52 protein-coding genes, 1 tRNA gene and 1 pseudogene (2 of these 54 cut by a window edge) are annotated in these 57671 nt (G+C 31.4%); 29 read left to right on the top strand and 25 right to left on the bottom strand.

The features are described from left to right. From GFJ99_RS07280 to GFJ99_RS07220, 13 genes are all read left to right on the top strand, one after another. A protein-coding gene (locus tag GFJ99_RS07280) for a DUF262 domain-containing protein (RefSeq protein WP_153208162.1) crosses the window boundary here: on the top strand, positions 1 to 410 show its final stretch. It extends 1378 nt beyond the left edge of the window; 410 of the gene's 1788 nt are visible here — the last part of the coding sequence; its start codon lies off the left edge, out of view; its stop codon occupies positions 408 to 410. Positions 411 to 416: 6 nt separating this feature from the next. Next, positions 417 to 3536 carry a type I restriction endonuclease subunit R gene (locus tag GFJ99_RS07275; RefSeq protein ID WP_153208161.1) on the top strand — a complete coding sequence of 1040 codons (3120 nt, stop codon included), beginning with the start codon at positions 417 to 419 and terminating at the stop codon, positions 3534 to 3536. A 20-nt stretch (positions 3537 to 3556) separates the two neighbouring features. After that, on the top strand, positions 3557 to 4282 hold the full coding sequence (locus GFJ99_RS07270) for a hypothetical protein (RefSeq protein ID WP_153208160.1): 726 nt from the start codon (positions 3557 to 3559) through the stop codon (positions 4280 to 4282). Beyond that, positions 4282 to 4755, top strand: coding sequence for a hypothetical protein (locus GFJ99_RS07265; RefSeq protein WP_153208159.1), 474 nt, complete (start codon positions 4282 to 4284; stop codon positions 4753 to 4755). The genes GFJ99_RS07270 and GFJ99_RS07265 overlap by 1 nt, the downstream gene beginning before the upstream one ends. A gap of 6 nt (positions 4756 to 4761) precedes the next feature. Next, positions 4762 to 5055: a hypothetical protein gene (locus GFJ99_RS07260; protein ID WP_153208158.1), complete on the top strand. Its 294-nt coding sequence runs from the start codon at positions 4762 to 4764 to the stop codon at positions 5053 to 5055. Between the two features lie 9 nt (positions 5056 to 5064). After that, complete coding sequence (locus GFJ99_RS07255) at positions 5065 to 5265, top strand: YqaE/Pmp3 family membrane protein (RefSeq protein ID WP_153208157.1); 201 nt, start codon at positions 5065 to 5067, stop codon at positions 5263 to 5265. A gap of 25 nt (positions 5266 to 5290) precedes the next feature. Beyond that, positions 5291 to 6283 carry a hypothetical protein gene (locus GFJ99_RS07250; RefSeq protein WP_153208156.1) on the top strand — a complete coding sequence of 331 codons (993 nt, stop codon included), beginning with the start codon at positions 5291 to 5293 and terminating at the stop codon, positions 6281 to 6283. 510 nt (positions 6284 to 6793) lie between these two features. Further along, a complete protein-coding gene (locus GFJ99_RS07245; RefSeq protein WP_153208155.1) occupies positions 6794 to 8674 on the top strand; it encodes a mechanosensitive ion channel family protein in 1881 nt (626 codons plus the stop codon). 448 nt (positions 8675 to 9122) lie between these two features. Further along, on the top strand, positions 9123 to 9341 hold the full coding sequence (locus GFJ99_RS07240; protein WP_153208154.1) for a helix-turn-helix domain-containing protein: 219 nt from the start codon (positions 9123 to 9125) through the stop codon (positions 9339 to 9341). A gap of 5 nt (positions 9342 to 9346) precedes the next feature. Beyond that, a complete protein-coding gene (locus GFJ99_RS07235) occupies positions 9347 to 9679 on the top strand; it encodes a HipA N-terminal domain-containing protein (RefSeq protein WP_153208153.1) in 333 nt (110 codons plus the stop codon). Further along, positions 9672 to 10625 (top strand): HipA domain-containing protein, encoded by a 954-nt coding sequence (locus GFJ99_RS07230; RefSeq protein ID WP_153208152.1) that lies wholly within the window; start codon positions 9672 to 9674, stop codon positions 10623 to 10625. Before GFJ99_RS07235 ends, GFJ99_RS07230 begins: the two co-directional genes overlap by 8 nt. 328 nt (positions 10626 to 10953) lie before the next feature. Beyond that, positions 10954 to 11274: a hypothetical protein gene (locus tag GFJ99_RS07225; RefSeq protein WP_153208151.1), complete on the top strand. Its 321-nt coding sequence runs from the start codon at positions 10954 to 10956 to the stop codon at positions 11272 to 11274. A gap of 144 nt (positions 11275 to 11418) precedes the next feature. Continuing rightward, complete coding sequence (locus GFJ99_RS07220) at positions 11419 to 11652, top strand: hypothetical protein (RefSeq protein ID WP_153208150.1); 234 nt, start codon at positions 11419 to 11421, stop codon at positions 11650 to 11652. Positions 11653 to 11687: 35 nt separating this feature from the next. On the opposite strand, the gene GFJ99_RS07215 is transcribed toward GFJ99_RS07220, so the two are convergent. Both GFJ99_RS07215 and GFJ99_RS07210 read right to left on the bottom strand, forming a co-directional pair. Beyond that, a complete protein-coding gene (locus GFJ99_RS07215; RefSeq protein ID WP_153208149.1) occupies positions 11688 to 13142 on the bottom strand; it encodes a magnesium chelatase in 1455 nt (484 codons plus the stop codon). A 91-nt stretch (positions 13143 to 13233) separates the two neighbouring features. Continuing rightward, positions 13234 to 14343 (bottom strand): VWA domain-containing protein, encoded by a 1110-nt coding sequence (locus GFJ99_RS07210; RefSeq protein WP_153208148.1) that lies wholly within the window; start codon positions 14341 to 14343, stop codon positions 13234 to 13236. A gap of 341 nt (positions 14344 to 14684) precedes the next feature. Between GFJ99_RS07210 and GFJ99_RS13745 the strand changes: the two genes are divergently transcribed. The 5 genes from GFJ99_RS13745 (at position 14685) to eptA (ending at position 21346) form a co-directional block, all read left to right on the top strand. After that, positions 14685 to 14876, top strand: coding sequence for a four-helix bundle copper-binding protein (locus GFJ99_RS13745; RefSeq protein WP_238990079.1), 192 nt, complete (start codon positions 14685 to 14687; stop codon positions 14874 to 14876). 320 nt (positions 14877 to 15196) lie between these two features. Further along, the gene (locus GFJ99_RS07200; protein ID WP_153208146.1) at positions 15197 to 16618 is read left to right on the top strand and encodes an SDR family oxidoreductase; all 1422 of its coding nucleotides are present in this window, start codon (positions 15197 to 15199) and stop codon (positions 16616 to 16618) included. 1121 nt (positions 16619 to 17739) lie between these two features. After that, positions 17740 to 18768 carry a sulfite exporter TauE/SafE family protein gene (locus GFJ99_RS07195; protein ID WP_153208145.1) on the top strand — a complete coding sequence of 343 codons (1029 nt, stop codon included), beginning with the start codon at positions 17740 to 17742 and terminating at the stop codon, positions 18766 to 18768. A gap of 237 nt (positions 18769 to 19005) precedes the next feature. Continuing rightward, entirely contained in the window at positions 19006 to 19833 is an 828-nt protein-coding gene (locus tag GFJ99_RS07190) for a phosphatase PAP2 family protein (protein WP_238990078.1), read from the top strand. Further along, positions 19814 to 21346 (top strand): phosphoethanolamine--lipid A transferase EptA, encoded by a 1533-nt coding sequence (gene eptA / locus GFJ99_RS07185; RefSeq protein WP_153208144.1) that lies wholly within the window; start codon positions 19814 to 19816, stop codon positions 21344 to 21346. Before GFJ99_RS07190 ends, eptA begins: the two co-directional genes overlap by 20 nt. A 536-nt stretch (positions 21347 to 21882) precedes the next feature. Here eptA and GFJ99_RS07180 read toward each other — a convergent pair. After that, complete coding sequence (locus tag GFJ99_RS07180; RefSeq protein WP_153208143.1) at positions 21883 to 23265, bottom strand: hypothetical protein; 1383 nt, start codon at positions 23263 to 23265, stop codon at positions 21883 to 21885. Between the two features lie 182 nt (positions 23266 to 23447). Here GFJ99_RS07180 and GFJ99_RS07175 point away from each other — a divergent pair, with 182 nt between their 5' ends. Further along, positions 23448 to 25094 carry a tetratricopeptide repeat-containing sensor histidine kinase gene (locus GFJ99_RS07175; RefSeq protein WP_153208142.1) on the top strand — a complete coding sequence of 549 codons (1647 nt, stop codon included), beginning with the start codon at positions 23448 to 23450 and terminating at the stop codon, positions 25092 to 25094. A 5-nt stretch (positions 25095 to 25099) separates the two neighbouring features. Further along, positions 25100 to 25765: a response regulator transcription factor gene (locus GFJ99_RS07170; protein WP_153208141.1), complete on the top strand. Its 666-nt coding sequence runs from the start codon at positions 25100 to 25102 to the stop codon at positions 25763 to 25765. Between the two features lie 58 nt (positions 25766 to 25823). Here GFJ99_RS07170 and ribB read toward each other — a convergent pair whose 3' ends face one another. From ribB to GFJ99_RS07110, 12 genes and pseudogenes are all read right to left on the bottom strand, one after another. After that, positions 25824 to 26954 carry a 3,4-dihydroxy-2-butanone-4-phosphate synthase gene (gene ribB / locus GFJ99_RS07165; protein ID WP_153208140.1) on the bottom strand — a complete coding sequence of 377 codons (1131 nt, stop codon included), beginning with the start codon at positions 26952 to 26954 and terminating at the stop codon, positions 25824 to 25826. A gap of 639 nt (positions 26955 to 27593) precedes the next feature. After that, positions 27594 to 28973 (bottom strand): annotated as a pseudogene (locus tag GFJ99_RS07160) (LptF/LptG family permease); the annotation flags it as partial. A 10-nt stretch (positions 28974 to 28983) separates the two neighbouring features. After that, on the bottom strand, positions 28984 to 29628 hold the full coding sequence (locus GFJ99_RS07155) for an outer membrane lipoprotein carrier protein LolA (protein ID WP_238990077.1): 645 nt from the start codon (positions 29626 to 29628) through the stop codon (positions 28984 to 28986). Between the two features lie 7 nt (positions 29629 to 29635). Further along, positions 29636 to 32146, bottom strand: coding sequence for a DNA translocase FtsK (locus GFJ99_RS07150; RefSeq protein WP_153208138.1), 2511 nt, complete (start codon positions 32144 to 32146; stop codon positions 29636 to 29638). Positions 32147 to 32179: 33 nt separating this feature from the next. Then, positions 32180 to 32554, bottom strand: coding sequence for a diacylglycerol kinase (locus tag GFJ99_RS07145; protein ID WP_008257964.1), 375 nt, complete (start codon positions 32552 to 32554; stop codon positions 32180 to 32182). A gap of 173 nt (positions 32555 to 32727) precedes the next feature. Continuing rightward, positions 32728 to 33225 (bottom strand): thiol peroxidase, encoded by a 498-nt coding sequence (gene tpx, locus GFJ99_RS07140; protein ID WP_153208137.1) that lies wholly within the window; start codon positions 33223 to 33225, stop codon positions 32728 to 32730. Positions 33226 to 33323: 98 nt separating this feature from the next. Further along, on the bottom strand, positions 33324 to 33962 hold the full coding sequence (locus GFJ99_RS07135) for an alpha/beta hydrolase (protein ID WP_153208136.1): 639 nt from the start codon (positions 33960 to 33962) through the stop codon (positions 33324 to 33326). Positions 33963 to 33996: 34 nt separating this feature from the next. Beyond that, the gene (locus GFJ99_RS07130) at positions 33997 to 34320 is read right to left on the bottom strand and encodes a membrane protein (protein WP_008257958.1); all 324 of its coding nucleotides are present in this window, start codon (positions 34318 to 34320) and stop codon (positions 33997 to 33999) included. Between the two features lie 137 nt (positions 34321 to 34457). Next, positions 34458 to 35717: a dihydroorotase family protein gene (locus GFJ99_RS07125; RefSeq protein WP_153208135.1), complete on the bottom strand. Its 1260-nt coding sequence runs from the start codon at positions 35715 to 35717 to the stop codon at positions 34458 to 34460. Continuing rightward, the gene (locus GFJ99_RS07120; RefSeq protein ID WP_153208134.1) at positions 35714 to 37639 is read right to left on the bottom strand and encodes a BatA and WFA domain-containing protein; all 1926 of its coding nucleotides are present in this window, start codon (positions 37637 to 37639) and stop codon (positions 35714 to 35716) included. The genes GFJ99_RS07125 and GFJ99_RS07120 overlap by 4 nt, the downstream gene beginning before the upstream one ends. A 484-nt stretch (positions 37640 to 38123) precedes the next feature. Then, positions 38124 to 38417: a GIY-YIG nuclease family protein gene (locus GFJ99_RS07115; protein ID WP_040471019.1), complete on the bottom strand. Its 294-nt coding sequence runs from the start codon at positions 38415 to 38417 to the stop codon at positions 38124 to 38126. Between the two features lie 292 nt (positions 38418 to 38709). Then, a complete protein-coding gene (locus GFJ99_RS07110; RefSeq protein WP_153208133.1) occupies positions 38710 to 40056 on the bottom strand; it encodes a DEAD/DEAH box helicase in 1347 nt (448 codons plus the stop codon). A gap of 233 nt (positions 40057 to 40289) precedes the next feature. Here GFJ99_RS07110 and GFJ99_RS07105 point away from each other — a divergent pair, with 233 nt between their 5' ends. Continuing rightward, positions 40290 to 42119: a hypothetical protein gene (locus GFJ99_RS07105; protein ID WP_153208132.1), complete on the top strand. Its 1830-nt coding sequence runs from the start codon at positions 40290 to 40292 to the stop codon at positions 42117 to 42119. A 245-nt stretch (positions 42120 to 42364) separates the two neighbouring features. On the opposite strand, the gene hemN is transcribed toward GFJ99_RS07105, so the two are convergent. After that, positions 42365 to 43729: an oxygen-independent coproporphyrinogen III oxidase gene (hemN, locus tag GFJ99_RS07100; RefSeq protein WP_153208131.1), complete on the bottom strand. Its 1365-nt coding sequence runs from the start codon at positions 43727 to 43729 to the stop codon at positions 42365 to 42367. Between the two features lie 115 nt (positions 43730 to 43844). Here hemN and trxA point away from each other — a divergent pair, with 115 nt between their 5' ends. The 4 genes from trxA (at position 43845) to GFJ99_RS07080 (ending at position 45359) form a co-directional block, all read left to right on the top strand. After that, positions 43845 to 44174 (top strand): thioredoxin, encoded by a 330-nt coding sequence (gene trxA / locus GFJ99_RS07095; RefSeq protein ID WP_370454299.1) that lies wholly within the window; start codon positions 43845 to 43847, stop codon positions 44172 to 44174. Between the two features lie 42 nt (positions 44175 to 44216). Then, positions 44217 to 44606 carry a rhodanese-like domain-containing protein gene (locus tag GFJ99_RS07090; RefSeq protein ID WP_153208130.1) on the top strand — a complete coding sequence of 130 codons (390 nt, stop codon included), beginning with the start codon at positions 44217 to 44219 and terminating at the stop codon, positions 44604 to 44606. A 16-nt stretch (positions 44607 to 44622) separates the two neighbouring features. Further along, the gene (locus GFJ99_RS07085; protein WP_008257940.1) at positions 44623 to 44835 is read left to right on the top strand and encodes a DUF2892 domain-containing protein; all 213 of its coding nucleotides are present in this window, start codon (positions 44623 to 44625) and stop codon (positions 44833 to 44835) included. Between the two features lie 191 nt (positions 44836 to 45026). Then, positions 45027 to 45359 (top strand): tRNA-binding protein, encoded by a 333-nt coding sequence (locus GFJ99_RS07080; protein ID WP_153208129.1) that lies wholly within the window; start codon positions 45027 to 45029, stop codon positions 45357 to 45359. A gap of 53 nt (positions 45360 to 45412) precedes the next feature. Here GFJ99_RS07080 and GFJ99_RS07075 read toward each other — a convergent pair whose 3' ends face one another. Then, positions 45413 to 45787 carry a PUR family DNA/RNA-binding protein gene (locus GFJ99_RS07075; RefSeq protein ID WP_153208128.1) on the bottom strand — a complete coding sequence of 125 codons (375 nt, stop codon included), beginning with the start codon at positions 45785 to 45787 and terminating at the stop codon, positions 45413 to 45415. Between the two features lie 71 nt (positions 45788 to 45858). Beyond that, positions 45859 to 47607 (bottom strand): ABC transporter ATP-binding protein, encoded by a 1749-nt coding sequence (locus GFJ99_RS07070; protein WP_153208127.1) that lies wholly within the window; start codon positions 47605 to 47607, stop codon positions 45859 to 45861. A 194-nt stretch (positions 47608 to 47801) separates the two neighbouring features. On the opposite strand from GFJ99_RS07070, the gene GFJ99_RS07065 reads away from it, so the two are divergent. The 4 genes from GFJ99_RS07065 (at position 47802) to yajC (ending at position 50690) form a co-directional block, all read left to right on the top strand. Further along, entirely contained in the window at positions 47802 to 48905 is a 1104-nt protein-coding gene (locus GFJ99_RS07065; RefSeq protein ID WP_153208126.1) for a Glu/Leu/Phe/Val dehydrogenase, read from the top strand. A gap of 83 nt (positions 48906 to 48988) precedes the next feature. Continuing rightward, positions 48989 to 49930, top strand: coding sequence for a transcription antitermination factor NusB (nusB, locus tag GFJ99_RS07060; protein ID WP_040471017.1), 942 nt, complete (start codon positions 48989 to 48991; stop codon positions 49928 to 49930). Between the two features lie 12 nt (positions 49931 to 49942). Further along, positions 49943 to 50416 (top strand): DUF1573 domain-containing protein, encoded by a 474-nt coding sequence (locus GFJ99_RS07055; RefSeq protein ID WP_153208125.1) that lies wholly within the window; start codon positions 49943 to 49945, stop codon positions 50414 to 50416. Positions 50417 to 50423: 7 nt separating this feature from the next. Then, the gene (gene yajC, locus GFJ99_RS07050) at positions 50424 to 50690 is read left to right on the top strand and encodes a preprotein translocase subunit YajC (RefSeq protein WP_153208124.1); all 267 of its coding nucleotides are present in this window, start codon (positions 50424 to 50426) and stop codon (positions 50688 to 50690) included. Between the two features lie 77 nt (positions 50691 to 50767). Here the strand turns inward: yajC and GFJ99_RS07045 are convergent, their stop codons facing one another. The 7 genes from GFJ99_RS07045 to GFJ99_RS07015 all read right to left on the bottom strand — a co-directional run. Further along, a complete protein-coding gene (locus GFJ99_RS07045) occupies positions 50768 to 53008 on the bottom strand; it encodes a M20/M25/M40 family metallo-hydrolase (RefSeq protein ID WP_153208123.1) in 2241 nt (746 codons plus the stop codon). Positions 53009 to 53108: 100 nt separating this feature from the next. Next, a complete protein-coding gene (pepT, locus tag GFJ99_RS07040) occupies positions 53109 to 54350 on the bottom strand; it encodes a peptidase T (RefSeq protein WP_153208122.1) in 1242 nt (413 codons plus the stop codon). 142 nt (positions 54351 to 54492) lie between these two features. After that, positions 54493 to 54567: transfer RNA gene (locus tag GFJ99_RS07035), tRNA-Val, on the bottom strand. A gap of 82 nt (positions 54568 to 54649) precedes the next feature. Beyond that, positions 54650 to 55036 (bottom strand): DUF4258 domain-containing protein, encoded by a 387-nt coding sequence (locus GFJ99_RS07030; protein WP_008257910.1) that lies wholly within the window; start codon positions 55034 to 55036, stop codon positions 54650 to 54652. 72 nt (positions 55037 to 55108) lie between these two features. Further along, positions 55109 to 56305 carry an alanine dehydrogenase gene (locus tag GFJ99_RS07025; protein ID WP_008257909.1) on the bottom strand — a complete coding sequence of 399 codons (1197 nt, stop codon included), beginning with the start codon at positions 56303 to 56305 and terminating at the stop codon, positions 55109 to 55111. 81 nt (positions 56306 to 56386) lie between these two features. Then, positions 56387 to 56800: a tRNA (adenosine(37)-N6)-threonylcarbamoyltransferase complex ATPase subunit type 1 TsaE gene (tsaE, locus tag GFJ99_RS07020; protein WP_153208121.1), complete on the bottom strand. Its 414-nt coding sequence runs from the start codon at positions 56798 to 56800 to the stop codon at positions 56387 to 56389. Positions 56801 to 56848: 48 nt separating this feature from the next. Further along, positions 56849 to 57671 carry the 3' portion of a bifunctional response regulator/alkaline phosphatase family protein gene (locus GFJ99_RS07015; protein WP_008257907.1) on the bottom strand. The gene runs 731 nt beyond the window's last position, so only the last 823 of its 1554 coding nucleotides appear in the window; the start codon falls outside the window, past its right edge; it ends in the stop codon at positions 56849 to 56851.

Raw genomic sequence — 57671 nt, 5'->3', positions numbered from 1 at the left:
TTAACACTATTTATGGTAGAAGATATGCGCGTTATATTTTAAGAAAAGTGGATTTCTTGTTAGATGCACCCTTATATTCTGAAAAGCGCAGTTCTTACAGCGAAATGTCAGTTGAGCATATTTTACCACAAAACCCAGAAGCAACAAGCCAATGGATAAATGATTTTACGCCTGCTGAAAGAGAAGAATGGACACACAAATTAGGAAATTTAGTTTTAATTAGTCGAAGAAAAAATGCAGGTCAAGGCAGATTAGATTTTGCAGATAAGAAAACTAAATACTTTAATAATAGTATTGAATCCTTCCCAAATTCATTAAAAATTATGCAAAAACCACAATGGACAATTAAGGAGTTAAAGGATAATCATTTACAATTGATAAACAGAATTAAGCTACATTACAATATATAGTATTTTATGATAACCGAAAACCACATAGAACAATCACTAATTGCTCAATTACAACAGCAAGGCTATACCTATTTTTATGGTCCAGACATTGCGCCATATAGTGATAATGCCCAAAGAGAAAACTTTGCTTCGGTTATTTTAGAAAATCATTTTAAAGAGTGTTTAAAAAAATTGAATCCTACACTTCCTGAATCAGCACGAGTTGAAGCATTTCAAAAAGTAATCAATTTGGGTACAGAAGATATTATGGAAAACAACGAGCGTTTCCATAACCATCTTACCAATGGTGTAACAGTTGAATACACCAAAGGCGAAAACACTATTGGTATTCCGGTTACTTTATTAGATACTGAAAATATCGAAAATAATAGTTTTTGGGTTGTCAATCAATTAGTAGTCAAAGAAAACAACAATGAAAAACGTTTTGATGTAGTAATTTACATTAATGGTTTACCATTAGTTTTTATCGAATTAAAAAATGCTACAGATGAAAAAGCTACAGTACTAAAAGCCTTTCAACAAATACAAACCTATAAAAGTTCTGTTCCAAGTATTTTTTATTACAATACGCTTTGTGTTATTTCTGACGGTATCGATGCCAAAGCATCGAGTGTCTCTGCTCCTTTTTCAAGATATTTACCTTGGAAAGCACCAAAACAAGAAGGAATAGAAATTAAAACCGAGTTGCAAATTCTAACGGAATATATGTTAGATAAGAAGACATTGGTAGAATTAATTCGCTATTGTACTGTTTTTGAATCGGAAGAAATGAAAGACCAAAAAACGGGTTTAATTTTTCAAACAAAAGTTAAGAAAGTAGCGGCGTATCATCAGTATTATGCAGTACAAAAAGCAGTAGCACAAACCATAAGGGCTACTCACAGCACCGATGGTGACAGAAAAGCAGGTGTAGTTTGGCACACACAAGGAAGTGGTAAATCCTTAACAATGGTTTTTTATAGCGGACAAATTATTACGCATCCACTTATGGAAAACCCAACCATTGTAATGTTAACCGACCGTAATGATCTTGACGACCAATTATTTGGAACTTTTGGCAATTGTGTTGGTTTGTTACGTCAAAAACCCATTCAAGCCGAAAATAGAGAACACATCAAAGAACTATTAAAAGTTTCAGGTGGTGGAGTAATCTTTACTACTATTCAAAAATTCTCTCCAGAAACAGGAAATGTTTATGATACTTTATCAGAAAGAACCAATATCGTTGTGGTTGCCGATGAAGCACACAGAAGTCAATATGGTTTTGCAGGTAAAGAGTTTGAAACCAAAGATGGTATGGAAACACGCTATGGTAATGCTAAATACTTACGTGATGCGTTGCCTAATGCTTCTTACATAGGATTTACAGGAACACCAATAGAAAAAGAAGACAAATCTACACCAGCCGTTTTTGGAGATTACATAGATGTTTACGACATCAAACAAGCCGTTGACGATGGCGCAACTGTGCCTATTAGTTATGAATCACGTTTAATAAAAATCAAATTAGACGATGCCACAACAGCTACAATAGATGCTGAAATCAACGCCATATCTGATGCCACCGAAGAACAATTAGAAAAAGCCAAACAGAAAGTAGCCACTATTGATGCGGTTGTAGGACATCCTGACCGATTAAAAGACATTGCTAAAGACATTGTTACCCATTTTGAAAAACGTCAAGAAGTGTTCGAAGGTAAAGCAATGATTGTTTGTATGACTAGAACGATATGTGCTAAATTATATCAAGAGATTATTTCTTTAAAACCCGAGTGGCACAATACTGATATTGACAAAGGAAAAATTAAGGTTATAATGACGAGTTCATCTGATGATATTGCTTTGTTACAACCACATCATACCACCAAGAAACAGCGCAAAGATTTAGCAACAAGAATGAAAGACCCTAGTGATGAACTGAAATTAGTTATTGTTAGGGATATGTGGCTTACTGGATTTGATGCACCAAGTTTAAACACAATGTACATTGATAAAAAAATGCAAGGTGCTAATTTGATGCAAGCCATTGCAAGAGTAAACAGGGTTTATAAAGACAAGCCAGGTGGACTAATTGTTGATTATATAGGAATTGGACAAGATTTGAGAAACGCAATGGCAATCTATTTGCAAAGTGGTGGTGAAGGAACACCAATATTTGATATAAAAGAAGCTATTGCAGGAATGAAAGAGAAGTTTGAGGTGATAGAGCAAATGTTTAATGGATATAATTTTAAAGTCTATTTTGGTTCAGATACGGCTCAAAAGTTGCAAGTATTATTGGGTGCGCAAAACTTTATATTATCCAGTGATACTTTAAAAGACCGTTTTTTAAAAGAAGTTACTTTACTTTCAAGACTATTCGCAATGTCAATTCCAAGTGCAGATGCAGATAGAATAAAAGATGGCGTAGCATTTTTTCAAGCTGTAAAGTCAAGAATAAACAAGTTTAACAGCAATGGTGTAAAATCGGATTATGAAGTAGAAACTGCCATAAAGCAAATTGTAGATGAAGCTTTATCAAGCGATGGTGTGATCGACATATTTGAAGCAGCAGGAATAAAAGCTCCATCGGTTGGCATTTTATCAGACGAGTTTTTATTGGAAGTAAAAAATATGCAACAAAAAAATCTTGCATTTGAATTACTTAAAAAATTATTGAGTGATGAAGTTAAAGTTCGCAAAGCAAAAAATCTAGTTCAAGGTAAGAAGTTTTCTGAAATGTTGGAATCAGTTGTAAAACGTTATCATAATAACCAAATTGATTCTGCACAGGTATTACAAGAGTTATCAGAGATTGCAAAAGAAATGCAGTTAGAAGATAAAAAATCTAAAGATTTAGGGCTAACACCTGAAGAGTATGCTTTTTATAGTGTACTAAAAGATAACAATTCTACATCATTTTTAGATGATGATAAAATGAAAGATTTGATTCATACTATAGTTGATGTAATCCGAAAAAATGCAACAGTAGATTGGAGTAAACGTGATGATGTTAGGGCACAATTACGTTTGACTGTAAAGAAAATATTAATGCGTTATGGCTATCCGCCTGACGTAGCTAAAATGGAAGCAGACAGAGTTATTACTCAAAGTGAGAGCTTGGCTGATGTTTTTAGTAGGGAGTAAAATTTAAAATATAACATGCAATGCTTGACAACTACATAAAACAAAAAGTTGATTTAGTTTCTTATTCACAAGTCGAATTAAGCAACATAGCTAATACTTTAAGTTATTTAAAAAACATTGTTAACTATCAACCTGATTTTAGAGAGCCTTTCCTTGGTGGTTCATATAAAAGAGCTACAATGGTAAAAGGAGTTAGTGATGTTGATGTTTATTTTAGATATGTTGGTTCTGGCAATCCACAATCAGCATTAGCGGTATTAAAGAACTGTTTATTACAAAGCTATCCTAATACACCTATTAAGCAAGATAAACCATCCATTTTGGTTGATTTTCAAAAAATTCCAATTAATATAACACCATACAAAGAAGATAACTTTGGGAATTTAAGTATTCCTGATAAAAATTTATTGTATTGGCAAAGTATGAGTTTTGGTGAATTAGAACAAAACATAATAGCCTTAAGAAGACAAAATTCGAAATTTATTGACTTAATTAAAATTCTTAAACTTTGGAATTTTAACCATAGAAAAGGAATTAAAAATTTCGAAATTGAAAAAAGAGTTTGTAGTTTATATCTTGGTAGACAGTTATATCAAAACAATTTATCTGAAATGATGATACATTTTTTTAATAATAATGGATATCAAAGTGATGCAGTAAAAATGCAACTTTTAAGAAATAACATTCATAGCAACTCAAACTATAATTGGATCAATTTTATTGAAAACAGAAAAACCTATTTTTGATGGAGACTAAAGAAAAAGAATTGTTGAGAAGACTTGGTGAAGAAACTATTTATACATCAAAAGGTCATTTCAAAGCTTGTGATTTAAGACGACAATTGATAACTTATACAATTTGGATTTGTACTTTGTTAAATATTATAGGTATCATTGGAATAAATGAAACAGTAGACAAATGGTTATCTGCAGTTGGTCTTTTTGGGACAATAGCACTACTATTGTGGAATGAAGGAGAGGGAAAAAATTACAGAGCAAATCACAAAGAAATTGCTGAAAAATATTTAGCTCTACACAAGGAAATAAGAGAGTACTATTTTCTTGAAAATACAACAACTGAAGAAATTAAAAAAATAAGTAATAAAGTAATTTCATTGGATAAAAGTGAAAAGCCAGAAATTCCAAGTTACGCAAGAAAGTTAGCTAAAAGTGCTATTGAAAGTAAAGACCCTGAAACTGATAATTGGTTTAAAAGTTAAATAAATATGAAAAAAGTATTTGGAATATTATTATTGATTATTGGTTTGATATTAACCAATTTTGGTGTTGGCGGTTTTGTTTACACAGATACAACTCGAAAATGTGATTTCTATCAGAATTTAAATGATATTAATAATTATCATAAGGATTATGATGGAGAGATGGCTGTTGGTATGGCTATTTTTGTAGTGGGTTTGATTTTATTTATTATTGGAATTGTTTTAACGGCTTCTAAAACGAGAAAACAGCAAGAAATAGAAATAGAATTAGGTTTGATAAAAGCTCAAAACATAAAATAATTATATAATATGCGTTACGTTTTAGCTTTTTTCTTTCCATGGTTGAGTTTGATACTTCAGGGTAAAGTAGGTTCGGGAATTATTTGTTTGCTATTACAACTTACCATTATTGGTTGGATTCCTGCTTTTATATGGGCAGTAACTGCGTTGAATAGAATGTATGCAGATAGAAGAACCAATAAAATTATTAGAGAATTAAAGAAAGAATAATTACTTAATTTATTAATATAAGAATATGAGTGAATTTCAAGAATTGGAAAAGAAACGATTTCCGTATAGGATTACTAAAACAAACTGGATTGTTTATGCTGTGGCATGTTTTATTGCTGTTTTAATGAGTTTAAAAGAGATTACTAGAATTCCTGAATTTATAGGACATGCAATTGGTTTGTGTTTTGCCTTTTTACTTTTTGCTTCTTTTTTTGGTATATTGTTTTGGTTTATTCTAGGTAGAAAACAGAATGGAGGTAGTACTACTTTTACTGTTTTGATTATAATTACACTTCTTGGTCAAATTAATAATTTTGCTAAAAATAGTAATGAAAATACAATTGATACAAACGAATTAAAAATCGCCATAAATAAATATAAGGAGGATTTAAAAAATGATTCTATTCCTGGAAATGTTGCATTTCAAAATTTTACAGATGTACTAGAAAAAAATGTTGACCAATTTATAGAGCAATCGTCTGGAGATCAAAAAGAGTTATTTATTGGGCTAAAAGAATTTATTACGGAAGCAAAAGAAGAGGGAAATAATTGGACTACTGCACAATCTAAAATAGCTTCCGAATCTTTTTTTGATTTTTCAATTTTAAACGAGCAAGACGAAGTTGATAGACAGATTCAAATAGCAAGAGATTTTGCAGAGGCTTCTGAAAGATATAAATTATTCATTCAGTCGAGATTAAAGAAATTAAATCAAATTATTAAAAATAAAGATATTGATGATGAATTTTCTAAGATTATAATTGATGTAATTGAACAAAAAGTAAAAAAACAAAATCCAATATTTGTTCCTTATATTGATAATAATATTACTTATGGAAATAAAATGGTTATTGTTTTAGAGATGATTAAAAAAAATAAATGGTCAAAAACGCCTGAGGGATACATTGAATTTAAGGACGCTTTGATTGATACTCAGTTTAATGATATTATGATTGAATTAACTGAAATTGAAGAAAAAGTAAATGATTTACATGGTAAGTTGATTGATGTAATTTAATTATTTGTTGTTTTATTAATTTATTAGACGTTTACTAAAAATTAACCCGCTCCTCAAATTCTCCCAGCTTTGAGGAATAACAAATAAAAAGGTACAGTTGAAATAATATAGCTTTTTATAAAAAAAATGGTGTTTAATTCTATTTGATAAGTAGTATTGATACCTCAAATTCTCCCGACTTTGAGGTATAACCCACTAGTAAAGTTAGTAGTTTTCGTTTGTTAAGAAAATTCGAAATTTTGTTTATATTTGTGTAGGCTTGGTCTTGGCAGGTTGTCACTTCTTTTGGATGCAAAGTATTAACATTCAGGGAAATAAAAACTTGATATTGAAGCAGAAATAGGAGATGAAATGAGAGAATTAAGAGAAAAATATCCCTTACTCTTTGTCTTTTTAAATTTCTTGTAGGCCATTGTTAAGCCGTACCATGTAGCCTGATTACCAAAGCTTGTCAATGAGCCGCATTTTTTTCAATTTGATTATTCTATTTTGTATTCTATACTTTTTACTATGGAGAAAATATTCTTAAAAATAATACCGCTGCTTTTACTATCATTTAGCTTTATATGTTATGGACAGACGGATGGTTTGATTCAAAAAAATGATTCAATTAATATTGTTGCCCTAAAGGATTACAATCAGAAACTGAAAGAAGTTGAAAAGCAACGAATTGCTGATTCGATTAAAAAAGCAGAATTAGAATTACAATTATTGAAGTTTAAAACTACAGATAACCTTCAAAAAGCAGATTTGCTAAATCAGCTTAAAACAATTGGGATAAACGATAAAAAGCGAATAGCTGATAAAAAATTACATATAGATTCTTTACGCAATTCAGCTAAAGGTTATCCGGTAATGGGAGCTTTGAAAGACACTTTGTTTTTTATATACTCAAAAATTGGTGCTTCAACACCCAGTGAAAGAGCATTAAATATAAGCGGTAAAATCAGAAAACTCTACGAAGATGATTTTTTAAAGATAGATTCAATTTTGGTTTTAAAATCGGAAAATACCTATGACATTGTTTATAGAGAAATAATCATAATGAGCATTTCGGAAAACGATGCAATTTGGTATGGTAAAGGCATGTCTGAATTGGCGGATCACTTTAAGAAAATAGTTAAAAACTCTATAATCAAGTCAAAAAGTGAAAATAGCTGGATGAAACTTATGATTAGGATAGGTTTAGTATTGCTTGTTATAGCATTAGCATGGTTGGTTTTTTTGTTAATTGGCAAAGGTTTTACAAGGTTATTAGTGTTTATTGACTCTAAAAAGGATAAATGGCTAAAGAGTTTATCTTATAAAGATTATACTTTTCTGTCTGCAGAACAGGAGATGCAGGTGATTTTATTCTTGGTACGAATATTCCGATGGTTTGTTTATGCAATCCTTCTTTACATTTCTTTACCAATTATTTTTAGCATCTTTCCATTTTCACGTAATTGGGCTGGTGCCTTGTTCCATCTGATTTGGTCTCCATTTAAGGGCGTTTTGATTGGAATATGGGATTACCTTCCCAATCTTTTCACACTCCTTGTTATTTACTTCGTAATGAAGTACGTTATTAAATTTGTAAAACATATTTTTCACGAAATCGAATTAGAAAAGCTAAAAATTTCGGGTTTTCATTCCGATTGGGCTATGCCAACATACAGTATAGTTAAATTCCTTTTGTATGCCTTTATGTTTGTTTTAATATTTCCATATTTGCCTGGTTCCAACTCAGATGTTTTCAAAGGAGTTTCGGTATTTATAGGAATTCTATTTTCATTGGGCTCATCTTCGGCAATAGCCAATATGGTAGCCGGATTGGTTATTACTTATATGCGGCCATTTAAAATTGGTGACCGAATAAAAATTGATGATGTTACAGGTGATGTGATTGAAAAAACCCTACTTGTAACTCGTGTTAGAACAATTAAAAATGAGGTTATTACAATCCCTAATTCATCAGTTCTTAATGGTAACACAACAAATTACAGTATTGAAGCCGCTGAAAAAGGGTTAGTCATTTACACTACAGTTACGATTGGATATGATGTGCCTTGGAAAAATATGCATCAAGCATTGATAGATGCAGCACTAAGTACCGAGTTGATTATTGATGAACCGAAACCATTTGTTTTGCAAACAAGCCTTGATGATTTTTATGTATCCTACCAAATTAATGCCTATACAAGAGAAGCAAGTAAACAAGCCTTAATTTATTCAAATCTGCATCAGAATATTCAAGATGTTTGTAACGAGAGGGGTATTGAAATTCTTTCACCTCATTACCGTGCTGCAAGGGATGGTAACATGACCACAATTCCTTCGGATTATTTACCTAAGGACTATATAGCGCCTAGCTTTAATTTAAAAATTAAAAAAGATAAGGATTCCTTGTAGTTTTCAGAAATATTAAAAAAGCCACACATGCCATATTAAAACAAACGCTTTGTCAAGTAGCTTGAGTAATATGTCGCTCCCCAAATTCTCCCGACTTTGAGGAATATCGAATAAAAAGGTACAGTTGAAATAGTATAGCTTTATATAAAAAAATGGAGTTTAATTCTATTTGATAAGCAGTATTAATAGCTCAAAGTTGAGAGAGTTTGAGCAGTGGGTTGCAATACTTTCTGAAATAATGACAGGGCAAATTTCAGAGGTATAAGAGCTGGTTTTACGTTGATGTCTACCAAATGGCATTTTTAGACAGTTTTACCTATTTTGTCTTAACTCCCAAAGGGAATAATTTATATTCATTTGCATATAAAAAATAAATAGTAATTAATTTTATATGTTTTTACATATAATTTAGTATATTTGTTTAAAATCGATGTAAAAGCATATAATCATGACGACATTAGCGAATTTTGTTAAAACCAAAAGAAACGAAGTAAACCTCACCCAAGAGGAGTTTGCTGAACGTGCAGGAGTTGCCTTAACCGTTATCCGAAAAATAGAGCAAGGCAAAGAAAACCTGAATTTGGAAAAGGTAAATCAGGTCCTTAAAATGTTTGGGCACACGCTAGCTCCAGTTAATGCAAGAGAACTAACGAAAAATAACGAGTAAGCAGCATGAGGAGAGCCAATATATATTACAAAGAAGTTATAGCGGGAATCCTGACGGAGACAGATGATGGTGATTATGTTTTTCAATACGATGAAAAATACATAGCCGAACATCCAAAAGAGTCAATTTCATTAACTATGCCAGTAAGTAGTAAACCTTATACCGATAAACGATTATTTCCTTTTTTCGAAGGTTTAATTCCAGAAGGGTGGTTATTAGACATTGCTTCAAAAAATTGGAAAATCAATCCCAATGATCGTATGGGATTATTATTAGCATGTTGTCAAAACTGCATAGGAGCCGTAAGTGTTCAACCCATACAGAACGAAAATGAGTAAAAAGTGTATATATTGTTATCAAGCATTGGATAAAAATGCATCGGGTGATTTTCACGAAGCATGCAGTTTGGATTTTTTTGGAACTAAACAACAACCTGTTTTTGAACATTCTTTACAACAAATGTCGGAACTAGCTAAAAATGTAGTAGAAAGAAGTGTCGCAGTTCCTGGAGTACAACCTAAATTATCATTATCGGTTATTCATGATACCATGCAAGACGGTAACAAGTGGCGTTTGACAGTAGTAGGAGCTTTGGGAGGAAATTATATTTTTAAACCACCATCCAACCACTTTCCAGAAATGCCCGAAAACGAACATGTAACCATGCGCATTGCGGAAGCATTTGGTATTAATGTAGTAAAATCAAGTTTAATTCGTATACAATCAGGCGAATTATCCTATATCACAAAACGCATCGACCGTACCGAAACTGGAGAAAAAATCCACATGCTCGATATGTTCCAAATCACCGAAGCATTCGACAAATACAAAAGTTCTATGGAAAAGGTAGGAAAAGCACTAAATGAATTTTCAGACAACACCTTATTAGACAAACTATACTTTCTAGAAATAGCCATTTTTTCGTTTCTAACAGGAAACAACGATATGCATTTAAAAAACTTCTCCATGATTAAAAAAGAAGACAGTTGGATATTAGCACCTGCTTATGACCTGCTAAATGTAGCCATCGTAAACCCAGACGATACAGAAGAATTAGCCTTAACATTAGAAGGTAAAAAGAAGAAAATACAATGGGAGCACTTTGAGCGATTAGGTTTAAGTTTAGGACTCAACCAAAAACAACTAACTAGCCTCTCAAAAAGATTCATAAAAAACAAAGAACTAGCCCTTAAATGGATTGATAACTCATTCCTATCGGAGGAATACAAAGGAAAATACAAAGATGTGCTAAACAACCGCTATCATATCCTATTCCGAAGTTAATCTAGCCAAAATTTTTAATAATTTTCCGTATCAACTCTATTGTAATGAAACAACTTGAACAGGATGTTTATGTTTCACGCGAGCACAAATAAAGTTGTGATTGATTTTATAAGTGGGAAGTAGAAGCAGGGTTTCAGTTGAAATAGTATAGCTTATTATAAAAAAAAGGAGTTTAATTCTATTTGATAAGTAATATTGATAGCTCAAAGTCGGGAGACTTTGCGCAGCGGGGAGTTGAGATATGAAGATATAGAGATAGTTGAAGAATCATAAATTAAACCTCTCGATTTTGATTAATAAACAATAAAAAAGTTAAGATAAGAAAATTATGAACAGAAGTGCCATAACCATTACCCCAAAACAACCTTTTATAGATTGGGCAAATACCTTAACGCCAGAATTTCCAATGGAAATTAATGTTTTAGGTGAATCACACACTTATTTAACAAATCCTGATTTTGATAATGCAGATAAGCACATTAAAAAATATTATAAAGAAATTTTTGAAGAAGAACTATTTGGTATTTGGACTGACCAAAATGATTGGCCTGAAAAACTAGATTACAAAACGTTCTGTAATTGGTTTCATTTTGAAATTAGTGATTGGGTTCAAGATTTGAGTAATAAACCATTATTTGATAATTTTTAACAAATTGAATCCTTTCAACGCTCGTGCGCGAAACGAAGTTCAGCGAAGCTAATCCTTTCGCGTTCAGTATTAAAACAATAAATGAGAAGCAATATATTATAACCGAAATAAGTTTAGGTATCAAAAAACAAAAAAGGAAGAGTAATGAAAATAGGTTTTAGAATTCCATCTGTTACTAAACGTATTGCAGCACGTACTTCTGTACAGCGTGTTATACGTCATAATTTAGGTTTTAAAGCATCCATAGGCATGGGCTGGTTAACCGATCCTAAAAAAGCTTTGTATAATCGGGTGTATAATCGAACTACTAGTAGTGGTTGTTTATTTTTCCTAGTGGGATTGTTGGGTGTTTTGTTAATTGGTTTCTTTTGGAGATAAAAAAAGCGGATTTGAATTTCAAATCCGCTTTTGCTTTATAGTTTATTAATAAAACTGCCCAAGGTATCTTTAAATTGGTAGCCGTTTTCAAAACGGTCTTTTGATAGTTTGTCATATTCTACTAATCCCCAAAGGATAAATTCTTTCATAAAATAGATATCTTCTTGTAAGGTTTGTGGCTGGTATTTTTTAATTAAAATGTCCAATGGCGCAACATCATCTAAAATTGATTGGTATTCTTCGTCAGAACAATCATCTAATAATTGAAAACCGCATGCGTAAAACCATTCTATTGTATCTGAAAATGCATTTTTTTCGCCTTGTTTTTCTAATTTTTCAATCTTAGGAAAATAAGCTGGAAAAAAAGTATGGATGGCATCGCCAATTAAATGTTGTGCAACAATGGCAGCTCCTTCTTGTTCTCCTTCATAAACCAACTCTACTTTGCCTGTAATTGCAGGAATTATTCCCATAAAATCGGATAAGCGTAAAGTGGTTTTGTCGTTTCCAGATTTCAAAGCTCTTCTTTCTGCAGTGCTTAACAAATTTTCGTAAGCGGTAATGCTCATACGTGCCGAAACACCACTTTTGTTGTCGATGTATTCGCTTTCTCGTGCCTCAAAACTAATTTGTTCTAGCAAATCTTTGGCGAAACTTGGGACATAAACCAAATCTGATTGCGATTCGTCGAGCTTGGCTTCTTGTTCCGTGATGGCTCTTGCAATGGCAATAGTTTCTGGATAATGGGTTAAAATTTGAGAACCAATTCTGTCTTTTAAAGGGGTTACGATGCTGCCACGATTGGTATAATCTTCTGGATTTGCAGTAAAAACAAATTGCATATCGAGAGGCAATCGCAACTTAAAACCACGGATTTGAATGTCGCCTTCTTGCAAGATATTGAAAAGTGCCACTTGAATTCGGGCTTGTAAATCGGGTAATTCGTTGATTACGAATATACAACGATTGGCTCTTGGTATCATTCCAAAATGAATTACCCTATCGTCAGCATAAGAAAGCTTTAAGTTAGCTGCTTTTATAGGGTCAACATCACCAATTAAATCGGCAACCGTAACATCTGGCGTTGCCAATTTTTCGTAAAAACGTTCGCTTCGATGCATCCACTCAATTGGAGTTGCATCGCCATTTTCTGAAATTAAATCTTTTGCAAAGCGAGAAATTGGATTTAAGGGATCGTCATTGATTTCTGAACCAGCAATTACGGGAATATATTCGTCTAATAATTCAATCATTTTGCGTGCCAATCGGGTTTTTGCCTGACCACGAAGTCCAAGTAGATTGATGTTGTGACGAGACAAAATCGCTCTTTCAAGTTCTGGAACAACCGTATTTTCAAATCCGTAAACTCCTTCAAAAACCGGTTTTCCCGATTTTATTTTTTCTCTTAGGTTATGGCGCAATTCGTCTTTTATACTTTTTGATTGGTATCCAGATAATTTTAATTCGCCAAGTGTTTTTATGTTATTCATTTAATTATTATTTGAATTGAAAAGTTTATGATGATTTAGTTTGTTCCTGATAATTTGTAAACTGCTTCTGCAAACTGAGACAGAACACTACTTACTTAATTTTCTTCTTCCGATTTGCTTCATAATCCTGAAAAATCATTTCACCAAGTCCTTTTAGTCCCGTGTAAAATGCTTTCCCTTGATTAGCTTCCGTAAAATTATCTACAAATCGCTGTAAATAAGGATCATTTGCAATCATAAAAGTAGTGATGGGAATATGCAATTTTCGGGCTTGTTGCGCTTGGTTGTAGCATTTGTCAACGATATATTCGTCGAGCCCATTGCTGTTCATATAATAATCGCCATTTTTTTCTCTCACGCAACTTGGTTTTCCATCAGTTATCATAAAAATCTGCTTGTTGGTGTTGCGTTTTCTTCGGAGCAAATCCATTGCCAATTGCAATCCAGCGACGGTATTGGTATGATAAGGTCCCACTTTTAGATAAGGTAAATCGCGAATAGCAATTGTCCAAGCGTCATTACCAAAAACCAAAATATCGAGTGTATCTTTCGGATATCGAGTTGTGATTAGTTCGGCTAATGCCATCGCTACTTTTTTGGCTGGTGTAATTCGGTCTTCGCCATAAAGAATCATGCTGTGCGAAATGTCAATCATTAAAACAGTACTCATTTGCGATTTAAACTGCGTTTCTTCAACCACTAAATCATTTTCTGTAAGCATGAATTCTTCCACACCATTGTTGATTTGTGCATTACGAAGACTTTCTGTTAAAGAAATTCGTTCGAGTCCATCGCCAAAATTAAATTCACGTAACTCTCCTGTGTGTTCATCCCCAGTTCCCGTTTGCTTGGTTTTGTGATTTCCTCCAGTTGCTTTTTTAAGATTCCCAAAAATTTGGTCTAAAGCTTGTTGACGAATCGCACGTTCGGTTTTTGCGGTGATACCTATTCCACCAGAAGAGCCGTCCTCTTTGAATTCTTCTTGGATGTATCCCTTTTTCTTTAAATCTTCAATAAAATCGTCGATGGTGTAGTTTTCATCGGTTAATTTGTATTCTACATCAAGTTCACGCAACCAATCAATGGCTTCGTCGAAATCGCCCGAAGTATGCGTTATTAACTCTTTAAAAATACCAAAAAGTCTATCAAAAGGGGTTTGATAGGGTGCTTCGTATTGTTTAAAATAAAATCCTTTCATCATATTTATAAAGGTAGATTATTTTAAAAATGAATTTTAAAAACGTTTATTAATTTTTAGTTAAATATCAAACTAAAAGTTCACCATTATAAAGAAAAAAGGAGTGAATGATACCCTATAATCTATATAATTATGTAACATGTCTGCTTTATAAAGTATTTACATTTACCACATTATGAAAATTCATTCACAATGTAAATCAAAGTAAAATGAAAAATTTAAAAAGTTGTATTGAAGCTTGTCTAGCTTGTTTAGTTACATGCGAAAAATGTATCACAGATTGTATTAAAGATGGCAATCAAGATTGTATCCTATTGTGCCGCGACTGTGCTGACATTTGTGCATTGTGCGCAAGATTTGATGCAAGAGGTTCTGAATACGCACAAGATCTACACGATTTGTGTGCTAAAATTTGTAAAGCATGTTCGATAGAGTGTGCTAAACATGCATCTCATCATGAAAGTTGTAAAGAATGTGCTGAAGCATGTAAAAAATGTGCTGAAGTTTGCGAAGCACTTACTTCTGTTAAAGCATAATATTTTTAAATATAAAAAAGGGTATAGATAACTTAATCTGCCCTTTTTTTATTCTGCCTTTATTTCATTTTCTTCAGAAACGAAATTCAGCCAATAAAACTTCAACAAAAACAAAGGATACCAGAGGGTTAAATTTGATATTTTTTTATATTTAGTATAGTTTTCCAATAATTATATTGTACTATTAGGTACGGTTTAAAAAGTTAATTTAATTTTTAATCGTAAAAAATTATAACTTTAAGCCTTACGGATTAGATTTCGAATAGCATTTCTTATTTACTAATCTAAAGTTGTTACAAATTATATTATAAAAAAACGATATGAAAATATTACTAACAGGTGCTACAGGTTATATTGGTAAACGATTGCTTCCGGTTTTAATTGAATTAGGACACGAAGTTGTTTGTTGCGTTAGAGATAGTAATAGATTTAATCCACCAGAATCTTTAAAAGCAAATATAACGGTGCTTCAGATTGATTTATTGGATGAAAAATCTCTTGAAAGTATTCCTGAAGATATTGATGGAGCTTATTATTTAGTGCATTCTATGTCTTCGGCAGGAGATTATGAATCTATGGAAGAAATTTCAGCTATAAATTTTAGAAATGCGCTTCAAAAAACCCAAGTGAAACATGTTGTTTATTTAAGTGGTATTGTTAATGAAACAGAACTTTCTAAACATTTAACTTCAAGAAAAAACGTAGAATTAGAACTAAGTAAAGGGGCTTATAATTTTACTACTTTAAGAGCAGGAATTATTATTGGTTCCGGAAGTGCTTCTTTTGAAATTATTAGAGATTTGGTTGAAAAACTACCTGTTATGGTGACTCCCAAATGGTTGCATACCAAATGCCAACCTATTGGAATTTCAGATGTTATTGCTTTTCTTTCCAAAACTTTGTTTCATCCAGAAACCTATAATCAAAATTTTGATATAGGAGGTCCTGATATACTATCGTATAAAAATATGTTATTGGATTTTGGAAAAGTGCGTAATTTAAAACGTAGCATTTTTGTTGTTCCTATAATGACTCCAAAACTTTCTTCTTACTGGCTGTATTTTGTAACCTCTACGTCTTATAACCTTGCCACTTCTTTAGTACATAGTATGAAAGTAGAGGTGGTTTGTAGAGATAATAAACTGAATACTATTCTTGGAATAGAACCCTTAAGTTATACAGCAGCCTTAAAAAGAGCTTTTAGTAAGATTGAAAACAACGAAATTATTTCCAGTTGGAAAGATGCTTATTCAAGTAGTGGATTAAATTTTAATGTGTCCGATTTTATTCAAGTTCCTTCTTTTGGATGTTTTAAAGACAGAAGAACTAGTACTGTTGAAAACCAAGAGAATTGTATTAACAAAATTTGGAGTATTGGAGGAAATACGGGTTGGTATTATGGTAATTGGTTATGGAAAATTAGAGGTTTTTTAGATAAGCTAACGGGTGGAGTAGGACTAAGAAGAGGGCGTACTTCTGAGAACGAACTAAACACAGGTGATGCATTAGATTTTTGGCGGGTTTTATATGCGAATAAGGAAGAAGGACGTTTGTTGCTGTTTGCTGAAATGAAATTACCCGGAGAAGCTTGGCTGGAATTTAGAATTGTTGGCAATCAATTGGTTCAAACGGCTACTTTCCGACCTTTAGGGTTGTTAGGAAGGTTGTATTGGTATTCGGTTCTTCCTTTTCATGGTTTTATATTTAAAGGCATGATTACTAATTTAACAAAAAATAATTAAGGTATAAGAGGTTTTTTTGTTTTGTTATGCTGTTAAGCTTGTTGCATTTTTTTAAACACATAGGGACATAGTTTGTTACACAGAGATGCACCGAGTTTTTTTCCCGAAGCTTCGGGATGGATTGCGTTGAGAGAGCTACACTAGGTCCGAAGTATCGGACGTTTCACTTTTGAAGTTGATTTTTGAATTTGAACTTGCCATTGTTTTAGCACGCGGATTATACGGGTCCGCCTTGGCGGAGCACTGATGGTGACGGATTTTTAAAACACATAGGGACATAGTTTGTTACACAGAGCTTCACCGAGTTTTTTTTGATATTGTTTGCGTTGAGAGAGCTACACCGAGCGTTTCACTTTGAAGTTGATTTTTGAATTTGAACTTGCCATTATTTTAGCACGCGGATTATACGGGTCCACCAAGGCGGAGCGCTGATTGTGACGGATTTTTTAACCACATAGAATCATAGATTTTTTATGTTCTTTGTGCATTCTTAGTGCCCTTTGTGGTTAAGTTTTTACACCGAGCTTCACGGAGTTTTTTTTGATATTGTTTGTGTTGAAAGAGCTACACCGAGCGTTTCACTTTGAAGTTGATTTTTGAATTTGAACTTGCTATTGTTTTGGCACGCGGATGATACGGGTTGACTCGATTGTCACCCTGAGCGAAGTCGAAGGCTAATGAGAAATTTACACCGAGCTTCACCGAGTTTTTTTTGATATTGTTTGCGTTGAGAGAGCTACACCGAGCGTTTCACTTTTGAAGTTGATTTTTGAATTTGAACTTGCCATTGTTTTAGCACTCGGATTATACGGGTCCGCCTTGGCGAAGCGCTGATGGTGACGGATTTTTAAACACATAGGGACATAGTTTGTTATATAGAGATGCACCGAGTTTTTTTTCCCGAAGCTTCGGGATGGTTTGTGTTGAGAGAGCTACACAGAGTATTAAGCTTTGACTTTGCACTTTTCATAGACAACATTAGCTATACGTTTAGTTTGTTATGTTGTTAAATAAGTATTAAAATTTAATTACACCTAAAGGGTTGCTATAAGTTGTTTATATTTGATGGTAAATAAAGTTGGGCGGAATAATCTACTGCCATTTACATTCAAAAACAAAGCATGACAATTACATTAATCATCATATTTATAGTTAGTTTTTTAGCATTTTCTATAAGTGCCATTTGTGGTGGTGGTGCAGGACTTATGCTTATACCAATACTTGGTCGACTTTTACCAATTAGTCAGGTTCCTGCCGCTTTATCCATTGGTACCTTTACAAGTTCGGCTTCTCGACTTGCTATTTTTAGAAAAAGCATTAGTTGGCCAATTGTTAAATATTTTGTACCCGCTGCATTACCTGCGGTATGGTTAGGGGCTTGGTTGCTGAAATATGTAAATCCTGTTTACTTGGAAATTGCCATGGGACTTTTTTTAATGAGTAACTTAACCTTTCTTTTTAAGAAACCAAAGGAACTAAACAACTCCGAAAAGCCTAAAAATTTTATTTTAGCACTTATTGGATTTTCTGCCGGTTTTTTATCAGGATTAACAGGCGCTGTGGGGTTGCTATTTAACCGTTTTTATTTACGTTACGGACTTACAAAAGAAGAAATTGTAGCAACAAGAGCCGCCAATGAAATTATTTTACATTTGGTTAAAATTGTTTTGTATTTTTTGTTTGGTTTAATAACTATGAAAGTTGTTTATATTGGTATTGTTGTTGCTGTTGCTGCCATTCTTTCTTCTTTAACCATGAAATGGATTTTACCTAAATTGAGTGAACTATTGTTTAAAAAAATTGGCTATTTTGCTATGGTGGTATCGGGTTTTTTGCTGCTTTCTCAATCTGGTTCCGATTTGTTAGTTGCTAATAATGGAACTATTGATACCGCAGTAATTGAAAAAGGATTGGAAAGTAAATTGAAATGGCAAAATGCAAACTATGCCCTTGAATTTACCTATAATGAGGGGTTTGAATTTGAGCAAATTATTCCAATAACCGAACTAACGTTAGCCCAACAAGAATTGGTAGCAATTAAAAATGCAGATAAAGTTGTAATTGAAGAAGTTCATACCATAGGCTCAACTTACTACGAAGCTTATTATTTTAAGAACAATACACTGATTCATAAAATGGAATTTAATTAAAAGGCGAAATTCCAATCTCAATTATACTGACAGTGCAAATGCTAATTACAAGAAAAGAATTGAACGCATTAAAGAGAAAAATATAAAATAAGTGTCTCACCGAGGGTTAATTAATAAAAAAATAATTTTCAAGCATCTTTTTTGAATTTTAAATTTGAAACTTAATTTATTCTTAATTCTGTAATTTTTTATCCAATTTTTAAGATATTTATTTATTTTTGTTAATAAATTCTTAAAATGAACACAGTTGTAATTGCTAATTTGAATAAAATTAAGCCTAGGTTATTTTTACTTCCCCTATTATTGATACTAACTATCGTTCTATTTCTTTTGGTAAATAATGCATTTAATGTTCAAGGTTATGTTGCCATTCAAAAAGATTGGTTTTATGAATTGAATCATTATTTTGGAGAGTTTTCTAAAACGGCATTTAACTTAACGCAATTAGGAGATGCTTCAATTTTTCTTTCCTTTATAATTCTATTGGTTATATATGCACCAAAAGTATGGGAGTCATTAATTTCCGGACTTTTAGTATCGGCGATATTGTGTAAATTTTTAAAGGATTTATTTTTAATTCCCAGACCTGCTGAAATTTTAGATGAAGGTAGTTTTATTATTATAGGGCGCACTTTACATGGTTTTAGTAGCTTGCCATCAGGTCATACCATTACTGTTTTTACGATTTTAACCATAGTAATGCTTGCCTTTATGCCTAAAAAAAGCGTGTATAAAGAGGGTTGGATTTTTCTTATGCTCTCATTAGGATATCTTATTGGATTGTCTAGAGTAGCTGTAGGAGCCCATTTTCCTCTTGATGTTCTGGTTGGGAGTATAGTGGGGTTTATATCTGCATTATTAGGAATTATGATTAGTAGAAGATATAAGATTTGGAATTGGATTTGTTTAAAGAAATTTGCTCCAGTATTTATTATTGCAATCGTAGCTTGTTTCGTTTCGGTTTCTATAAAAATATTTAATGAAAATATTATAGTGTTTTATTTAGCATTAATTAGTTTATTTGTTGCTCTTTATAAATTTATTTATGTTTACTTTAAAAAATAACTTTAAGATTCTTTCTTTTGTTTTATTTATTAGTTGTCTTAACTTCTTATTTTTTCATATTCCTTTTTTTAATTTCGTATTTGAGAATATCAATTATAAAAGTTTTAGCGGCGTTTTTGTAATTGCAAGTTTAGTTGTGCTTATGATTGTATTAAATGCATTTGTGTTTTTTTTACTGTTGTATTTATCTCAACGAATAGGCAAATTTTTATTGGTGTTGTTCTTTTTAATGAATGCTATTGCCGTTTATTTTGTAGCTACTTATGGCATCATTGTAGATGAAAGCATGATAGGTAATGTGTTTAATACCAATTACGATGAATCGAGTAGTTATTTTTCTTATAAAATGGTGTTATATCTTCTTTTTTTAGGAGTTTTACCAAGTTATTTTATTCTTAGAAGTAAAGTTGAACGCGTTTCTTTTAAGAGATTTTCAATACTTTCATCACTTACTTTACTATTTGCATTAGTTTTAGTTTTTGTTAATGCAAGTAATTGGCTTTGGATTGATAAGAATTCAAAACGATTAGGAGGTTTAGCGATGCCTTGGTCCTATGTAGTGAATACCTCTCTTTTTTATATTCATGAGAGTAAGAAAAATGAAAAAGAAATTTTACTTCCTGATGCTAAAATTAAGGATAATGAAAAGGCAGTTGTGGTCTTGGTTATTGGAGAATCGGCTCGAAGACAAAATTTTTCGTTGTATGGTTACAGTAAAAATACGAATCCGTTGTTGTCTAAAACTCAAAATTTATTCCATTTTGATGCCAATTCTAGTGCCACTTATACTACTGCTGGAGTAAAAAGTATTTTAGATCATAAAGAAACAGGTGATTTATATGAAATTTTACCTAATTATTTATATCGCAATGATGTTGAAGTAATTTGGCGAACTTCTAACTGGGGAGAGCCACCTGTTCATATTAAAAATTATCAAGATAGAGCCTATTTACAGACTAATTGTAAAGAAGAGTATTGTAATTATGACGAAGTACTTTTATATGGTTTAAAAGAACAAATTTTAGCTAGTAAAAAGAACAAAATTTTGATTATTTTACATACAAGCACAAGTCACGGTCCTAGTTATAACAAAAAATATCCTTCACAATTTGAACATTTTAAACCGGTTTGTGAAAGTGTTGAATTGTCTAATTGTTCTCAAGCCGAACTTATAAATGCGTATGATAATACAATTGTTTATACCGATTATATTTTGCACAAAACAATAGAAGCATTACAAGAATTAGATTCATATAAAAGCACACTGCTTTTTGTTTCTGATCATGGCGAATCTTTAGGTGAAAAAAACTTGTATATGCATGGTATTCCAATGAGTATTGCTCCTAAAGAACAATATGAAATTCCTTTTATTGTATGGCTTCCAGAGGATAGTTCTAAAAAGATTAAGAAATTTGACATGCTTTCTCAATATCATGTTTTTCATAGTGTTTTGAACTTTTTAAATATTGAGAGCCCGATTTACAATGAGGAAATGAATATTTTTAAAGAGTAGTTTATTTTTATTACTTTCTAAATAATCTTTTAGCTTTGATTATTGTGGTTTGAAGAGGAAAACTTCTCGATACGCTTGGCACTTGAAGTGACGAATAACGAAGTTGTTATTAATGAAATTTGATTTGTTCTCGATACAATTTTCTATCGAAAATTACTCGAACTGACGTGAATTTCATTCAATGGGTATTAGATTTATTTTTGTGGTTTGAAGAGGAAAACTTCTCGATACGCTTGGCACTCGAAATGAAGTGTAAAGAAAGTTGTTATTAATGAAATTTGACTTGTTCTCGATACAATTTTCTATCGAAAATTACTCGAACTGACGTAAATTTCATTCATCGGGTATTAGATTTATTTATTGTTTGATGAGGAAAACTTCTCGATACAATTTTCTATCGAAAATTACTCGAACTGACGTAAATTTTGTGAACGGGTTGTAGAAAAAAAAATCATTACATATTATACTATACTATACTAAAACACACTATTAATAGAACATTAATAGTGTGTTTGTGTAATTGCATTTTAATAGTATTACGATTTACTAAAAAACACTTTTACTATTTCTTCGTACGATTGTAATGGAACTGGGTGAACTCGCATTTTAAAAACTACTTTTTCTTTTGTTGATGGTAAAGATTTAAAATCGTTTGTTGTATAGTAGGCGAGTAATCCGTTAGCTGTAATTCCAATTAATGTGTTTTCTTCATTAGGATTAAAGTAAATATTATTTGGATATCTGTAAATGGCATTTTCACCTTTTTCAATTAAAATAACGTTTTTTAAAGCCAAAGCATTACCATCTTCATCAACAAATATAGGCGCAACATTTGCCCCTTGCGGATAGGCATGTGGCCAATCTAAATTTACAATTCCGAAATTAGAGACTTCTAGCGTACGCATTATTTTTTGGGATTCGTTTAATTTATCCATATTTTTATTGAGAAAATACGCTTGATAAACCCTTCTTTTTTCTCGGTAAATAGCCCATCTCTTTTCTATTATTGCTTTTTCTTTTTCAACTTTATTTAATAGACTGGCATATTTTCGTTTGTACGCTTTAAGCGCTTTATTATACGATGTATTATCTTTAAAACTTAGTGTACAAATGCATTTGGTTTTAACAGTATCTGGAATTTTATTCCAAGGCACAAATGTTACTTGATAAGTGCCATTATTCAAGTTTTCTACAATTATATCTTTTGCAAAGTCAAATCCGCATTTTTTTCCATCAATAGGATCAAACCAAACATCTTTGTACATTTCTAGTTTGTCGTTTTTATTCAGCTTATCGAAAACTTGAAACGAAAATTTAGTGGCTATTTTGGGTTCTATGGGTACTTCGGGTAAAGCGTCTAATTCATCACTTTCTTTTATCACGTTTATATTGTCTTTTCCGTTTAATTTCCATGTATTGCTCGTACTATCTAAATCATAGGTGTTAAATTTAGTATCAGCGGTATAACTTGGAAGTCCGACCTTAATTTTATTTTCAGGGTTTACTTTTAGATTTTTTCCTTTGAAGGACGCATTTATTTCAAACATACCAGCCGATTCAAAGACTTGTGTGTTTCCGTCTTGGTCTGTAATTTCCATAGGAATTCCGGCTAAATAGGTTTCTAATGGATTTGAAAATGTTCTGAATTTTACCGCTACAGGTTTAGTAACACTATTTCCATTTTCATCTAAAAATGCATTTTTTGGAATCGTAATAACAGCACCAGATTGATGGTGAATTACTGTGTCTTTTGTAGGTAAAATAGAATACTTTTCAAAAGTAATATTGGCTTGAGGTAGAGGAGGTGCTAAGGCATTTTCTTCTTCAGTTCTAACCGTTTCTTCTGATTTGTTTTTTGTGCAAGCTACTAGAATAGATAGACTTAGCACAAGCAGGAGTGTGCTGAAATAATTTTTCATACGTAATAAGATTTGGTTCATAAATAACGATAAAAAGTAGAACTTCTTATATTTACTTTCAAAATTATTCTTTTGAAAACTTTAAAACATGTGTATTTCCGTATTTTAAATAAAAATATTTATAGTTAATATCAGCCCCTTTTCAATGAAATTTTATTAATTTCGGGTATTAAATAAATTAGATGTTTTTATATAAGTTTTTCTTTTTAAGTGCCTTTTGCTTGCTGGTTTCATGTAAAAATGATATTTCAGAAATTTCACCTGCGTTAGATAAAAATTTAGAATTGGCCGAAACTTTAAATGCTCAGCAAAAGTATAGAGAGGCTTACTATTATTACGATCAATCTTTTACTCATAATGAGGCCCAACAGTATACTAAACGAATGGTGTATTGTTTATTGCGCATGGCAGAGATTGAGAAAATAGAATGTGATTATGTAGGAAGTGAAGCTACGGCAACTAAGGCAATTGCATTGTTTGATGCGAGTATTCCAATTGCTTATCAAGTAAATGCCTATATAGGATTGGGATTAAATTTTACACATTTAAATAATTTTGATGATGGTTTAGTGTATTATGATAAAGCTTTATCACTTACAGATGATGAATTAACACGTTGTATTATTCAAAATAATATAGCTTATTTATATTCTAAAGAGCATCATTATCATAAGGCAATTTCGATTTTAAATAAAATTGAAAATAATCCGGTGTTAGTTGCTGCACCGCTAGAATATGCGAGGGTTCTTCATAATAAAGGTTACTTTTTATTTCAATTAAAAAGGAAAGAGGCATTATCCTATATGAATAAGGCTTTGGCTATTAGAACATCTAATTATGATGATAGTCAGTTGGTTTCTTCTTACATGCATTTGGCTAAATTTTATGAAAAAGAGCAACCCAAAATTGCTTTTGATTGGGCTTCAAAAGCATATTCCTCTGCTCAAAATGCTGTTATACCAGATGATCAATTAGAAGCGTTGAATTTATTATTTAAAACGAGTGCAGATTTAGATAAAAAAAATGAGTTTCATGACCGTTATATTCAACTAAATGATAGTCTGCAAAAAGCACGTCAATTATCTAAAAATCAGTTTGCTAAAATTAAATATGATGCTCAAAAAATAAGAGTTGAAAAGGCAGAATATCAGTTTAAAATGTATGTTTATATTTTATTATTGGTACTTAGTATTGTTATTTTTACTTTACTTTATCGTTTAACGCTACAACGAAATAAACGAAAGTTATTTGAAACACAATATGAAACCGAAACTAAAATTTCTAAACAATTACATGATGAATTAGCTAATGATGTTCATAATACTATTGCTTTTGCGGAAACTCAAAATCTTGAACAATCGGCTAATAAAGAGGTGCTTTTACATCATTTGGATACCATTTATACTAGGGCTAGAAATATTTCTAAAGAAAATAACGAAATTCGCACCGATGCTTTATATGAGGAGCAGTTACGCACGATGATTTCAACTTATGCTTCAAATGATATACATGTTATTTTACAACATTTTGATGGTGTTTCTTTAAAATGGAATAGAGAAACCAAAATCGTAGTATTTAGAACTTTGCAGGAATTAATGGTGAATATGAAAAAGCATAGTAAATGTTCTGTAGTATCTCTTCGATTTAAAAACGATGATAATTGTGTTGAAATTGACTATTCTGATAATGGAATTGGTGCCCAAAAAAGCACTATTATTAAAAATGGACTTGAAAATGTGGAAAAACGTATTTTTTCTATACAAGGAACTATTACTTTTGATACTGAACCTGGAAAAGGGTTTAAAGTTAAAATGATAATTCCAAATTAAAGACTATGTTTAAGAAAGTTTTAATTGCTGAAGATTTTGATAGTATTAATATTGCATTGATTCAAACATTAGAATCTATTGGTGTGCAAGAGATTCACCATGCGAAATATTGTGATGATGCATTGCTTAAATTAAAAAAAGCGTTACATGATAATGAACCTTATGATTTATTAATTTCGGATTTATCTTTTGAAACAGATTATAGAACGGTAATTATTGCAAGTGGTGAAGAATTAATAGCAGCTACACGAAAGTTAATGCCAGAACTTTCTATTCTAGTTTATACGGTAGAAGACAAGCCTTTTGTTATAAAAACATTGGTAGAAGATTTAAAAATTAATGCTTTTGTTCATAAAGGTAGAAATAGTATAAGTCAGTTAAAAACAGCAATGGAAACAATTTTGTTTAATGGTAAATTTATATCTCAAAATGTTGTTCACCTTATTAACGATTCTACTTTAAACGATTTGGGAGATTATGATGTTATTGTACTGCAAGAATTAGCAAATGGAGTAAGTATAGATGAAATGGAGCAATTATTAAAATTAAAAAATATTACACCCAATAGTAAAAGTTATATCGAAAAAAGAATAAGTAAATTAAAAGATATATTTAAAGCTAAAACTACAATTCAACTCATCGCTATTACAAAAGATTTAGGGGTTATTTGATGGTTGAGAATAAAAAAACGCTCAACTAATCTTGAGCGTTTTTTTAATTTTTTAGAATTTAATAATTCTTGTATTCCATAATTTCCAATCCGTAGCCTATCATTCCCACACGTTTAGTAGGAGCAGAACTGTTAGATAGTAATTCTATTTTGGTAATGTCTAAATCGTGTAAAATTTGTGCCCCAATTCCAAAATCTTTTGTATCCATTTTTATTTGAGGAGCTTTCATTTCGCCTTGACTTTGTAGGACTTTTAATTCGGTAATTCGGTCTAATAATTCTAACGATTTTACCTCTTGGTTAATGAAGATAATAGCTCCTTTTTCAGCTTCGTTTATTTTACGGAAGATATCATCTAGTTTTTTGTCGTTATCGCTTGTTAATGTACCTAATATATCGTTATTTACTTGTGTAGTATTAATTCTGGTAAGTACAGTATCGCCAGCATTCCAATTTCCTTTTGTTAAAGCTAAATGTACTTGTTTATTTGTGGTTTGTAAATAAGCACGTAATCTAAACGTTCCAAATCGAGTTTCTATATTAAAATCTTCTTTCTTTTGAATTAGACTATCGTGTTGCATTCTATAAGCCACTAAATCTTCAATAGAAACTAATTTTAAGTCAAACTTTTTAGCCACTTCCACTAGTTGTGGTAAACGTGCCATAGTTCCGTCTTCGTTCATAATTTCCACAATAACACCAGCTGGTTTAAATCCTGCTAAACGAGCAAAGTCGATTGCCGCTTCTGTATGTCCGGTTCTTCTTAAAACCCCACCTTGTTTTGCAATTAGCGGAAAAATATGACCAGGACGCGCTAAATCGTATGGTTTTGTTTCGGCATCAATTAAAGCCTGAATAGTTAAAGCTCTGTCTTTAGCTGAAATTCCGGTACTTACTCCTTTACCTTTTAAATCTACAGAAACAGTAAAAGCAGTTTCCATATGATCGGTATTATTACGTACCATGGCATGAAGATCTAGTTCTTTGCAACGCGATTCTGTTAATGGCGCACAAATAAGACCTCTACCGTGCGTAGCCATAAAGTTTATCATTTCGGGCGTTACTTTTTCTGCAGCTGCTAAAAAATCACCTTCGTTTTCTCTGTCTTCATCATCTACTACTATGATTACTTTTCCTTGACGGATGTCCTCTATAGCTTCTTCAATTGTGTTTAGTTGTATGTTGTTCATGGGGTTTGATGTTATTTATTCATTAAATTCAGCCAATGCTTCTTTTAATTGTTTTTTATTGTATAGATAAATAAAAATAAAGAATGGAAATCCAAATAAAAGAGCTACAAAAATATTAGTAAAATTATATCTATTAGTAATTTTGCTTATCTCTTCTAAATTTTGTTGTGATTTATAATTGAAAACATAGAATAATATCAAATTAATAATTCCTAATACCACAACAATAAAACTATTCATTGTTGATAATGCAGAAAATATAAATGAAATGATGTAAAATGTTATTGTTAGATTAGTTAAACTAATATATTGTTCTTTTAAAAAGTTAAGTTTTAAATATTCTTTATTATAAAGAGAATTTTGTTCAAGTAAATCATTTTGAGAAATCCCTCTGTCTTCAAGAATTTTAAGAGCAAATAAACGTTGTTCTGTGCTGTAATTAAATTGCTCTGAATTTTTTACAATATTAATAATAACCTGAGTTTCTTTATTCAATAAATCTTTTATAAAAGCATTGTTTTCATCTAATTGAATTGTATCTAATGAAACTATTTCTTTTTTAAATTTAACTTCAGTTACATTTTTTTTGTTGAATATTTTCATAATTGGCTCTGTTATCCAATCAAAATTTATCATCAATCCAATATCATTTGTAGCTCTATAAGTAAGTAGCACGGCAAATGGTGTCATAATGATAGACGACATCCAAGCACCAATAAACGGAGGTATAGTGTCTTCTTGTGCTAATTTTCGACCAAATGTGTTGATGAAATGAAAAGTTATAAATATCAACATTGCAAAAACAATAGGTAAACCTAAGCCTCCTTTTCTAATAATTGCTCCTAATGGTGCTCCAATAAAAAACATTAATAGACATGCATAAGCAATTACAAATTTTTCATGAATGGCCATCCAGTGATTACTTATATTTTTAGATTTTATTTCTAAATCTGTTTTACTACTTTGAATACTGAATTCGCTACTTGAGGCATTACTTTTTGCCATTTCCAAAATTTGTTTTAATTCTGTTGGATTGAACAGAGTTTCAATATTTTTAGGAGCTGTTTTTTTGATTGTTTTGGCTTGTACTGTAGTAGAATTGATTTGTCTTTTTCTAAAAATATTATCATTACGGGTAACAATATTTTCGGCATAAGACATTACGTCTTTATTATAATTTTTTTGAAGCGTATCTATTGTAAAACTAAGTTCAGGGACTGTTAGCATCTTTTCAGAGGTTACATTACCATCGTCTATATTGGATTGATTTAATTTAGTTAAATCGATATTTATTACATATTTCTTGAAACTACTTTTAGTAAACGGTAAGCGTTTGCGTTCTTCATACTTTTTTGGATGTATATCTTCGTAATAATATCCATCATATAATTCTAATTGTAAGTAATTAGAATCGTCTTGACTGGTTAATACACCTCTTTTAGCTTTTATTATGGTATTAGCACCAAGTCCCATGTTGTTGTTTTTTACATGCATGGTAACTCCTTCTAGAAATTCGCCATTATCTCCCGTTTTTTTATCTACTTTGATATTGGAAGTTCCTATAGTATTAAATTGACCTTCAACAATTGCCATAGCTGGTTTTTGTTGCACAATATCTTTTCGTAAGTTAATAAAACGAAACTGTGCATCCGGAATAACGTTATTGGCAAAAAAGAAAGAAACCAATGCTAAAATTCCGATGGTAATAGTCAGCATTTTCATAGCACGCTGCAACGATATACCCGAAGATTTCATTGCCGCAAACTCATAATTTTCTGCAAAACTACCAAATGTCATAATGGCTGCCAAAAGTACCGAAAGTGGAAGTACCATTGGAACAATAGTAGGAGCGTAGAAAGTAAGGAATTTAAAAATAGTAAATAAATCAAGATCTTTACCTGCTAGTTCAGCAATAAAAAGCCAAATTCCTTGTAAAACGAATATAAAAAACAAGATTACAAATACCGTAGTAAATGTAATCATGAAAGATTTTATTATGTATTTATCTAATATTTTCACCCGAACGAAATTAGTCTAATTTATTGATGTAGTAATTAGGATATTTTGATTTTGTAAAGGTAAAATGATTTTTCGATAAAGGTTGATTTGTTTTAAAAGAATTAACAGTTAAAGTAGTTTTTGAACCATTTTTACCCACTTCAATTACGGTATAAATGTGTTTTGTTTGAACATCAATCCCTACTAAAATTTCTTTGCGTTGGTCTTTGCTACTGTTTGGGGTTAATTTTACGTATTGTATTTTTCTTCCTTTTACGTTTTGAAGGATGTCCCAAGCGTATTTGTAACCTGAATTAAAAAAGGTTAGCATCTTATTAGGAGTCATTGCATTTTCATCGTTCGCGTTAAAGTTTGAAATAGAAATTTCTTCATCTTCGGGAACAATAGTATACACTTTTTTACCATCGAAAATTTTAGTAACTCCCATGAAATTTAGGTTGTATAAATTACCTTGAAGCGCTACATTTCCTTTACTTTCTTGATTGATGTTTTCTTTAGGATTGTTTAAAGCATATTTAAAGTCAATCACAATATTGTCATACGATTTTACTTTGGAAGACACTTCATCTAATAACTCTTTTGCTTTTTTAGCATCTTGAGCTTGAAGTGATAAACCAATTAGTAATGCAATTGCAACTTGTAAAAAACGTTTCATTTTGATATTAATTTTGTTCATTATTTAAAAAGTGTTCTAGAGCAACTAAATCAGGAATTAAAACTGAACGGGCTTTACTTCCTTCAAAAGGACCTACAATTCCTGCCGCTTCTAATTGATCTATTAAACGACCGGCTCTATTGTAACCTAATTTTAATTTTCTTTGAATTAAAGAGGCGCTTCCTTGTTGAGCTGTAACAATTACTTCTGCAGCATCTCTAAACAAAGAATCTCTTTCGGAGATATCTATATCAAGTTTTATGCCACTTTCCTCACCCACATACTCAGGAAGTAGGTAGGCTTCAGGATATGCTTTTTGCGAACCAATGAAATCGCAAATTTTATCTACTTCTGGAGTATCTACAAAAGCACATTGTACTCTGACAATTTCATTACCTTGTGTATACAATAAATCGCCTCGTCCAATTAATTGGTCGGCACCACCAGAATCTAGAATGGTTCTCGAGTCAATTTTCGATGTTACTCGGAATGCAATACGCGCTGGGAAGTTGGCTTTAATCATCCCTGTAATTACATTTACAGACGGACGTTGTGTAGCAATAATTAAGTGGATTCCAATGGCACGAGCTAATTGTGCCAAACGTGCTATAGGCGTTTCTACTTCTTTACCCGCTGTCATAATTAAATCGGCAAACTCGTCTACTACTAAAACAATATAAGGTAAAAAGCGGTGTCCGTTCTCTGGATTTAATTTACGGTTTCTGAATTTCTCGTTGTATTCTTTAATATTACGCACCATGGCATCTTTTAATAAAGAATAACGGTTGTCCATTTCAATACATAACGAATTTAAGGTGTTGATTACCTTTGTGTTATCGGTAATAATAGCATCGCCACCATCAGGAAGTTTAGCTAAATAATGACGTTCAATTTTATTAAAAAGGGTTAATTCTACCTTTTTCGGATCTACTAAAACGAATTTTACTTCTGCAGGATGTTTTTTGTAGAGTAGGGAAGTCAACACCGCATTTAATCCAACCGATTTTCCTTGACCAGTTGCACCCGCCATCAATAAGTGAGGCATTTTAGCTAAATCGACAACAAATGTTTCATTAGAAATAGTTTTTCCTAGCGCAATAGGCAATTCCATTTCAGCGGTTTGGAATTTTGGAGAAGAGATTACGCTCTTCATAGAAACCATTGTCGGATTGTTATTTGGTACTTCAATACCAATAGTTCCTTTACCCGGAATTGGCGCAATAATACGGATTCCTAATGCTGCTAACGATAACGCAATATCGTCTTCTAAGTTTTTAATTTTAGAGATACGAATACCAGCTTCGGGTACAATTTCATATAAAGTAACCGTAGGACCTACCGTAGCTTTAATTTGCGAAATACCGATGCTGTAATTCTTTAACGTATCTACAATTTTGTTTTTATTTTCTTCTAATTCCGCTTGATTGATGGTAATACCGCCAGAAGAATATTCTTTAAGTAAATCAATAGGAGGGAACTGATAATGTGATAATTCTAACGTAGGATCAAATAATCCAAAATCTTGAACTAGTTTAGCCGCTAAATTTTCTTCTACCAATACTTCTTCTTCAATTTTTTCAATTACAAAAGCATCTTCGGTTACAAAATCTTCTTTTGGAATGCTTCTGTCTTCGATAGAAAAATTAGTTTCTACTGGTGTTTCTACTACTGGTTTTGGATCTAAATTTAGTTCAGATGCCGTTGCAATGGTAGGTTTCAAAGACTCTTTATCTATTTCAAACGTGGAAGGATAGGTTTTCAATTCGAAATTACCCATTTCTTCTTCGTCTTCGGTTAAAACAAAATCGTTTTTAGTGTTTGAAGGCGTTGTGATGGGTAAATCGGTATTGATTTCATCGTCTTGTGTTTCTTCTGTAATAGGAGATTCTACTTTTGCTGCTGCAATATCTTCATTAAATTCTGCTTGTGGTTTTTCAAAAACTTTGGTAAAACTTTCAGGCGACATTTTAATTTTGAATACTAAGAAAAGTACAATCCCAAATAATAGCACCAATAATGTTCCTGTTTTTCCTATATAATCCTGAATGAAAAGATTCATTTCAAATCCGACAGTTCCGCCTAATTGAGGAAGGTATTCCCAGAAAAAGCCAAAAATTACCGATATAAAAATAATTAAATAAATGTCCCAAAAAAAGCTTTTCTTTAATTTAGATAAGGCCATATCTAAGATTAAATAGGCGCCAATTAAGAACAGAATTCTAACAAATATAAATGAGGCTACACCAAAACCTTTATATAGAAAGAAATCGGCCAAGTAGGCTCCAAATTTACCAAGCCAATTGTCGGCTTTAGCACTTCTGTTTGCTAATTCGTTTACTACGTTTTGATCGTTATTTCCTGTAATAAAATAGGAAATAAACGAAAGCAGTAGTGCAATTGATAAGAATATAAGTAAAATTCCAAGGATAAATTTTTGTTGACGACTTATGCGCCAAGAAAATTTTTCTTTGGTTTCTGTAGTAGAATTAACAGTGTCTTTGCTAGTTTTTTTGGCCATGTAAACGGAACAATTTTTACAAAAGTAGCTAAATTAAAACAAATACGGAAAATAAATAATACATCCGATTGCAATAGCTGTTAAGGCTGCAAAAAATACAGCACCTGCTGCAATATCTTTAATAAAACCGATACGTTCATGATAATCGGGATGAATAAAATCTGCAATTTTTTCAACTGCCGTATTTAAACCTTCAATTCCTAATACCAAACCAAAAACTAAGATTTGCATCATCCATTCAAAGCGATTAATTCCAAAATAGAATCCTGCAAATGTCATTAATACAGCCAAAGAGGATTGAACCATAACGCTATGTTCTGTAGTAATTAATTTAATTGCTCCTTTAAAAGCAAATACCATACTTTTTAATCTTCCGGTAAATAGGGTTTCGTCTTTTTCGAATTTCATTTTATAATTTTTTTTTTGATTGTCAAGTTTATTGCCAAATCAAAATGAGTTTGTCAAACAGAACTCGTTTAACTAAGTTGAATCTTCGATTTTAAAATCGATACATGATTCTAAGTTACATCTAAATAGAAACTGAAACAAGTTCAGCTTGACAAAATCTTGTTTATAATCAATTATAGTACTGCTAAAGCCGCGTCATAATTTGGCTCATCAGCAATTTCATTTACTTGTTCTGCATGAAGAATGGTACCATTTTCATCTAAAACAATTACTACACGAGAATGCAAACCTGCTAAAGGTCCGTCAGTGATTTCTAAACCGTAGTTTTTTCCAAAACTTCCGTCTTTAAAATCAGAAAGATTAATTACGTTTTCTAATCCTTCGGCACCACAAAAACGTTTTTGTGCGAAAGGTAAATCTCTAGAAACACATAATACTTTTGTATTTGATACTGTACTTGCTTTTTCATTAAATTTTCTAACAGAAGCTGCACATGTTCCCGTGTCGATACTTGGGAAAATATTTAAAACAACTCTAGAGCCAGTAAAATCTGCTAATGTAGCCGTTCCTAAATCTGTTTTTATTAAATTGAAATCAGCAGCTTTAGTTCCTACTGCTGGTAATTCTCCATTTGTGTGAATTGGATTTCCTCCTAATGTAATTGATGCCATACCTTTTTTATTTTATTAAAGAGCAAAAGTAAAGAATTATTGGTTAAAGTTTTACTTATAGTTTGCTAAAGATTGTTTTGTTATTTAGTACTCTAATTTTATTTTAGTAACCAGTTTTTGAAATCGAAGAAGTTTTTTGGAGAAACTCCATGTCCAATAGGGTATTCTTGGTATTCCACTTCTAAGCCTAAGTTTTCTAAAGCTGGTTTTGCTTTTCTTGCCCATTCAACAGGAATTACTTGATCTACGGAACCATGAGAAATAAAGAATTTCAAATGTGATATAGCATTAGTATCGATATTTTCTGGAACAATTTCCTGATTGAAATAACCGCTTAATGCAACCACTTTTGCTATTTTTTCAGGATAAGTTAAAGCAGTAGCATAACTTAAAATCGCACCTTGACTGAATCCGATTAAGTTTACATTTTTGCTATCTATTGGATATTGTTTTATGATTTCATCTATAAAGCTTGCAATTATTTGAACCGATTCTTTTGCTTGTTCGTTATCTGAAAACTTATTTTCATCGGCATCAAAATGAATAGCATACCAAGCGTGACCATAAGGTTGTAAATCGTAAGGCGCACGAACCGAAATTACATAATGATCTTGTGGTAATTCTGTAGCAAAAGAGAACAAATCCTCTTCGTTACTTCCGTAACCGTGTAAAAGCAGTAATAAAGGGTTTTTATCGTGCTTAATTTTAGGTTCTTGCACTAAATAGTGTAAATTCATTTAAAAAAGGTTAAAAGTTTAGGTGTTTAAAAGTTTAAAAGGATTTGAATACTTTTTGAAATAATTCTCCTAAAAAAGGAACCATTTTAGTTTCATTATTTAAACAAGTTAAGAAACCATATATCCATAAAATAAAAATAAAGATCCAAAAAGAAGCAGAAACCATCCAGTTATCAAAATACCCAATTGGATATCCTAATAAAAAGAAAGTCAAGAAAATTCCTAATGCTTGACGAATATGAAAACTTGCAAATTCGCTACGATTTTCTTCTTGATTCATAAATATTGCTATTATTGAACCTATTATAGTTAAATAACTTACGATTGCAGTTTGTTTTCCTTGTTCTGTTTCGTTCATGATTTAATGTCTTTTTATTTTTACTTTTTTCAGTTCCATTTTTTACACCCCTAAAGTCCCCTCAAGGGGACAATCCAACTAAATAATATATTGTTTGTTCATAATTTAATTGATGTAATCAAAATTTAAGGAACTTATTAATTGTTAATTATCAATTGTCCATTATTGTAAATTCCAATAGCTTTTCCTTTCATCTTTTGTGCTAAGAAAGCTGAATTTTTAGATTTTGAAAGTATGTTTTCTTTTCCAAATGTCCAATTATCTTCAGTAGTAAAAAGAGAAATATCAGCTTTATTACCCATTGCAATTGTTGGGTTATTTGTTTTGAAAATCAGTTTACTAGCTGTTAATTTATTAATTATTACTTCAAGTGGTAAAACTGTTGATAATGCACCAAATGCACTTTCTAAACCAATTGTTCCATCTTTAGCTAAATCGAATTCTAGTTTTTTAAGTTCAATATCTAACGGATTGTGATCTGATGTAATGCAATCAATTGTTCCGTCTAAAACAGCATCAATTAATGCTTTTCGAGTAGCTTCATCTCGTAAAGGAGGCAATACTTTATATCTCGAATCAAATCCCATTAATACTTCCTCGTTTAAAACTAAATTGTGCACCGCTACGCTACACGTTATATGTAAACCTTTAGCCTTAGCTGCTTTTATTAATTTAATGCTTCCTTGTGTTGAAATGGTAGGAATGTGTAATTTTCCTCCCGTATATTCCAATAAAAATAAGTTTCTGGCAACTTGTAATTCTTCAGCTAAAGCAGGAATTCCTTTCATTCCTAATTTAGTACTGATTACCCCTTCATTTGCAATTCCGATACCTTTTAAAGTGCTATCCTGACAAAATGTTATAATTAAACCATCAAAATCTTGTACGTATTGCAACGCTATTTTTTGAAGGTTAGCGTTTTGTAACGCTTTCTTATAATCTCCAAAAGCAATGGCTCCAGCGTTTTTCATGTCGTATAATTCGGCTAAATCAGTTCCTTCACTTCCTTTGGTTAAAGCGCCAATAGGATATAATGAAGTCGCATGATTTTTTGCTTTGTCTAAAACAAATCTAACTTGTGATTGATTATCTATAGTTGGATTTGAATTGGGTTGTAACATTACAGCTGTAAAACCACTTTTAGCCGCTACTTTTAATCCGTTTTCTATGGTTTCGCGGTCTTCGTAGCCTGGTTCTCCAAACGAAACCGAGCTGTCCATCCAGCCTTGTGAAATATGTAAATTTGGAATTGCAACCACTTCAAAACCCGAAGAAGCTGATATTTCTTTTTCTATTTGCGTTATCGTTCCGTTTTCAATTTTGATGTCCATTGTTTGATTGTGAAACGGACTTGAAGCATCGATAATTTTAGTTTGTTTTAGAATAACTTGCGTCATTTTACAAATTTTTGGATTAGTAGTTCTGTTATTAAAAATAGTAGTGTTGCGATAATAAACCATTTCCATATTTCATTACTTGTGCGTTCAGAAGTAATGTCATTTAAAACGGTAGTTATGTTAGTTGCTTTAGTGAAATTTTCAAAATTGGTAGTCGAAATTTGCGTTAAATCGCTTTCGGTTCTTGGATAGTTGAAACTGATTTTTTTAAGTGATTCTTTTCCTTTAGTTATATCAAAATTTCCAGCTTCTTCAGGATAATCGCCAAATGATAATTTGCATTTTGCATTTAAAATTTGTTGCATTGGAATAAAACTATAGCCTTCTTTTTGAACCGAAACCACTTCATCTTTTGCCAAAATAGTTTCTAAAATTAGGTTTTCATTTTCTCCAATGGTATAAGCGTTAATTCCGGTTTTGCCTTGATTTTGTCCCATGTTGTAAAAGGTTGGAACAATTAAAGGTGCATTTTGAAAGTTAGTATTTTGTTTGTTTATTGGTGCCGAAAAAGCATAAAAAGTTCCCAATCGATTTGTAGTTGAACCTACGAAAACCGAATTGTCTTCGTATTGTAAAATATTAGTGCTTCCACTTAAACCAAAGCTTTCTTTTACATTTGGATATTGAAAATTGGTTACTTTTTTCTCAAAAACCGTTTGATATAGTGGATGACTAAAATTGATTTTTGTGATTTGTTTTTCAGCAATTGTAAGTTGGGAAAAATTTAAGCTTCCAAAGTTTTTTGCAAAAGTATTCAATAGACTTGTTGTATTTTTTGCATTCGGAATTAAAATAATATTTCCGCCTTTTTCGTAGAACGATTTTAACGTTGTTCCTAATGCTACTGGTAAATCTTCTAACTCATTTAGTACAATCGCATCTTGATTTTCAATTTGATTGTAATCTAAAGTGGCTAATTCGGTGCTTTGAAAATTAAATTCATCAGTAGTAAAAATGCGACTTAAGAATTTATTCTTATCTGAATTTCCAATGGCAATTACATTTGCTTTTTCAGGTTTTGAAATGCTTAGATAAAATTCGTTGTCATAGCTTAAGCTGTTGTCTTCGATACTTATATTTCCGTGAAAATCGTTTTTAGGAATTGTAATGAGAATTTCAGATTTAGTATTATTAAATTTTGCTATTGTTTTTGCAATTGCCTTTTTATTACTAAAAACAGAAAGAGGCACTTCATTATCCCTTTCACCAAAAGCTTGAAGCGTGATTTTTAATTCGTAAAATTGGTCTAATACTTGCGAAATTATTACGTTGTTAATGCTGATGTTGGTTTTATTTTCGGCTTCTGGCTGAATGAAATAAACTATATTGTTTTCTGCTAAAGTACTCGCTTTTTTACTTTCCGATTGAATAGCATCTGTAATAATTACGTAGTCTTTTTTTGTGTTTTTCTTTTTGGTTTCCACCTGATTAATCAAATAATCCAATTGGAATGGCATTGCTGAATAGTCTAGGTTTTGCAATTCTTTTTGAATGGATTTGATATCGGTATCCCAAAAAACTTCTGAATTGGTTAGGAGTGAAAATTGTTGGTTTTCTGGCAATTCTTCTAATAAATCTTGTATGCTTCTTTTAAGCAATTCGCCTTTTGCGCCTTTAGCTTGCATAGAAAACGAGTTGTCTAATAAAATTATGAGTTCGTTGCCTTTATTAGTGGTGTCTTTGGCATCAAAAAAAGGTTGGGCAAAAGCGAAAATTAAACATGCTAGAAGGAACAGGCGAGAGGCTAATAACAACCATTTCTTAATTTTAGAACTTTTTCGGGTTTGAATTTGAAGTTCTTTTAGCAGTTTTACATTAGTAAAATACTCTTTTTTAAAACGACGTAATTGAAATAAATGCACCAAAATTGGTATAACCAACAGAAAAAGGAAGTATAGAATTTCTGGATGTTTGAACTGCATTTATAAATAGAATTTGTCAAAAGTACGAAATTCCATTTAGAATTTAGAATTTAGAATTCAGAAAATGTTTAGAAGGTTTTTGGAAGTGTAATTCCACCTTCGTCACTTCGAGTGTTTTGTATTTGTAAAGCCAAAGATTTACAAATGCAAAATGTATCGAGAACTGTTGGAATGAAATCGTTTCTATAGTTCTCGATACAATTTTTTATAGCAAAAATCAACATTTTTCCTTTAAAAAATCACTCGAAGTGACGGTGGTATTATATCGTTTCTATAGTTCTCGATACAATTTTAGATTTCAAAAACTAGGGTTTTTAAAATCTAAAATCACTCGAAGTGACGGTAGTTTTGTATGTAGTTTAGAAGCTAATTGACAAAAAAATAGTTAAAAGTAAACGTAATTCCACATTCGTCATTTCGAGTGTTTTTTATAAAATTGCCTTAGCTATTTTATGAAAAATGTATCGAGAACTAATGAAAATTATTATTGTTCAAACCTTTTCTTTGCAAGATTTGGAAGTTCATCGAAGTCGCCATTTATTAAAGCTTCTTTTTTAGCTCTTGACCATTTTTTTATTTGTTTTTCTTTATCAATTGCGAATCCTATATTAGTAAATTCTGCATAAAAGACTAATTCTACTGGTCTTCTTGAAGCGGTATAGCAATCTGGAAAGTATGCGGAATCATGTTGGTACATACGTTGATTCAAATTGCTGGTTACTCCTGTGTAGTAGGAATCATCAGCGCATTTTAGTATATAGACGTATGAGATTTGCATAAGACAAAAATAGAAAAAGTTTTCAGTTGTTCTCGATACAATTTTAAATTTCAAAAACTAAGGTTTTTAAAATTTAAAATCACTCGAAGTGACGGTTGAGTTATATTGTTTCTATAGTTCTCGATACAATTTTAGAATATAAAATCTTAAGTTTTTATATTCTAAAATCACTCGAAGTAACGGTGGTGTTATATAGTTTCTATAGTTCTTTATACAATTTTATATTTCAAAAACTAGGTTTTTTAAAATCTAAAACACTCAAAACTCAAAACTGCCAACTCAAAACTGAACACTATTTTTTCTTTCTTTTCTCGTCTCTTTTACGTTCGATGTTTCTATTTCTCGATTCGGTTTTACGAGGTTTACGTTTTCCTGGGCCACCAAGGTTTACCTTAGCATTTTTTTCTTTTTTCTTGTGAAAAGCTTCTCCACCTTCTTTTTTAGGAGTTTTCAATAAGAATTTCATTTTTTTCTTTTCCTTTTCGAAGTCTAAATAACGTTCTTCGATTTTTAAATCTTCAGGTAGTGGAAATTCTTTAATTTTGGTATCCATTAACAATTCTACCTCAATTTTACTTTCAACTTCACTTGGTGAAACCAAACTTATGGCAATACCTGTTTTATCAGCACGACCTGTTCTACCAATACGGTGCATGTATTTTTCAGGTTCTTCAGTGAATTGTAAATTAATAACGTGTGTAATATCAGAAATATCCAAACCACGTGCCATAATATCGGTGGTAACTAAACCTCTTAATTCACCCGCTTGAAAAGAAGCCATTGTATTTAAACGATAATTTTGCGATTTATTCGAGTGAATTACGCCAAATTGTCCTGGAAATTCTTCGTCTAAGGTTTCAAAAACCAAATCAACAATACGTTTGTTGTTTACGAAAATTAAAACACGTTCCATGGTTTCGGTTTCACGAACCAAGTGTTTCAACATGTTTAATTTGGTAAGGAAATTTGGAACCTTATATACAATTTGTTCAATTTGTTCTAAAGGCGTTCCGCTTTGTGCCAAAGATACTTCCTCAGGAAATTCGAAATATTCATCTAACATAGCATCTACTTCTTCAGTCATAGTTGCCGAAAATAAGATGTTTTGTTTTTTGCCACGCATCATCGATAAGATCGAAGTCAATTGGGTACGGAAACCTAAATTTAAGATTTCGTCAAATTCATCAATAACTAATTTTTGTAATTCGTCAAAACGTAAAACACCGTCAAGTCCTAAATCCATTACGCGACCTGGCGTTCCAACTAAAATATCAACGCCTTGCGCTAATGCTTTTCTTTGTGTGTTGATGTTAACACCACCATAAATACCAAGCGTTCTTACACTCATGTATTTGGTTAGTTTTTCAACTTCTTCGGCAACTTGTACTACTAATTCTCGAGTAGGAACTAAAATTACAATTCTTGCCGATTCGTTATTTTGAAATTTCCATTGTTTAAGAATAGGAAGTAAATAGGCAAAAGTTTTACCTGTTCCTGTTTGCGCAATTCCCATCATGTCTCTTCCTGAAAGAATTACAGAATGCGATTTTTCTTGAATAGGAGTGGCGTGAACAAAACCTAATTCGTCTAATGCTTTTTGTAATGATTTTGGTAAATCGAATTCTTGGAACGTTTTCATATGTTTGAATTGTATTTTTTATTGATGACCAATGTTATCAATTTTCTTAAGAATATGTTTGCTTATGTAAACTCGCGTTAGTAGCGAATTCATGATGTAAATAAAATTGTCTGCAAAGGTACATAAACTTTTTGGAATGTATTTTTGTAGGATGTAACAGAATTTGTTACATTTTTATTTACTTTACAAACTTGTTTCCTTTTGGTTAACTAAATAAGGAATTTAAGTAAATTATGATTAAAAGAATAATAGTTTGTTTTCTGATTTGTTTCTGTTTTTATAGTGAGGACGCTTTTGCTCAAACTAAAAAAATAGATAGCACAACAACTATTTATAATGATATTCATGAATTGTCTCAAAAAAATAAGTTCAATAAATTTATTTATAAATTACTTTTTCGATCATCTGCACTGAAGGTTGAAAATTTGATTCCTGAAAAAAAACATATAGAAAAGCCTTTGATTACTAATGAAACGAATGGAAAAATTATTCGGAATATTTATATCGAAACTTTAGATCCGTTTGGTCAATCGGTAAAAAATGAAGCAAAAAAACCAAGAAATGGATTTGAGCGATTTGGAAATGTAACTCATATTAAAACAAAAGAGTTTACGATTCGGAATTTATTATTATTTAAAAAAAATAGCCTTTGCGATTCGTTACTTTTGAAAGAATCAGAACGTTTAATTAGAAGTCAGCGTTTTGTGCGTGAAGTTCTAATACAACCGATTGGAATTGAAAATAGTAAAGATTCTATTGATGTTAAAATTAGAGTTTTAGATTCGTGGACATTAATTCCAACAGGAAGTTTATCTTCAAATGAAAGTAGTTTTAAATTAACGGAGCGTAATATTTTAGGTTTTGGTCATTTGATAAGCGGAAATATTAAGAATCGTTTTGATACGAAAGAAAAAGCTACATATGCTCAATATTCAATCAATAATATTAAAAATACTTACATACGATTGGATTTAGAATACGCTAAAGAGTATAATAATGATAGTAGAAGAAGTATCAATATCAATCGTCCGTTTTATTCGGTTATAGCCAAAAATGCAGGAGGATTTAATTTTGAAAACCGATTACAAACGGAACAATTTCCAACTTCAGCAATTTATATTCCTCAGGTAATTTCTTATGATTTTCAGGAATATTGGTATGGAAGATCTTTTAAAGTAAATGCTTTAACTAATCCTGAGCGTTATTTTAATAATATGATTTTAGCCATTACTTATAATCAAAAAAAATATGGTCTTGTGCCTGATGAAATTTTAGATCCTACAAACTTTTTTTCAACTGAAAAAAACTGGATTGGAATGATTGGTTTTTCCAAACAAAAATTTTATCAAGATAAGTTTATTTTCAATTTTAATATAACAGAAGATATTCCGTATGGTGAAAATATTTCCCTAATTATAGGACAACAACAAAAGAATAGTACTACACGAATGTATAACGGAATTAATATTTCTTATGGTAGAAAATTCCTCTTTGGTTATGCTAGTGGATTTGCAGAGTGGGGAAGTTTTTATAATTCGGGAATTACAGAGCAAACGACTTTTAAAACCGGATTTAATTATTTTAGTCCTTTATTGTATTGGGGAAAATGGCGCTTTAGACAGTTTGTAAAGCCAACTTACGTTTGGGGAAATAATCGCGATGATTCGTTTAAAGATCGTTTGAGTTTGCTAGATGATGATGGATTGCCAGGATTTGATAACCGTTTAAGTGGTGTTCAAAAATGGACAGCCTCTTTTCAAACCCAATCTTATATTCCGGGCAGTTGGTATGGATTTCGATTTAGTCCTTATTTTAATATGACACTTGGGTCTTTAGCAGATACAAAAGCCTTATTTTCTAGTAAAGTATATTCAAAATTTAGTATTGGTGCTTTAATTAATAACGATTTTTTGGTTTTCAATAGCTTCCAAATTTCCTTTTCGTATTATCCTACAATTCCTTTTGATGGAGATGATATAACAAGATTTAATTCTTTTGAAAACAATAACTTATCCTTGTATGATTTTCAATTGTCTAAACCGGCTTATATTCGATATGATTAGTTTTTTGGTTTCTTGTTTATGTTGTAAGTCATAAGTTTTTACACAGAGCTTCACCGAGTATTTATTAACTTGGTTAATGTTGAAAGAGCTACACAGAGACGTTTCACTTTTTCTTAATTTTCAAAACACTTTACGTCTAGTTTGTCATGCTGTCAAGCATCTCTTTTATGAACTTTACTCAACTTAACAATTCACTTTTTCCTTATATGACTAATATGTTTTTGTTACAGGTTTCAAGTTTTAGGTTAAATCGTCATTGAAAATAGCTTAGTTTCTGGCGCCTTTTTAATTAGGCGTAAATCAAATGCCATGCAAATATTACGAACAAAAGGTTTTCCTTTTTCGGTAACTGTGATGCTTTCATTTTGAATTGTAAGTAAGCCATCGTCTTCCATTTCTTTTAAACTTTCTAGAACGGTTGTTAATTCTGGAAAATCTAACGATTTGTCTTTCCAAGATGTTGAGAATTGACACATTAAATTTAAAATATGTTTTCTAATAATTAAGTCTTCGGAAGTTAATAAATGTCCTTTAAAAACAGGCAATTGATTGTCTGCTAAACGAGCATAATAATCTTCAATAGTTTTTTCATTTTGAGCAAAACTGTACCAGCTATCACTTATAGAAGAAACACCTAATCCTATCATTAATTGAGTTTTAGATGCGGTGTATCCCATAAAATTTCGATGTAGTTTTTCTTCTTTAAAAGAAGTGTACATACTGTCGTTTTCTAAGGCAAAATGATCCATTCCTATTTCATGATATCCGTTTTTAGCCAATTGTTTTTTCCCTTCTTCATATAATTCTCTTTTTTCATCATCTTTTGGCAAATCTTCATCATTAAAACCGCGTTGACCATTTCCTTTAATCCAAGGCACATGGGCATAACTATAAAAAGCCAATCGATCTGGAAATAAAGATTTGGTTTTATCTATTGTATCTTGAACATCGTGTAAATTTTGAAAAGGAAGTCCAAAAATTAAATCGTGTCCAATAGATGTGTAACCAATTTCTTTTGCCCAAAAAGTTACTTTTGCTACATTATGAAAAGGTTGTACACGATGAATGGCTTCTTGTACGTGTGGAGAATAATCTTGCACGCCAAAACTTACTCTTCTAAAACCGATATTGTATAATTTTTGTAAATGTTGTTTGGTTGTGTTGTTTGGATGTCCTTCAAAACTAAATTCATGTTCTGGTGCTTTTGTAGCGTAATCAAAAATGCCAATTATTAATCGTTCTAAGTTTTCAGGAGAAAAGAATGTGGGAGTTCCTCCTCCTAAATGAATTTCTTTAATAATAGGTTGGGTTGGAAACAATTCACAATATAATTTCCATTCTTTAATAATAGCTGTTATATAAGGATCTTCAACTTCATGACGCTTTGTTATTCTTTTATTGCATCCACAAAAAGTACAAAGGCTTTCACAAAAGGGAAGATGAATGTATAAACTAATTCCTTCAGCTGCATTTGATTCTTTAAAAGATTGTAAAAGTGTTCGTTTCCAGTCTTCTAAATGGAAATTTTCCTCTTCCCAGTATGGAACAGTAGGATAACTGGTATAGCGGGGTCCGGGAACATTATATTTTTGGACTATAGATACAGACATAGCGATAGAATTTTAGCACATTACAAACTTACTTTTGTTGCATGCAATAAAAAATGATAATTATCATGTAGCCTTTATGTAACATTCATTACAGATAAAAAAATGTTTAAATTGTATCTTTGAAGTAGAAAAAATAAATATTATGAACGCAAAATTTAATGAGATAATAAACGGGAATGATTTGGTTTTAGTGGATTTCTATGCTGAATGGTGCGGTCCATGTAAAATGATGTCGCCAATACTACAAGAAGTGAAAATAAATTTAAAGGAATCGGTTAAAATTATTAAGATTAATGTAGACCAGCATGAAGATTTAGCCAGTCATTTTATGGTAAGAGGTGTTCCTACTTTAATGTTATTTAAAACAGGTAAAATGCTTTGGAGACAATCGGGAGTTTTAAGTTCAAAAGATTTAACTGATATTATCAGTAATCATTTGAATTAATTTTTTTGTATATTTAGATTCGAAAACATAAAAAATAGAAAAATGAAGATAAAAGTATTGAGTTTAATGTTCCTTTTGTTAGGATTTACATCTTGTTTAAAAAATCAAGCTGATGGTGTGCAAGTTTTGGATGTAGCCACTTATGAGAAAAAAATGGCAGAGCCAGAGGTTCAGTTGGTTGATGTTCGAACTCCAGAAGAATTTAATGAAGGACATATTGAAAATGCGGTTAATATTAATTTTATGTCTGACGATTTTGATGCTAATGTAGCGAATTTAGATAAAGAAAAACCTGTCATGGTATATTGCAAAGCAGGCGGAAGAAGTGCAAAGGCAGCAGCAAGATTAAAAGAACTAGGATTTAAAGCTATAACCGACTTAGAAGGAGGAATTTCTAACTGGACTAGTAAAAACAAGCCCACAGTAAAATAAATTTAATACTGTTATTATGAAAAAAAATGTAGGAACTGGTGACCGCTTTTTGCGTGTTATGATTGGAATTATTGTTTTAATTGTAGGTCTCTCTGGTATGTTAGATGGAACAATAAAATGGGTAGCATTAGGAGTAGGAGCTGTAATGGTTGTTACAGCATCGGTTCAATTTTGTCCACTTTATACATTGTTAGGAGTTAATACTTGTAAGGTAAAAACAAAAAAGTAATAATCTCTAAACTTATACTATAAAGTATGAGTGTTTCCTAAAAGTTAGTGTTTTGTCTTTCCGAATTTATTTCGGAATCTAGATATGATTGAAAGTAATATTTTATAGAAGCTGAAACGATCCCGAAGTTTCGGGACAGCTTGACAAATCAAGACTTTTTAGATGCCCTCGTACTTTTTTATTTTATAAATATGATAACTTGGCATGATTTTGAAAAAGTAGAAATGCGCTTAGGAACTATCTTAGAAGTACAAGATTTTCCTAAGGCAAATAAACCTTCGTATCAATTAACGATTGATTTTGGTACTGAATTAGGTATCAAAAAATCCTCAGCACAAATTACAAAACGTTATTCTAAAGAAGAATTACTAGGTAAACAAATTATTGCAGTTGTCAATTTTCCTAAAAAACAAATCGCTGATTTTATGAGCGAATGTTTGGTGTTGGGTTCAGTAGGCGAGGAGAACGATATTGTTTTGCTTACTTCTGATATTCCGGTTGCAAATGGGTTGCGAATTGGATAAAAAAAATCCCAAATTCAATTAAGAGTTTGGGATTTGTATTTTTTTTCAAAAGATTAAATATCGTCAAAATCAATATTTGTAAAACTTTCTGCAGATTTCATTTCTTCGTTTCCTTCTGTATATGTTTCTCTTTTAAAATCTTTTTGGTGTCTTTCAGAAATTACTTCTTCTCCCTTTTGGTCAAGAACAAAATCAGTCATTTCGTCTAAAATTTCTCTGAAGGCAGCAAAATCTTCTTTGTATAAATAAATTTTGTGTTTTTTAAAGTGAAAAGAACCATCTTCTTCGGTAAACTTTTTACTTTCGGTAATCGTAATGTAGTAATCATCTGCTTTTGTAGCTCTTACATCAAAGAAATATGTTCTTCTTCCTGCACGCAATACTTTAGAAAAAATATCTTCTTTTTCTAACATGTCATTTTCTCTCATAATTCTACTTTCAAATTAATTAGTGTTATAGCGTCTCAAAAATCTAAAAAAAAATTGGATAAAACAAAAGTTTAGTCAATTTCTTTTTCTGAAAGTTGTTTTACGTATAGCTCTTTATAGTAGCCATTTAGTTCTAATAGTTGAGAATGAGTACCTTGTTCTAAAATTTTTCCATCTTCTAAAATGATAATTGAATCTGCATTTTTAGCAGATGAAATTCGATGACTTACAATAATAGTTGTTTTGTCTTTACAATACTCGAGTAAATTATTTAAAATGGTTTCTTCGGTCTCCGTATCAACTGCACTAAGACAATCATCTAAAAGAAGAATTGGAGCGTTTTTAATCAGCGCTCGGGCAATAGAAACACGCTGTTTTTGTCCGCCCGATAAGGTAATACCTCTTTCTCCTAAAATGGTTTCATATTGTAAATTGAAATTCATTATATTATCATGAACCACTGCTTTTTTAGCGGCTTCTATCACTTCATTATCTGAAGCTTCTTCGTTTCCAAATTTAATGTTGTTTTTAATACTATCCGAAAATAAAAATGCGTCTTGAGGTACCACACTAATTTGGTTTCGTAAATCAAACAAATTCAATTCTTTAATATCTTTATTATCAATATAAACGGTACCTTTTTGAGTGTCGTATAACCTACTAATTAGGGTAAGTAATGTAGATTTACCAGAACCTGTTTTGCCTAAGATTGCTAATGTTTTTCCTTTTTGAATTTCAAATGACACATGATCTAAAGCCTTACTATTTGTATCTTCATATTCAAATGACACATTGTCAAATTTAATAGTTCCTTCTATTGTAGAAGGATTGTTATTTGTGTTTTGAATTTCGGGCTCTTCATTTAAAAATTCATTTATTCGTTTTTGAGAAGCTTCTGCCTCTTGAACTAAGGAAGAAACCCATCCTAACGATGCCACAGGCCAAGTAAGCATGTTGATGTAAAGAACAAACTGTGCAATTACTCCAAAATCAGGAATAGTTTTATTAATATACATTGTACCTCCTACATAAATTACAATTAAATTACTTAGGCCAATTAGTAATATTAATAAAGGTCCAAATAAAGCATTCGTTTTAGCTAAATCCATTGCTTTATTTCTGCTATCTTTTGCTAAAACATTGAATTCGTTTTGCTTTTTTTCTTCAATTGCGTAGGCTTTTATTACCCTAATTCCTGAAAATATTTCTTGGGTAAAAGAGGAAAGTGTAGAAAGATTTTGTTGAAATAAACCACTTTTTTTATGAATTTGAGAACTAATTTTAAAAATTCCGTATGATAATAAAGGAAGAGGAAGTAACGAATAAAATGTTAATTGCGGAGAAATTAGCACCATTTGAATAATAACCACGATAAATATGATGAGCGTGTTAATAGAATACATTACTGAAGGTCCTACATACATTCTTACTTTACTTACATCTTCGCTAATTCTATTCATTAAATCGCCCGTTCTATTTTTTTTATAAAACCTTTGAGTTAAAGTTTGGTAATGCTTGTAGATATCATTTTTTAAATCAAACTCAATGTGTCTCGACATTACAATTAATGTTTGACGCATTAAGAACGTTAAAAAACCACCAATAAAAGCCACAATTAAAGTATAAATAAAGTTATTTAAAAGAATGGATTGCGCTTCTGCTTTAAGAATTGAAGTATTTTCTATTGCTCTAATAGAATCTCCAAAAAACTTAGGAACATAAAGTTTAAATATTTGGGCAACGATAGTGATGACTATACCTAAAAGGAATCTATATTTATATTTGACAAAGTATTTGTTTAAATATTGCAGTTCTTTCATAATTTTTTTAAGAGTGATACTTATTCAACATCAAATTGATAAAAAAAGGTAATCAATTGATAATGAACGATTATCTATTTTTATAGCATTTTATTGCTAAATTATTAAAATAAATATAATTTTTTGAATCAATTTAAAATTATTCGTAATATTGTAATTAAATAATGAATAATTATCAAATCAACTAAAATCACATGACAACAGAATTATTAAAAGCAAATGAGCTTCATAAAGTAGACCCAGTATTTGGTCAGGTTTCTTTTGATGGTCATGAACAAGTTGTATTTTGCAACGACAAAGATACAGGATTAAAAGCAATTATTGGAATTCATAACACAGTTTTAGGACCTGCTTTAGGAGGAACCAGAATGTGGAATTATACAAATGAATGGGAAGCGTTAAACGATGTTTTACGTTTGTCTCGTGGCATGTCTTATAAAAATTCGATTTCAGGTTTAAATTTAGGTGGAGGTAAAGCTGTAATTATTGGCGATGCTAAAACTCAAAAAACTCCAGAATTAATGCGTCGTTTTGGACAATTTGTAGATTCTTTATCTGGAAAATACATTACTGCTGAAGATGTAGGAATGGAAACTAAAGATATGGATACTGTAAATGAAGTAACTAAATATGTTGCTGGAATTTCAGTAGAAAGAGGTGGTTCGGGAAATCCTTCTCCTGTTACTGCTTATGGTGTTTTTATGGGAATGAAAGCAGCAGCTAAATACAAATATGGTTCTGATAATTTAGAAGGTAAAAAAGTATTAGTACAAGGAATTGGACATGTGGGTGAAGTTTTAGTACAACACTTAACAGAAAGTGGTGCTTTAGTTACCATTACTGATATTAACGAAGATAGAGTAAACCAAGTAGGAGCGAAGTATGGCGCTAACATTTTTACAGGTGCCGATTTATATAGTGCTGATGTAGATATTTATGCACCATGTGCTTTAGGAGCTACTATTAATGATGCTACTATCAACAATATTAAAGCTAGTATTATTGCTGGTGCGGCTAACAATCAATTAGCAAATGAAGCTATTCATGGTAAAATTTTAAAAGACAAAGGTATTTTATATGCACCTGACTTTTTAATTAATGCTGGTGGTGTTATTAATGTGTATTCTGAATTAGTAAAATGGACGAATGCTCAAGTTATGGAGAAAACAGAAAACATTTACAATACTGCATTAGAGATTTTCAAATTTGCAGATGATAATAACATTACAACCCATCAAGCTGCTTTTTCAATGGCACAAAAACGAATTGATGATGCAAAAAATGAATTAAAGAAGTAATTCATTTTAAATAATATTGTATTTTTGCAGAGCGAAAGGAGTTATTCTTTCGCTCTCTTAATTTTATAAAGTTCTTAATTAGTATGTTAAACAGAAGACATATCCGAGTAAAAGTGATGCAAAGTATTTATGCCATGCACCAACATCAATCTGATAATTTGGATAAAGAAGAAAAATTTCTTTTTCAAAGTATTGAAAATACACAAAATTTGTATCTTTTATTGCTTTCAGTTCTTATTGAAATCAAAAAGAAAGAAACAGAATATATCGATTTGGCTTCAAAAAAGCATTTAGCAACTCAAGAAGAACGTCAGCCTAATTTAAAATTCATAAACAATCAAGTTTTAGTTTTATTATCCGAATCAGAAGCGCTTGAAACAGCTTTGGATGATAATAAAATTAATAACTGGAAATTAAACGACGATATTATATTAGCGTTAATTGATTCTGTTAAAGAAAGTGAGTTGTACCAAAATTACATGGAGAAATCCACTACAAGTTTTGAAGAAGATAAATTCTTTATTATTGATTTATATACTGAAGTTATAGCGCCTAGCGATCGATTATACGATTATTTAGAAGATTATAAATTAACTTGGGTTGATGATTTACCAGGAATTAATACTTTAATTGTTAAGCAAATCAAACAATTAAAATCGGAAAAAGATACCCTTATTGTTCCTAAAGTTTATAAAGACGAAGATGATAAAGATTTTGTAAAAAACTTGTTTAGAAGAACGGTTTTAAATGAAGTTGAATTATCTAAAGAATATATTGATAAAACACCAAATTGGGATGTGGAACGTATTGCAGAAATAGATACGATTATTTTAAAAATGGCCATTTGCGAATTATTAAAATTTCCATCTATACCTACAAAAGTAACAATTAACGAATATTTAGAAATTGCAAAAGAGTATTCTACACCAAAAAGTAGTATTTTTATCAACGGAATTTTAGACAACTTGGTTAAAGAATTTAATCGAGATGGTAAATTAAATAAAGCAGGTAGAGGTTTATTATAAAAATTTAAAAGTATGTTAAGAAAATCAGTTGGGTTATTGTCCCTTTCATTAGTTGTTTTAGGAACAGCTTGTAAACAGGAAAGTATAGCAGATAAAATCACAGAAGAGGATATGAAAGCTATTCAAACTGAAAATGCTATTGCTGGAAGATTAGCAAAAGCAGAATTTGATAAAGAAGTTCATGATTTTGGAACAATTGCAGAAGGCGCAATTGTAGAAACAGAATTTATGGTTAAAAACACAGGTGATTCTGATTTAATGATTTATGAAGCTAAAGGGAGTTGTGGTTGTACAGTGCCTCAACCTCCAAAAGAGCCAATTAAACCAGGAGAATCTGCACCTATAAAAGTGTCTTTTGATTCTAAAGGTAAACCAGGAGCGCAAGAAAAAACGGTTACTTTAAAAACCAATACTGCCAACGGACATGAAATGTTCAAAATTAAAGCAAATGTAACACCAGCTGAAAAAACAGCTATAACTAAATAAATTTATTATGGATTATAATCAAATATTCCCAATAGTATTAATGATTGCCGTGTTTTATTTTTTATTGATAAGACCACAACAACAAAGGGCAAAAAAAGAAAAAGCATTTGAAACCGGATTAAAAGTGGGTGATAAAATTATCACTAAGGCTGGAATTCATGGAAAAATTGCAGAAATGAACGAAGAAACTATCGTAGTTGAAACTATGGCAGGAAAAATTAAAATGGAAAAATCTGCAATTTCAATGGAAATGAGTGCTAAATTAAAAGCATAATTTCATTATATAACTATTAATAACAAAGCCGAACTTTAAATTAAGTTCGGCTTTATTTATTATTAGAAATTATTAGATTAAAATTTCACTTTCATGGTTAAAGTTTTTCCATCTCTCATCACCGTTACTTCTTTTTCATCTCCAACGCTTAATTTTGATAAGCAATCCATATATCCATAAACTTCTTTGATTTCGCAATCACCAATTTTAACTAAAATATCACCTTCAACAATTCCGGCAGCATGAGCCGGACGATTCTCTGTAACTCCATCAATATGTAAACCATCTCCATGATCTGTATAATCAGGCATAATACCTAAAGTTACCTTGTATTTTGGAACCGTTTTACCAGCATTCATAGCTGTTTTAGTAAATTCAATTTTATCTAAAGTTGCCACTTCATTTGACACTCTAAATACATAATCAACAATGTTTCTTACGCCATAGTAATTGATTTTTTCTTCATCATCACTTGGTTTGTGGTAATCATTATGCGTTCCGGTGAAGAAATATAAAACTGGAATGTCTTTTAAATAAAAAGAAGTATGGTCAGATGGACCTTGGCCTGTATTGTCTAAAGTAACATTAAATCCGGCAGGTTTATTTTTTGTCACAATAGCAGAAAATTCTGGTGCAGTACCAATTCCGCCCACAACTAAGCTTTTATCTTTATCTAATCGGCCTATCATATCAAGGTTTATAATGGCTACTACATTTGGATAATATGTTTTTAAGGTTTCCGCCATGTGTTTAGAACCTATTAATCCATCTTCTTCTCCAGAGAATAATGCAAAAATATAGTTGACATTCTCTTTGGTTTTATTTTGAGAATACATTCTGGCTAATTCTAATACAGCAGCTACACCAGAAGCATTATCATCGGCACCATTATGAATTTCTCCATTTGAATTTGGTTTTGAAGAATGATTGTGTTCGTTTAGCCCTAGATGATCATAATGCGCTCCAATTACAATTGTTTTTGAAGCTTTATTGTCTAAAAACGCAATAACATTTGTTCCACTATTTGATTTATCACCTGAAGCATCTGTGCTGTGTGGGTTTACTTTTACTTTATAATTAAAAGTTTGAAAGAAACTATTGTTTGCATACGGTTTTAAACCAAACGATTTTAGTTCTTTTACAATATAATCCGCTGCTTTTTTCTCTCCAACAGAACCTGTTAAACGTCCTTGTAATTCATCTGAAGACAAATAAGAAATGTGTTTTTTTAATGCTTTTGGTTGTGCAATTTCTGCATTATCTCCTTCAACCCAATCGGCAATAAAAACATTAGTTTCTCTTGGTTTGCTTTGCATTCTGTTGCTTGAGAATACTAACTTTTTTCCATCAGGTGAAAACATCGGAAAAGCATTAAACTCACTTTCCCAAGTAATTTGTTGTAAATTTTCTCCAGTAATATCAATCATAAACAATTGAAAATCATATCCTCTTGTTGAATGATGATTGGATGAAAATATAATTTTTTTATCGGAAGGGTGAAAGTAAGGCGCCCAATTTGCTTTTCCCAAATTCGTAATTTGTTTTAAATCAGAACCATCTATATTACAGGTATAAATTTCCATTTCAGACGGAGCAACTAAATTTTGAGCTAATAAATCTTTATAGTCTTTTACTTCTTCTGCCGTTTTTGGTCGAGAAGAGCGAAAAACAATTTTTTTACTATCATGCGAAAAGAAACAACCACCATCATAACCTAATCCAGAAGTGATTTGTTTTAAGTTGGAACCATCAATATCCATAGTATAAATTTCTAAATCACCACTACGAATACTTGTAAAAGCTATTTTTTTTCCATCAGGAGAAACTACTGCTTCGGCATCATACCCTGGAGTATTGGTCAATTGCTTTGTAATGTTTCCATTTAAATCGGCAATGTAAATATCAAATTCTGGATAAATTGCCCATAAATATTTTCCTTCAATAGGTTTAGGAGGAGCAGGGCAAGCATGATCTGATGCATGAGTAGAAGCGTATAAAATGTGTTTACCATCGGGCATATAATAAGAACAAGTAGTTCTTCCTTTTCCTGTTGAAACCAATTGTAAACTTTTTTCGTTGTATTCTTGCGCTTTTAAATCCAACATAAAAATTTGGTCGCAAGAAACTCCAAACGCTTTATTAGTAACTTGAAGCGTTAATTTATCGCCACTTGGGTTAAAATAAGCTTCTGCATTATCACCTCCAAAAGTTAATTGTTTGATGTTTTTTAAATGTTTTTCTTGTGCAAAACTTGATATTGCTATTAATGAGATTAAAAGAAATAATACCTTATTTTGTTTTAAATTTAATGAGAACATATCGTTTTTATTTGTAATTATTAAGATAAGATTGCTAAGATACAAAAAAGACAAGTTAGCAAAAACTTGTCTTTATAATTGTTTTCTATACTAAAATAGATTATTTTGTAGTAGCAGTTATTTCGGCAATTTTCACAATTACCTCAGTAGCTTTAACCATACTTTCAACTGGAACGTATTCATATTTTCCGTGAAAATTATGTCCGCCCGCAAAAATATTTGGACAAGGCAATCCTTTGTACGATAACTGACATCCATCTGTTCCTCCACGAATAGGTTTAATTAAAGGTTTTATTCCTAATTCCTTCATCGCTTTTTCAGCAATTTCAACAATATGGAATACCGGTTTTACCTTTTCTTTCATGTTGTAATACTGGTCTTTAACTTCAGCGATTACAATATCATCACCAAACTGTTTTTTCCACTTTTTATTGAATTTAGTAGCTAAATCTTGTACAAACTCTTTTCTGTCTTTGAATTTTTTAGCACTATGATCACGAATTATTAATTCTACGACAGTTTCTTCAATACTTCCTGTAATACCAACCACGTGATAAAAACCTTCGTAACCTCTTGTCTTTTCAGGAATTTCGTTTTTAGGTAATTTCGAAATAAATTGATTGGCTAAAAGCATAGAATTGATCATTTTTCCTTTTGCATAGCCAGGATGAACGCTTTTTCCTTTAAAAGTAATTTTAGCACCTGCCGCATTAAAATTTTCATATTCTAGTTCGCCAATTTGACTTCCATCCATGGTATAAGCCCATTCGCAACCAAATTGTTCTACATCAAATTTATGAGCTCCACGACCTATTTCTTCATCAGGTGTAAAACCTACTCTAATTTTACCATGCTTAATTTCAGGATGTTGAATAAGATATTCCATTGCTGTCATAATTTCGGTAATTCCAGCTTTGTCATCGGCACCTAAAAGCGTTGTTCCGTCGGTAGTAATTAAGGTTTGTCCTTTGTATTGCAATAGGTCTTTGAAATAACTTGGAGATAAAATAATGTTTTGTTTTTTATTTAAAACGATATCGCCACCATCATAATTTTTTACAATCTGAGGTTTTACATTCGCTCCAGTAAAATCTGGAGTTGTATCGTAATGCGAAACAAATCCAATCGTAGGAACTTTGTGTTTTACATTGCTTTCTAAAGTTGCCATAACGTAACCATTTTTATCGATGGTTACTTCTGTCATGCCCATTGCTTTTAATTCTTTTACTAAAAGATTAGCAAGGTCTAGTTGTTTTTTTGTACTTGGAGTTGTATCAGAATTTGGGTCTGATTCAGTATCAATTGTTACGTAGCTTATAAAGCGATCGATTATATGTTGCATGAATTTTTAAAATTTATACAAATATAAGGAATGAAGTTTTGAAATTAAAATAATGCAGTGTTTAATATAAATTGTTTGTAAAGGTTTTGGAACTAATTTATATAAAACAAAAAATCCCACATTTCTGTAGGATTTAATTTTGTGGGCGATGAGGGGTTCGAACCCCCGACCCCCTCGGTGTAAACGAGGTGCTCTGAACCAGCTGAGCTAATCGCCCCAATAAGTTGCTTTACTATTACCATATTGCGAGTGCAAATATACAAGGAATATTTGTTTCTGCAAGAGTTTTGATAAAAAAATTACTTTTTTTCTATCTTTTCTAGAAGCACTTTGTTTGTGTAATTTACCATTGTAATGGTAATCTCTTCATTATTAGAAGTTTTCCCTTCAATTACATATATTTTCCCTTTTCTATATGATTCGTTACTTTTTGAAAAATCTACATCTCCATAGCGTAAACTTTGTTTAATATCTTCCATTGTAACCCATTTTTCTGTCAAAGATTTCTTGGCAAGGGTATCTATGTCTAATGATTTACTTCTTAAATCTTTTAAAACACGACAATTTGGGAAGTAACAAAATTCAACTCCTTTATCACTAGCTTTTGCTTTTAAAAACCACATAACAAAAACACCTCCTAAAAATAATCCAAATAAATAATAAGCTAAACGAAACTGAAACTTCATATCATTATAATTTGTGCAAATTTAGTTTAAATTAAACACATAGACACATAGTTTTTTATCTTTTGAAAGATATTAAAAAACAATCAAATTGATATCTCGGTATTCTAAGTTGAACCAATCACCAATTGCTTTGTTGGTTAAAACGCCATGATAAAAATAAATACCATTTTTTAAACCTCTATTACAACGAATAGCCGTTTCAATTCCGCCATCGTCAGCAATATGTAATAGAAATGGAGAAATTATGTTACTAATAGACATGGAAGCCGTTTTAGAATAACGAGAAGGAATATTGGGAACACAATAGTGAATGACTCCGTTTTTTATAAAGGTTGGGCGTTCGTGTGTTGTTACTTCTGAAGTTTCAAAACAACCTCCCGTATCAATACTTACATCAACAATTACAGCGCCTTTTTTCATGTGTTCTACCATAGTTTCAGTTACTACAATAGGAGCGCGGTTTTTTCCTTTCATTGCTCCAATAGCAACATCGCAACGACGTAAGGCTTTTAGAAGCGATTTTTCTTGAATGGTTGAAGTAAAAATTCTTTGATTTAAAGTGTTTTGTAATCGGCGTAATTTAGTAATAGAATTGTCAAATACTTTCACGGTAGCACCTAATCCTAAAGCAGTTCTAGCTGCATATTCTGCCACAGTTCCCGCACCAATAATCACCACTTTTGTAGGAGGAACTCCGGTGATGTTTCCGAATAATAAGCCTTTTCCGATATTCTCGCCAATCATTAATTCGGAAGCAATTAAAATTGAGGCTGTTCCTGCAATTTCGGATAGTGATTTTACAGCAGGATAAGAACCATCTTCATCTTTAATAAATTCAAATGCTAATGCTGTAATTCTTTTGGCAGCTAAAGCTTCAAAATATTCTTTTTTCTGAGTTTTTAATTGAATAGCTGAAATAACGATGGTTTGCTGATTCATCATTTCAATTTCAGTAAGAGTAGGCGGTTCCACTTTTAAAATCATTGGGCAACCCAATACTTTTTTAGTGTCTTGAGTAATTTCGGCACCAGCATCGCTATATTCTTTATCAGAGTAACTCGAACTTTCACCTGCGCCAGCTTCAAGCATTACTCTATGTCCATGCGAAACAAGAGATGAAACAGCATCTGGTGTTAAGCATATACGACGTTCTTGATAAGACGTTTCTTTAGGAATTCCGATAAACAACTCACTTTTATGTCGTGCCACTTCTAGCTTTTCTTCTTGTGGTAATAATTGTGATTTAGAAAATGGACTATAAATAGACATGGTGTGTTGTTTTTTGAGGTACCAATTTAGGAATTATTTTTAAATTAGAAAATAGGGATAAGATAAAAGAAGAAAGATTTTCTAATTCTTTAAAATCAATTCTCTTTTTCCATCGGCCATTACTTTTATTGAAATACTAGCATGGTCTATTGGAATTAAGTTGGGTGTTTTTTCTGGCCATTCGATAAAACACCAATTATCAGAATAAAAATACTCATCTAATCCCATATCATAACCTTCTTCTTCTGAATTTAAACGGTATAAATCAAAATGATACACGATTTCGCCTTCAAAAGTGCTGTATTCATTCACTAAAGAAAAGGTTGGACTACTTGAATTGTCTTTTACGCCTAATTCTTTTACCAATTCTTTAATTAAAGTTGTTTTTCCGGCACCCATTTGCGCATGAAATGTAATGACTTTTTTTAAGGAAGGTGTGGCTAATATTTGCTTAGCAACTTTTGTGATTTCGTCTAATGAAAAAATTATGGTCATACTAATTTATAACTTTACTGAACACTTATAACTGAAAACTGAACACTATTAACGCGGTTCTAGAACTAAAAACGGAATTACCATTTCTTCTAATGAAATTCCTCCATGTTGATAGGTATTTCGGTAATAACTCACATAATGATTGTAGTTATTAACGTAAGCCAAAAATAAATCGTTTTTCGCAAAAATAAAAGAGCTACTCATGTTGAGTGCAGGCAATCCAATTTTCTTAGGATCTTTTACCGCATATACGTCTTTGTCTTCATAAGTTAAACTTCTACCTGTTTTGTAACGAAGGTTTAAACTTGTGTTTTTGTCTCCAATAACTTTCGACGGATTTTTACAATTGATCGTTCCGTGGTCAGTAGTTATAATTAATTTAAAACCAAGTTGTTGTGCTTGTTGAATCATATCTAAAAGCGGAGAATTCTTAAACCAACTTGCCGTTAAAGAACGATAGGCTTTATCGTTTGACGCTAATTCTTTCACCACATCCATTTCGGTTTTAGCGTGCGATAACATGTCAACAAAGTTGTAAACAATAGTAGTTAAATCATTATTTTTTAATGATTTAAAGTTATCAGCTAATTTTTTTCCAGCTGTAAAATTGGTAATCTTATAATATTCTTGCTTAATATTTAATCCTAATCGCTTTAATTGTTCTGTTAAAAATTCGCCTTCGAACAAATTTTTCCCACCTTCATCTGGATCGTTTTTCCAATATTGCGGGAATTTCTTTTCCATATCCAAAGGTGTTAATCCTGAGAAAATAGCATTTCGAGCATATTGCGTAGCGGTTGGTAGAATAGAGAAATAACTTACCTCTTTTTCTAATTTATAATGGTTGTTTACAATGCTTTCAAAAGCTTTC

This window comes from Flavobacterium sp. LMO6, from assembly GCF_009495795.1.
In the GTDB taxonomy this organism is placed as follows: domain Bacteria; phylum Bacteroidota; class Bacteroidia; order Flavobacteriales; family Flavobacteriaceae; genus Flavobacterium.
The sequence above is the reverse complement of the archived record's forward strand: the minus strand, read 5'-3'. Positions and strand labels throughout refer to the sequence as shown.

Bases quoted from the DNA above. Each gene is read 5' to 3' on its own strand.
- GFJ99_RS07210 (WP_153208148.1), bottom strand. From the start codon at position 14,343: ATGATGAAAGGATTTTATTTTAAACAATACGAAGCACCCTATCAAACC.
- GFJ99_RS07130 (WP_008257958.1), bottom strand. From the start codon at position 34,320: ATGAACGAAACAGAACAAGGAAAACAAACTGCAATCGTAAGTTATTTA.
- GFJ99_RS07115 (WP_040471019.1), bottom strand. From the start codon at position 38,417: ATGCAAATCTCATACGTCTATATACTAAAATGCGCTGATGATTCCTAC.
- pepT (WP_153208122.1), bottom strand. From the start codon at position 54,350: ATGCAACATATAATCGATCGCTTTATAAGCTACGTAACAATTGATACT.
- GFJ99_RS07215 (WP_153208149.1), bottom strand. From the start codon at position 13,142: ATGAATAACATAAAAACACTTGGCGAATTAAAATTATCTGGATACCAA.
- GFJ99_RS07125 (WP_153208135.1), bottom strand. From the start codon at position 35,717: ATGACGCAAGTTATTCTAAAACAAACTAAAATTATCGATGCTTCAAGT.
- GFJ99_RS07240 (WP_153208154.1), top strand. From the start codon at position 9,123: ATGACGACATTAGCGAATTTTGTTAAAACCAAAAGAAACGAAGTAAAC.
- GFJ99_RS07195 (WP_153208145.1), top strand. From the start codon at position 17,740: ATGACAATTACATTAATCATCATATTTATAGTTAGTTTTTTAGCATTT.
- eptA (WP_153208144.1), top strand. From the start codon at position 19,814: ATGTTTACTTTAAAAAATAACTTTAAGATTCTTTCTTTTGTTTTATTT.
- GFJ99_RS07255 (WP_153208157.1), top strand. From the start codon at position 5,065: ATGCGTTACGTTTTAGCTTTTTTCTTTCCATGGTTGAGTTTGATACTT.
- nusB (WP_040471017.1), top strand. From the start codon at position 48,989: ATGTTAAACAGAAGACATATCCGAGTAAAAGTGATGCAAAGTATTTAT.
- GFJ99_RS07065 (WP_153208126.1), top strand. From the start codon at position 47,802: ATGACAACAGAATTATTAAAAGCAAATGAGCTTCATAAAGTAGACCCA.
- GFJ99_RS07220 (WP_153208150.1), top strand. From the start codon at position 11,419: ATGAAAATAGGTTTTAGAATTCCATCTGTTACTAAACGTATTGCAGCA.
- GFJ99_RS07180 (WP_153208143.1), bottom strand. From the start codon at position 23,265: ATGAAAAATTATTTCAGCACACTCCTGCTTGTGCTAAGTCTATCTATT.
- GFJ99_RS07155 (WP_238990077.1), bottom strand. From the start codon at position 29,628: ATGAAACGTTTTTTACAAGTTGCAATTGCATTACTAATTGGTTTATCA.
- GFJ99_RS07030 (WP_008257910.1), bottom strand. From the start codon at position 55,036: ATGAAGTTTCAGTTTCGTTTAGCTTATTATTTATTTGGATTATTTTTA.
- tpx (WP_153208137.1), bottom strand. From the start codon at position 33,225: ATGGCATCAATTACATTAGGAGGAAATCCAATTCACACAAATGGAGAA.
- GFJ99_RS07270 (WP_153208160.1), top strand. From the start codon at position 3,557: ATGCTTGACAACTACATAAAACAAAAAGTTGATTTAGTTTCTTATTCA.
- GFJ99_RS07080 (WP_153208129.1), top strand. From the start codon at position 45,027: ATGATAACTTGGCATGATTTTGAAAAAGTAGAAATGCGCTTAGGAACT.
- GFJ99_RS07045 (WP_153208123.1), bottom strand. From the start codon at position 53,008: ATGTTCTCATTAAATTTAAAACAAAATAAGGTATTATTTCTTTTAATC.
- tsaE (WP_153208121.1), bottom strand. From the start codon at position 56,800: ATGACCATAATTTTTTCATTAGACGAAATCACAAAAGTTGCTAAGCAA.
- GFJ99_RS07235 (WP_153208153.1), top strand. From the start codon at position 9,347: ATGAGGAGAGCCAATATATATTACAAAGAAGTTATAGCGGGAATCCTG.
- GFJ99_RS07200 (WP_153208146.1), top strand. From the start codon at position 15,197: ATGAAAATATTACTAACAGGTGCTACAGGTTATATTGGTAAACGATTG.
- GFJ99_RS07120 (WP_153208134.1), bottom strand. From the start codon at position 37,639: ATGCAGTTCAAACATCCAGAAATTCTATACTTCCTTTTTCTGTTGGTT.
- GFJ99_RS07230 (WP_153208152.1), top strand. From the start codon at position 9,672: ATGAGTAAAAAGTGTATATATTGTTATCAAGCATTGGATAAAAATGCA.
- GFJ99_RS07145 (WP_008257964.1), bottom strand. From the start codon at position 32,554: ATGAAATTCGAAAAAGACGAAACCCTATTTACCGGAAGATTAAAAAGT.
- GFJ99_RS07070 (WP_153208127.1), bottom strand. From the start codon at position 47,607: ATGAAAGAACTGCAATATTTAAACAAATACTTTGTCAAATATAAATAT.
- GFJ99_RS07225 (WP_153208151.1), top strand. From the start codon at position 10,954: ATGAACAGAAGTGCCATAACCATTACCCCAAAACAACCTTTTATAGAT.
- GFJ99_RS07055 (WP_153208125.1), top strand. From the start codon at position 49,943: ATGTTAAGAAAATCAGTTGGGTTATTGTCCCTTTCATTAGTTGTTTTA.
- GFJ99_RS07275 (WP_153208161.1), top strand. From the start codon at position 417: ATGATAACCGAAAACCACATAGAACAATCACTAATTGCTCAATTACAA.
- yajC (WP_153208124.1), top strand. From the start codon at position 50,424: ATGGATTATAATCAAATATTCCCAATAGTATTAATGATTGCCGTGTTT.
- GFJ99_RS07170 (WP_153208141.1), top strand. From the start codon at position 25,100: ATGTTTAAGAAAGTTTTAATTGCTGAAGATTTTGATAGTATTAATATT.
- hemN (WP_153208131.1), bottom strand. From the start codon at position 43,729: ATGTCTGTATCTATAGTCCAAAAATATAATGTTCCCGGACCCCGCTAT.
- GFJ99_RS07175 (WP_153208142.1), top strand. From the start codon at position 23,448: ATGTTTTTATATAAGTTTTTCTTTTTAAGTGCCTTTTGCTTGCTGGTT.
- GFJ99_RS07105 (WP_153208132.1), top strand. From the start codon at position 40,290: ATGATTAAAAGAATAATAGTTTGTTTTCTGATTTGTTTCTGTTTTTAT.
- GFJ99_RS07250 (WP_153208156.1), top strand. From the start codon at position 5,291: ATGAGTGAATTTCAAGAATTGGAAAAGAAACGATTTCCGTATAGGATT.
- GFJ99_RS07110 (WP_153208133.1), bottom strand. From the start codon at position 40,056: ATGAAAACGTTCCAAGAATTCGATTTACCAAAATCATTACAAAAAGCA.
- GFJ99_RS07135 (WP_153208136.1), bottom strand. From the start codon at position 33,962: ATGAATTTACACTATTTAGTGCAAGAACCTAAAATTAAGCACGATAAA.
- GFJ99_RS07075 (WP_153208128.1), bottom strand. From the start codon at position 45,787: ATGAGAGAAAATGACATGTTAGAAAAAGAAGATATTTTTTCTAAAGTA.
- GFJ99_RS07090 (WP_153208130.1), top strand. From the start codon at position 44,217: ATGAAGATAAAAGTATTGAGTTTAATGTTCCTTTTGTTAGGATTTACA.
- GFJ99_RS07085 (WP_008257940.1), top strand. From the start codon at position 44,623: ATGAAAAAAAATGTAGGAACTGGTGACCGCTTTTTGCGTGTTATGATT.
- GFJ99_RS07150 (WP_153208138.1), bottom strand. From the start codon at position 32,146: ATGGCCAAAAAAACTAGCAAAGACACTGTTAATTCTACTACAGAAACC.
- GFJ99_RS07260 (WP_153208158.1), top strand. From the start codon at position 4,762: ATGAAAAAAGTATTTGGAATATTATTATTGATTATTGGTTTGATATTA.
- GFJ99_RS07265 (WP_153208159.1), top strand. From the start codon at position 4,282: ATGGAGACTAAAGAAAAAGAATTGTTGAGAAGACTTGGTGAAGAAACT.
- GFJ99_RS07190 (WP_238990078.1), top strand. From the start codon at position 19,006: ATGAACACAGTTGTAATTGCTAATTTGAATAAAATTAAGCCTAGGTTA.
- GFJ99_RS07025 (WP_008257909.1), bottom strand. From the start codon at position 56,305: ATGTCTATTTATAGTCCATTTTCTAAATCACAATTATTACCACAAGAA.
- ribB (WP_153208140.1), bottom strand. From the start codon at position 26,954: ATGAACAACATACAACTAAACACAATTGAAGAAGCTATAGAGGACATC.
- GFJ99_RS07245 (WP_153208155.1), top strand. From the start codon at position 6,794: ATGGAGAAAATATTCTTAAAAATAATACCGCTGCTTTTACTATCATTT.